The organism is Coleofasciculus sp. F4-SAH-05 (genome assembly GCF_040222985.1).
Lineage (GTDB): Bacteria > Cyanobacteriota > Cyanobacteriia > Cyanobacteriales > Coleofasciculaceae > Coleofasciculus > Coleofasciculus chthonoplastes.
This window is the reverse complement of sequence record NZ_JAVKBY010000156.1, coordinates 1-42,177: the sequence shown is the minus strand read 5'-3', so window position 1 is coordinate 42,177 and position 42,177 is coordinate 1. Positions and strand designations below refer to the sequence as shown.

The following is a 42,177-nucleotide window of genomic DNA, read 5'->3' as shown; positions in this document are numbered from 1 at the left end:
TAAACTATACCACTACATGGGATAGATAGATAGAAAGAAAGAGAGAGATTGAAAATACTTCGGGGATTGACCCCTCGCATTTTCCGCTATCCCCCTACCCCTTACTTCGTTGAAGGGGTAGCCCCTCGCGATTCGGGTGGGAATGATAACGTCGCGGGATTTGGTTCAAATTGTCGCAGCGGAAAGCACCTTAGAAAATATTCATGTTGCTGAAGTGATGACTCAGCAAGTGATTACGCTGAAGCAATCCGAGTTGCGGGATGGTTTGAAAATGCTGAATTTATTCGAGTGCCATGATATTCGTCACTTACCCGTTGTCAATGATGAAAATCAATTGGTAGGAGTTATCACACCTGAGAGTCTGCATCACCTTATGCCATCAACTGAACTGTTGAAAAGCCGTCGAGTAGCAGAATTGCTAACACGCGAAGTTATTGACGTTTCCCCCACAACCTCTGTGCTAACTGTGGCGCAACGCATGGCAGAGGATAGAGTTAATTATGTAGTCATTGCAGAACAACGGGAAAACAGCATTTATGAGCGAATAGTGTCGTCAAATACAGTAGATTCAAGACCATTTTTATTCCCCATTGGTATCATTACTAAACGAGATATTGTCCAATTTCAGGCATTGGAACTAGATTTAAACTTGCCGGCTTATACACTGATGAGTTTTCCCCTATTGTGTGTGAGTCCAGAAGAGTCGTTATGGACAGCTCATCAGAAAATGCAACAGTGGCGAGTGCAGCAATTAGGAGTCTGTAGTCATCAAGGAGAACTGTTGGGTATGATTACTCAAACCATTATCCTACAAACCCTTGACCCAAAACAGTTGTATGGCGTTATTCAAGACTTACAGCAGCAACTGAGTCAACAGGGTCAAATCATTGCCTCACTCCAAGCTGAAAATCGGCATCTGCGACACAATAGCGATGAGGGAGATAGGGAAGCTGGGGGAGATAGGGAAGCTGGGGGAGCTGGGGAAGCTGGGGAAGCTGGGGAAGCTGGGGAAGCTGGGGAAGCTGGGGGAGCTGGGGAAGCTGGGGGTGAGTTTAGTTATATAAGGGTAACAAAAAACGATAATAGTAAAACCCGCCCCTACAGATACGCCATGACACCTCTGGTTACTCAAAACGCAGACGGTGAAATCGGTAACTTCTGGGATCAAGTGACCCCCATGGAACTGAGGGAGTGCCAACAAACGCAAGGGATTCTGCAAACTTTAAACCGTATTCTCAAAACCCTCAGTGAATCCCACCGAATATTGATGAGTGCCACCCAGGAATCTGAGTTATTCCAGAAGATTTGTTGTCTGATTGTGGAGGTAGGGGCGTATCGGGGTGCTTGGGTTGGCTTGACAACTGACGATACGTGCCAAACAGTGCAACCTGTAGCTGGGTTTGAAGCGTTAAAGAATGCAGAAGGCTCTTTGAAGGCAGAAGACAGAAAAGATCAGAAGGAAGAGTCTGAACTAAATAATTCTGAGAATAAGCAGTATCTAGAACGATTTGTTATGCCTGAGTTTAACCCATTCTCAGGTGAATCTCCTGTTGATAGCGTTTTGCAAAATGGACAACCGATAGTTTGTCGCCATATTCAGACTGATCCGCAGTTTACATCCTGGCGATCGCACGCTTTACAACAAGGGTATGGGGCGTTGATTATTCTGCCGTTACAGGTTAAAGATCAACCGTTGGGTGTGTTAACTATCTACGCGGTGAACTCCGGTTCATTTGTGCCAGAAGAGGTGCAGCTATTGAAAGAATTAGCGAATGATTTAGCCTCTGGTATTGAGGGGTTACGCACCCACATTGCCCGTGAACAAGCCGAAGCTAAATTATGTCAGTTAAATCAAGAACTGGAAAGTCGGGTACAACAGCGCACGGCTCAACTTCAACAGGAAATTCAGGAACGTGAAGGGATAGAAGCGTCATTACAGCAAGAGTTTGATCTATTATCCCGTGTTATGGAAACCAGTCCTGTAGGGATTATTTGGGTGAATCCTCAGGGACAAATTATGCTGATTAACCATCAGGCGGAACAGATTTTAGGTTTGCAGTCAGAAGACATTCACCCAGATGATCAAGATAAGCTGACTGGGCATCATCAGGATGAGTTAAGGAATTCAATTTGGGATAAACAGTTACCGTTCTGGAATTTGGTAAAAAAGGCTCAGACTGTTAATGACCTACACTATACCATTGAACGAGATGATGGGCGTCGAGTATTACTAGCAATTAACGGAACATCTTTATTTAACCAAGCGGGTCAGTTAAAGGGTGTCGTATTTGCGATCGATAATGTCACCGAGCGAGTAAAAGCAGAGGAGGAACTGCGACAAAGTGAAGAACGATTTCGGACTGTTGCTAACTTTACGTATGACTGGGAATATTGGCTGAACCCGGAAGGTCAGTTTCTCTATGTATCTCCTTCCTGTGAACGGATTACCGGGTATTGTGCCGATGAGTTTATCCAGGATGCCAGTTTATTAGAGTCGATTATCTATCCAGAGGATCGAGATAAATTTGTCCAACATGGGTGTGCCACGGCGGTAACTCAGAGGGTGTCAGGAATTGATTTTCGCATCCTAACTAAAACCGGAGAATTGCGTTGGATCTCTCATATTTGCCAATCTGTACACAGTGCTGAGGGGCGTTGGTTGGGGATACGAGCGAGTAATCGGGATATTACGGAGCGCAAACAGGCTGAGGAAGCCTTGCGAGAGAGTGAGAAACGTTTCCGGAGTCTGTTTAATCAGGTATCTGTAGGAATTTTACAAGCCACGTTATCGGGTCATTTTCTCTGGGTTAACCAAAAGTTTACTGATGTCGTCAAGTATAGTGCCGAGGAATTGCGAAACAAAACCTGCAAAGATATTACTCACCCCGATGATGTTGAGCAAGAACTCAGTTGCTTGGAGCAGTTATTGGCAGGGGAAATTGATACCTTCTCTCGTGAAAAACGCTATCTTCGTAAAGATGGATCTGAAGTGTGGGTGAATTTAAGTGGGTCGCTGATCCGCAATAGTCAGGGTGAACCGAAATCTTATATTGGCGTAGTGCAAGATATCAGCGATCGCAAACAAGCACAAGCGGATTTACAGCACCTAAATGAGCAACTGACAGGGCGGGTGAATGAACTGGGAAGCCGCAACCGAGAAATGGTGTTGCTTGGCAACTTGAGTGACTTTCTCCAAGCCTGTTTAACGGTTGATGAGGCATATCAGGCGATCGCGACATTAGTGGCTCCTTTATTTCCAGGGAGTTCCGGTGGAGTCTTCGCGATTAATCCGTCGGAAAATTGGGTAGAAGCTATGGCAACCTGGGGAACCGTTTTGGCGAGTCAGACACTGTTTTCACCGAAAGCGTGTTGGGCATTACGTCGGGGACGCCCCCATTGGGTAACCCAGCCACAATCCGGTTTACGCTGTCCTCATATTCATTCAGATAGTTCTCCCTTAGAATCTTTTTGTGTGCCGATGATGGCACAGGGAAAAGCGTTAGGCATTTTATATATTAGTTCACCCCAGCCGGGACAATTGGCTGAGGCAAAACAACGGTTAGCTTTAACAGTGGCGGAACATTTAGCCCTGTCATTAGCGAATTTGAAATTACGGGAAACGTTGTCTCAACAAAGTATTCGAGATGCACTGACTGGGCTATTTAATCGGCGTTACATGGAAGAGTCTTTAGAGCGGGAAATTCATCGAGCGCAGCGTCATCAGCGACCGATGGGGATCATTATGTTAGATATTGATCATTTTAAGCATTTTAACGATACCTTTGGTCATGAAGCTGGAGATATTGTGTTACGAGAATTAGGCATATTTTTGCAAAAAAATGTGCGGGCGTCGGATATCGCCTGCCGTTATGGGGGTGAGGAATTAATTCTAATTTTGCCCGATGCTTCACTCGCTGATACCCAACAACGGGCAGAACAAATTCGTCAAGATGTTAAAACGTTGCAGATCGAGTATCACTATCAACCCTTAGACGTGATCGCGATTTCTGTAGGTGTAGCGGCGTTTGCAGAACATGGTTCCACGGCACAGGAATTAATTGCAGCAGCAGATCGGGCACTGTATCAAGCTAAAACTCAAGGGCGCGATCGCGTGGTTACAGCCGAGAGCTAGTAATCCAGTAGCAAGTTTATTTATGGGTTAGAGGATAATGCCTATCAACAGCAAAGTAAGAATGAGTATAATTTAAAGTATGGCTCTTTTTTCCGAAGGTTCTTGTCTCCACTAAAAAGGTAGTCGTTAAGTCGGATTTACTATTGAAGGAAGATACTTCCAGATTTGCTCCGGAGGCATCTTTTTGTTCTAAGTATAGTATTACGAGTTGTTAAGGAATTATGGTTGTTACCCATTCTACCCCCCCTACCGTTAACGGTTCTGAGATCCGAGGTGAGATTCGCGCCTTGCAATCTCAGCTAGTTGAGTGGCGGCGGTGCTTTCACCAACGCCCGGAATTAGGGTTTACGGAACACCTAACCTCTACTTTTGTTTCCCAAAAGTTACAGGAGTGGGGAATTGAGCATCAAACGGGGATTGCCAAAACTGGGATCGTTGCTACAATCGAGGGCGATCGCCAAGGTCCGGTGTTAGCGATTCGGGCGGATATGGATGCCTTACCGATTCAGGAAGAAAACAATGTCCCTTACCGATCGCAACATGATGGAATTATGCACGCTTGCGGTCATGATGGACATACCGCGATCGCATTAGGTACGGCGTTCTATTTGTCTCAACATCGTCAAGACTTTGCGGGAACCATCAAATTCATCTTCCAACCGGCTGAAGAAGGACCCGGCGGCGCGAAACCGATGATAGAGGCTGGCGTCTTAAACAATCCAGATGTGGATGCTATTATTGGGCTACATTTGTGGAATAATTTGCCCCTGGGAACTGTTGGCGTTCGTCATGGTGCTTTAATGGCAGCAAGCGAGCGATTTCAGTGTAAAATTTTAGGCAAGGGGGGACATGGGGCGATGCCACATCAAACCCGAGACGCGATCGTCATTGGTACTCAAGTGGTCAACGCCTTGCAAACCATTGTTGCTCGTAATGTTGACCCAATTGAATCAGCCGTAGTTACGGTGGGAATGTTTCAAGCTGGTACAGCGTTTAATGTCATTGCTGACAGCGCCAAAATGAGCGGCACAGTGCGCTATTTTAATCCGCAATTAGCAGGGTATTTCAGCCAGCGTATCGAGCAAGTGATTGCCGGGATATGTCAGAGTCACGGGGCGCAGTATGAACTAGACTACCAGCCGCTTTATCCGCCTGTAATCAACAACTCACAGATAGCCGAATTGGTGCGATCCGTCGCTGAAGAAGTCGTCGAAACTCCTACAGGAATCATACCCGAATGCCAAACCATGGGCGGGGAAGATATGTCATTTTTCCTAGAGGCTGTACCGGGTTGCTATTTCTTTTTGGGATCAGCGAACCCCAGCAAAGATTTAGCCTATCCCCATCACCATCCCCGGTTTGATTTTGATGAAACTGTGTTAGCAATGGGAGTAGAACTATTTGTTCGCTGTGTGGAAAAATTCTGCCACTAATTCTCGACATTCGGGAAACCTGACAATCTAGGGTGTGCCTGCCAGACTAACTAAACGCGAAACCAGGGTAAGGGAACGAGTTTAACTCTCATCCTTTCCCTCGCGTCGATTCCTAAAGGATGGGTGTATTTGAGCCAAACCAGTTCTACCATTGGCAAATCCAACCCAAGAAAACTATAGAGGAATTACCTCCCTCAGGAGAAGTCTATGTCAGCCCCCATCTACCTGAAACTACTGTCAACCCTAATCTTATGCCTAACCACACTGGGGTTCATGTCATCGGGGTTAACCCAACCGATTGTTTCCGATGACAGTACCGATACGACTGTGAATCAAGAGAACAACCGCTTCGATATTGAGGGGGGGAAGTTATCAGGAGATGGCGCGAATCTCTTCCACAGTTTTAGTGAGTTTGGCTTAGATTCTGGACAAATTGCCAATTTTTTATCCAATCCATCGATACAGAATATTCTCTCACGGATTACTGGTGGTGATCCATCGATTATTAATGGGTTAATCCAAATCAGTGGCGGAACGTCTAATCTATTTTTGATGAATCCGGCAGGTATTATCTTTGGCAATGAGGCTCAATTAAACGTTCCCGCCGCGTTTACCGCCACAACCGCTACCGGGATTAGTTTTGGCGATAACTTGTTTAATGCTACTGGGATCAATGATTACACGTCTTTAGTGGGAACCCCCAACGGCTTTGTTTTTAATACACCAGAACCCGGTTCTATCGTTAATACAGGCAGCCTAGCCGTCAATTCGGGACAGAATCTGAGTTTAATTGGCGGTACAGTTTTGAGTACGGGGGAATTAGTCGCCCCAGAGGGTCAAATTACTGTAACCACGGTTCCTGGTAATCAATGGGTGCGGATTAGCCAAGCGGGAAATTTGTTGAGTTTAGAGGTTCCTGTGGCGGCGACGGCAGTTCCGTTTACGCCTCTTTCTCTTCCACAACTGTTAACGGGAGGAAATGTTAGTAACGCTACGGGTTTGTCGGTGAATGATCAGGGTGAAGTTGCGCTTACGGGTTCAGGAATTGCGATTGATAATGGTGATGTGGTTGCCAAGACGGTAACGGGAGGAACGGCGTTACTTTCAGCAGCGAATAATCTGACGTTGGTGGAGAGTCAGTTAACCACAACTGGGGATTTGCAGCTATTGGCGCAGGATACGGTACGGGTGCGGGATACTGTGGCAAATCCATTTATTGCACAAGCAGGAAATAATTTAATTGTTCAGGGAAACCAAGGCGTTGATATCTTTGCCTTGAATCATGCCGCCAGTGGTTTCTTCTCTGGTGGGGATATGATATTCCGTTCTAGTAATACCATAGGCGGAGATGCTCACTACTTGGCGGGTGGCGATTTCCGGATTGAACAATTGGATGGTAGTGCCGGAGATTTAGAGAGTCCTTATGATCCAATTATTTTTGCTACAGGAAATGTGACCTTGGGAGACTATACAGGGGCTTCGCTGCATATTTTAGCTGGGGGTCGGGTAAGTTTAGGAAATGTTAAAATTACAGGTACTGATACAGTAGCAGATACCATTAATCCTGATAATAATACCCTGTTTAATACAACTACGGAAATAGGTGATTTAGCCATGGTCACCTTGTCAAATGGTGAATCAGTAACAATTAACGGAAATCAACAACCAACCTTAGACATAAGGGCAGGCGTGAATTGGTCACTCTTAGGAGGAGTGCTAACTATCGCTTCACCGATAGACTCAACTAATCAATTTACAGGTAGTAACCAACCTCCCACTTTTCCAGGAACAGTCACCAATGCAAATATTAATATCAGCAATATTACAATTGAGGAACCCGATGGAGTCGTATTATTAACCAACCAATATAGACCCAACTCATCGTTAACAGGTGGTAATATTCGATTCAGAAGGCTTATTACTAAGAGTGAAACAGGAAATGGTGGTTCAATCTTTATAGATTCTCGTGGTAATATTGACGGATTCACCGTTGAAGCAGATAGTGATGTCGGTAATGGTGGTAATATTATCGCCAATGCTGTTGGCGATATTATATTAAATGATAATCAAAAAGCCAATTTCCGCTCAATCGCTGACAATGGTACGGGTGGTGATATCACTCTAAAGGCAGGTGGTACTATTAGCTTTCTTGATGTGATATCACAAGGGCTAAGTGGCACGGGTGGTGACATCTCGATTGAAGCAGGCGGTGATGTTATTGGCGATGATATTCAGACAAGAGGTTCGGTTGATAGTGGCAATATTACAATAATCAGTGGTGGCACAATTGATACGACAGCAGAAAACAATGGAGGGATCGGCTCTTGTATTAGAGTAGGCTCTATTTTCTGTAATCCTGGTAGTAGCGGTGATATCTTTCTCGAAGCAGCAACTAAGATTAAATTGGGGGGGTCTAGACCATCAGATCAAAATCCAGATCCGGATAAATTTTTTACAGTAAGGGGTGAGACTATTACTCTCAGGAGTGAGAGCATTGAATTAACCAAAGATGCTCCGTTAAGTGCTACTGAAGATATCCTTCTCAGTGGTAATGTCACCACCCAAAACCAGAGCATTACTCTAGATGGCAGATTGCGGCTGGAAAGCGATGTTAGCTTCAATACTAATGGTGCAGATATTACATTTAATGGCACAGTTGATGGTCAAAATGATGGAAATCAAAGTTTAAGTTTAAATACGGGGTTGGGGACAGCGAGTTTTAACGGAACTGTCGGTGGTAATAATCCATTGAATATTCTCAGTACTGATAACCAAGGCAGAACGATTATCAATCATGATATTACGGCAAGGAAGATCGAGTTCAGCAACATAGTGGAAGTGCAATCGGACTCAACATTAACGTCAACCCTACCTGATCCTGTACTCACTATCCCTGTGATGAATTTTGGCTCAAGTGTTGAGTTAAAGGCTGATCTCATTCTCCGTACTAGCGCTAGCGCAATTAATGCCAATATCATCTTTAATGGCATCGTCGATTCAGTTGCAGGAAGCCATAGTTTAACGGTGTTGAACCCTGGCACAACAACTTTTAATGATAGTGTTGGTAGCCCTAACGCCTTGGATATTCTAAAAACTGATATAGGTGGAACAACTATTATTAATAGTGATGTCACAGCCAATAAACTAGAGTTGCAAGATAAAGTAATCATAGAGTCAGACTTATCACTAACGGCAACGGTAATGAACTTTGGCTCAACTGTTGAAGGAAATGATAAGACGCTGACCCTTCAGTCACTTAATCCCAGTCAAGTATTTGAACTGATAGAAGGCGTTTTTCAAGATGGTTTTAAGGAACTGATTATTGATGGTACGGGTGCAAATGGGACGGTTATTATTAACGACAGTTTCACGTTCAGTGATCCAGTGACGATTCTGTCTCCTGATGTAATCGCGATTAATGGCAATATTCGTGGTGAAGATGATGCTTCAATTACACTCAATAGTACAACCACTAACTTAAATGCCAATGTCACGACTGAAGGCGGTGGTATAGCGTTTAATACAGACAGCGTTGAACTAGGTAATGATGTTACACTCAACAGTGGTAGTAATCCGATTCGCTTTCAAGGTACGGTTGATGGCAATCATGATTTGACAGTATCGAGTTCGGGGACAACGACTTTCGAGGGGGCGGTTGGCGGTTCTACCCGCCTAAATAGTCTCACCACAGATGCTGGCGGAATAACTCAATTTCAGGGGAATGTTACGGCAAATCGCTTGAATTTAAAAGATCGGGTAGATGTGCTATCCAATTTATCCCTAACCGCCACAGAAATTGTTCTCAATGGTATCCTGACAGGTACAGATAATGGGGCTATTACCTTAAATGCTGCCACGACAACGCTTAATTCTAATATCACAACTACAGGTAGTGATATCAGGTTCTTAGGAGATAAGGTTAATTTAGGCGCTGATGTTGACCTGAATACGGCGAGTGGTAATATCAATTTTAGTGGCAGTGTAGAGGGCGATCGCGCTTTACGTCTCTTCAGTAGCGGAACCACGACATTCTCTGGTGCTGTGGGTGGTGTCACACCATTAAATAGTCTCACCACTGACGCCGGGGGAACCACCCAATTTAACCGAAATGTTACCGCGAGTCGTTTAACTATCTCAGATACCCTCGCTGTCTTATCGGATTTATCCCTAACCGCATCAGAGATTACCTTGGGTGCAACGGTAACGGGCTCAAATACTAATCTGGTTTTGCAACCGCTGAATCCCACTCAAGACTTTACACTCACCGGAGGCGTGTTTGAAGAGGGGTTCCAGAGTCTCAGGATTGGAAGAGATAATGGCAGTGGCGCGATCGCACTCAATGGCAATCTTACCTTCAGTGATCCGCTATCCATATTATCACCAACAGGTTCAGGTAAGATCACCGCCACAGGTACAATTACCGGATTCGATAATGCCACAATTAACCTACTGGCGAATCAAGGGATTAACGTAAACGATATTACCGCCAATGCAGGAATCTCTCTCACCAGTAATCAAGATGCTATTACTACCCGAAATCTGAATACATCGGGAGTAAATCAAGGCGGAGATATTACAGTACAAGCCAAAACTGGGATTCAAGCGGGTACAATCAATTCCAGTGCAACTCAGGGCGATGGGGGGAATGTCACCTTAGATCCAGAAAACGATATCGAAGTGGATTCGATTAATGCTCAAGGTGGCATCAACGGCAGAGGTGGTAACGTAGATATTACCACAGAACGGTTTTTCCGAGCCACTGATACATTTCGCGATCGCACGGGTACAAACACCAGTATCTCCACCGCAGGCGGGAATAGTGGTGGATCAGTGATTATCCGCCATCAGGGAGGGAAATTGCGTATTCCCTTCACCGTTGGGCAAGACTACAACGATGTTAATGGTACAAGGGGCGCGATCGCAACCGGAAGCGATAATCAAATTACCGAGGGTTCCTATCCCAATCCCTATACTCAGGGAATCGCACCGAGTCAGATTCAACTGATTACACCCGAAACCCCCACTGAATCTTCCGCCGAAAATCCGCTAATTCTGCAAAAAGAGTCGCCTTCACAATCTCAGGTAGAAACCAACGTGCCATCTGTAACCATTGACACCGTATTTGGCACAATTGATGCGGCGTATACCCAAGAATTTGAATCCTATCTCGGCAAATCAGGGACTCAAATTCTCACCCTAACTCAGGCGCGTCAACTCTTGCAGGATATTGCCCAAGAAACAGGGGTCAAACCTGCGTTAATTTATGTCATGTTTGTTCCCAGTAGCATCTCTTCTGAATCAGCTACTCCCGAAGACAATGATCAACTGGATCTCGTCTTAGTTACCGCCCAGGGAGAACCGATTCATAAATCCATCCCCATCACCCGCGCTGAAGTTTTACAAGTGGCGCAACAGTTTCAACAAACTGTAACCAATGTCCGAGATACTACGGGTTACTTAGCCCCAGGAAAACAACTCTACGACTGGTTAATTACGCCATTAGAAGCGGACTTACAAGCCCAAGGGATTCAAAACTTGGTGTTTGTGATGGATAGGGGTTTACGTTCCATTCCTGTCGCCGCCCTATACAATGAACAACAATTCTTGATCGAGAATTATAGTGTCGGAATGATGCCCAGTTTAAGCCTTACTGATACTCGCTTCCAAAGTGTGCAAGATAGCAAAGTCTTGGCAATGGGGGCAGAAAAATTTAGTGATCAAAAGCCTTTACCCGCCGTTCCTGTGGAATTAGAAGCGATTACCCAGAAACTATGGCAAGGTCAATTTTTCCTAAATGAAGGCTTTACTCTAGATAATCTGAAAGCCCAACGGAAAAAACAACCCTTTGGCATTATTCACCTCGCCACCCATGCCGATTTTCGTCCCGGTGCGATCAGCAATTCCTATATCCAGTTATGGAATAGTAAGCTACGCCTGGATCAATTACCAGAATTGGGGTGGAATAATCCCCCGGTAGAATTACTGGTACTCAGTGCTTGTCGTACTGCATTAGGGGATGAAAACGCCGAATTAGGCTTTGCCGGATTAGCGGTGCAAGCAGGAGTCAAATCAACTTTAGCCAGTTTGTGGTATGTCAGTGATGAAGGTACATTGGCACTAATGACCCAATTTTATGATCAGTTAAAAACAGCTCCAATTAAAGCTGAAGCCTTACGACAGGTGCAAATCGATATGCTTAAGGGGAAAATTAAACTGGAAAATGGTCAACTGATTACGTCTGCGGGAACGATTTTGTTACCCTCTGAACTGCCCCAATCACAAGATTTAACCCATCCGTATTATTGGGCGTCTTTCACTATGGTGGGGAATCCTTGGTAAAAATAAGTCCCGTGTTATCCTTTGTAGGAAGGGCAGAACATAAGCTGGGTATTGTTTCCAGTGCTTGGCTTGATCAAAGGCGATCGCACTCCATAAGTGTTGTAGCTGGTCTTTGGTGGAACATTGCTGTAGATGAAAGGCGATCGCATTCTTCCATTGTTCCATTTGACGGTAGCTGATAAATTGTCCACCTTGGTTTTTACGATGGACAAAAATAACATAACACCAGCATTCGACGTTAACAATCATGGATTTAGGAATTCTCAGAAATTTTGCGATTTGGTGCTTGGTGATGCGGAATTTTTTAGCGGGTTGGATGCGGCGAAATAAGGCAGACATGGGATTTTCCGTGTATCTGTGTAGAGACGGGTTCAGGGAATAACGTTTGTAGCAGCGATAAAGCTTCATCAAACCCGCCCTCACATCGATAAGAGTGAAGGTGGGTTTGTTATCTCTAACGCCCTTAAATCGGTGGTCTAGTGCGAGTTCGGCTGGTACTCTGGTGGTAAACCCGGATTAAACATCACCACAAATTGGGCATTTGGCATCAGACGGCGAAGAATGCGAAGATGCCCATCAGCATCGGAACGGTTGCGGTATTGTGCTACGGTAATTCGTTGCATATTGGGTAGCAGGCGAACCAGCACCCAAGGATAAAGGCGTTCTTTGTAAGGCATAATTGACTTGTCTCCATGTGTCATTGGAGCCAGAGCCAGCGTCGTCCCGTGGAAAGTTCGTGCGCTGGCTCATGACTTGACCCTATATTACAAATATATTTAGGGCTTTGTCTACTTAGATAAATAGATTTAAAGTTAAGGGAACTAGGAGGCAATGAGTTCAGGGATTAAGTTAACGAAGCTAAGGAAACGGTTGGGACTAACTCAGAAACAAGTAGCTGATGCGATAGGCGTCACCGATCAGACAGTCAGTAACTGGGAAGCTGGAAGATTTGAACCTCGACTCACCATTAGTCAGACACAGGCTTTATGTCGCGTCTTGCAATGTCCTTTAGATGAACTACCGAGTTTTAAGGATGCACAGGAGTCAGACTGAAACGTGAGTGGCTGATTGGCATCGGAATGTAGATGAGGGCAAAACGCGATCGCTTGCTTTTACTAGCAAAACTGGCGGAAATTTTTGGCTGAGTCCCCCACTCCCCTGCACCTTTACCTCATAATGAGAATTGGAGAGTTTATGAAGAAACGTAACAATGCCTAAAGCTATCTGGAACGACACGGTTCTCGCCGAGAGCAACAACTGTCAAATTGTCGAAGGAAACTATTATTTCCCTCCAGACTCAATCAACCAGGAGTATTTTAAGGAAAGCAGTACCCATACAAGCTGTCCCTGGAAGGGTCAAGCCAATTACTACACCATCGAAATTGATGGGCAACAGAATAAAGATGCAGCATGGTACTATCCTCAAGCAAAAGAGAAGGCGAAAAAATTTGAGGGCTATGTTGCCTTTTGGAGAGGAGTAAAAGTTGAAGCATAGCTAGTATGGGCTGAGGGGGTGACAAGGGACTTGAGGGTACTACTGGGTGTAGGGTATAGGGTGTAGGGTGTAGGCAAAAATTGAACTAAACTCAGGGAGTCACCCCTATTGAGTCACCAAAATTGTTTATTCGTTGGCTCGCCAGAAAGAGCGCTCGCTCCTTACCCTATCTCCTCTTATGGGCTTTTGTGTTTCTTACCGATTTTCCCCACACCCCACACCCATTTAAAACAGTACTCCAGAATCCGTGTTCAATGAAAAAACCATAACCGAAACAACTTGCCACTCCGTTTCTGCGGCGACAGGTGATTCAGGTTCCTTAACAATCATCACATAGCGTGGTGGCGAATTTCCGGCTAAAAACCGTCGTGCTGAATCAGGAAATAGATTCTTTTGCTCCTGCCCAGAAAACTCTCATCCTTGTAGTGCGAGCATCTTGCTCGCTACTAATACCCAATTTAAATGCATGACAGCTTAGTGCTGAATTTACCTGAAATAGTTCTTGATCATGCAAAAAACGATTCTGAATTTGTCGCTCTCCCTTGTCTTATTGTTAACCTTGACAGTCGCTTGTACAAGTAATCAGTATATTCTCTATCGCCCAGTTATTTGCTCACAAGAGGAATTAGTCGTTTCCGATTCGGCTGTCAACTCAGAACACAGAGAAAATATCAAGCAAGTCTTTGATTTCTATAGCGTTCCCTATCGCGAAGAGAATGGACAAATCCTCATCCCGGCTGATGTTTGGCAAGATCGGGAACTGATGTGGAACTATACGACAAAGGCGAATGATCCGGACTGGCTACGTCAACAAGAAAAAGATGGTCATATTAAGTCGAATGTCACTGACTTAAGGCTGGTGGGCAATGCCCACCCTACGATAGATAAAGGGTTTTGGCGCTCCCCAAATGCTTATTTCAGTGCTATTCATATTAAGTCCACGCCCTAAAAAATGTATTATCCTGCCAAGCTTGTGCCGTGCGCTGTTCAATTGCGGCTAATTCCACCTCATCCAGGGGCTGAAAACGGCTAGCGACTTCCACATTTGACTCTAACTGTGGCACATCTTCTGCTGCAATCACGGCACAGTGAACCCCTGATTGAGAAAGGGTATATCCCAGCGCCTGATGCATTCCGTCTAAAGCACCGGATTTAAACAACCGCCCATAGGCTGGGACTTTCATGGCAATCACCCCCACCTTGTTCTGACGAGCAACGGGTAAAACTGTGGGGATAAATGGACGGGGGTGGTGTTTATCCGCCGCATTAATACAAACTAGGGTAGTATCAAAAGGATAACGCTGCAATCCAGCCGCGATGACATCGGGTTCGTGGTGTCCGGTAATCCCACAGTATTTAATCAAGTTTTGGGCTTTGGCTTCTTCTATGGCTTTAGCAGCCCCGGTTGCACTGAAAATTGTATCGAGTTCTTCGTGAAAGGAGACGTGGTGCAATTGCCACAAGTCCAAATAATCCGTATTCAAGCGTTTGAGCGATCGCTCTAAGTCTCGCCACGCCCCATCGCGATCGCGGGCGGCGCTTTTACTGGCGAGAAATACCTGCTGTCGGTAGTTTGGTAAGATTTTACCCAGATACTCTTCACTCGGTCCATAACTCGCCGCTGTATCAAAGTAACGAATCCCCAATTCTAACGCCCGTTGAATAATCGCCAACGCATCCGCTTCCTGGTTCGGTTTGGATAGGGGTGTCTTCCCTGCCCCTCCTAAGCCTAAAATAGGCACAGAAACCCCTGTATCTCCTAACATCCGTTCTGGCATTGTGGTGGTTCCAGAGAGTGACATGGCGAGGGTTGACCCTGATTGCTGTTGAGAAGCTGAGGGTTTATTTTGTTTCAACGCCGCACTCCCCACAATTCCCCCCGCTACCGCCATACCGGTTAGGAGAAATGTACGTCGGTTCGTTTTTTCAGACATGCACTGCACCTCCAGACTTTCTTCCCATTGTGCTGACTTTGCTCAAATATGCAATAAGTAAGGGGAGGGAAGAGGGAACAGGGAACAGGGAATAGAAGGGATTGAGTCGGGGCGGGTTTAGTTACATCTGGGTGCTTTCGTAAACGATAGTCGTAAAACCCGCCCCTACATCCCTCAAAAACAGGTTTCCTCGAACGACGTGAAGAATCAACTATCAATAATTAACCATCAACACTCAACACTTAATGTCCAAACCCCATCCCAATTTGGAGGCGGTGGAGAGTCTAGCCAATACAAACAGCGCTGAATATGTAATCTCGCCGCCTTATCACCACTATCCATTGCCAAAACCTGGGAAAATTCACCAATTGCCAGGGCAAATTGCTGGTTGAGGTAATAGCGACGCCCTTTTTCATAATGGTCAATAATTTGTTCTTGCTGACTCGAAAGAGACTGAGAACGAAGTCCCATAAGTTCATAGATGGCAAGGGATTGGGGTTTACTCTTCACCGGGAGGCGATCTAGTTCCCGCACCCAGACGCGATCGCGACAATGTTTATAAATTGTTTCGCTAATAATAATGTCACTGCCATAATCGCGACTGACTTGTTCCAGTAATGAGGTAAAGTTGACAATATCCCCAGATAATGGCGGTTGAGAACCATTTTGACTCAGATGGACTCTCCCTGCATGAATACCAATACCTAGGCGAGGCATTGGCTGATGAGGTGTCAAATGATTACGATTAAACTCGGCTAACTGTTGGCGCATATCTATCGCTGCTTGTACAGCATACCAGGCGCGATCGCTCAAAGGTAAGGAGGTATCAAAGACAGCAATTAGAGCATCACCAATATATTGATTTAAAGTACCTTGATACTTCAAGACAGTCTCCACCATCAGTTCACAATAGTGATTGAGCATGGAAACAACGGTTTCCGCTTCCATGTCGTCCATCAAGCTGGTATAGCCTTGAATATCGGCACATAAAATCGCCACATTGGGATGACTAAATAACTGGATATCATATTTTCTCAGAAATTCCTGGGTGATTTCCTGGCTGACTTGGTGATAGGTGGGGAGTTGAGCGGAACTCGTGGAATTAATTTCTTTGAGAACGACGACGAGTCCATAAAAATTATGAGATCCGTTGTTCTCCGCAATCGACCGAATCGATAAATCAATCGGTTGTTCCTGATTTTTGGCAATAACCGTATGAGGGGCGTGATAGTCATGATGTTCCGTTAAAGCCCCTTGAACTAAATGGGCAAAATCACTCTCTTTAACCTGAATAAAATCACCAATCCAACTCCCTTCCACCCCATCTACCTCATCGCTTTTGAGAAGCTGATGCGCTTTTTCGTTGACAGTAATAATTCGCCCCGTTGCATCGGTATAAATCACGCCATTATCTAGAGTCTTTAAAATAAGCCGTTGAATCTGCTCCTGTTGTTTAAGCGACGCGAATTGGCGAGAATTTTGCAAAGCAATCCCCACTTGCAGCGCAAAGGCTCCCATCAATTGTTGATCGGCTTGACTAAAACTTGCCTTAAAGATATCCGGTGGAATGGGCCAACTATCGGGATCATAGGCGGGGAAATATCCCCGTTTCTTTTTATTAATTAACTCCAGTACCCCCAATACTTCGTTATCCGGTGTCAAAATCGGCATATAGAGTAAACTACAGGTTCGATACCCGGTATGGCAATCCCTTTTTTTGATCTGATCAACACCAGGGTAGATATAGAGGTCAAAGGGAATATTTAAGGCTTTTCCCGACTCAGCTACTTTACCAACAAAGCCAACCCCAATCCCGTGACGCTTCTCGTGAGGAGAACCTTCCTCTGTTTCTACCATTGTCCACAGTTCCTGGTGTTCCTGATCGAGTAGCCATAAGCGACTGCGATCGGCATTCATTAATTCATTGGCTTCTTGAATAATAAGCTGAATGATCGCATCAAAATTTAATCCGCCTTGGCTAATCGTATGAATGGCTTTAATAAAGCCAATAAAAACCTCTTGTTTCTTAATTTCTGCATAAAGCGCCTGACATCGCTCAACCGTTGAACGAATCCACGCACTTGCCTGATAAAATCGCTTTTCATCCTCTTGAGTAAATCCCTGATTGTTAATTGTCTTTTCTAATGTTTGATCAGGATTAGCCTCTGGTTTTAATTTGTTGATTAATTGAACGAATGCAACAATGTTTTTTTGTTTATTGGATAAAGGTAAAGATAATAAATTATAAACGATATAATCAAAGGAAGGTGGTAGCTTTATACCATGTTCTTCCCGATAAAACTGGCACTCAAAAGGATTTTGAACAAAACTCTGTAAATTGGCAATTCCGCCAATCCCAGTCGTCGGGGGAATTCTTAACTCTTTCGGTTGGGAATAGTTTGGGGTTAAAACGAGACACTGATCTGGATCATATCGGTCTAATAAAAAAATATTAACCCGATCAACACGGATAATTTTCTTGAAACACTGAGCGACTTCTATTAACATTTCTGTTAATATAAAACTTAAGTCCTGGTGATTTGACATCAGTATAGATCCTCCCTTTTCTTTAACCAGGCAGTTGCCCATTTAAGCCGCTTCTCAAGGTTTATCGGGTAAGATGCTTCTGAAACAGTGCGATTTGGCGCAACTGCTCTACCTACAATCTTGACATGCCTGTGACCTATCGACCATACTACCTGTACTGTAGCTACTTTTATGCCTGATTAGTCAACAATCCCCATTCGTTGAGGCGGAAAAAATCGTTTAGTCACCTTTCCCAGAATATTCTGTCGGGGAAGAAACCCCCAATCCTCACTATCATAGCTGTGGTTCCGGTTATCCCCCAAGACGAAATAAGAATTGGCGGGAACGGTGATGGGGGTAAAGGTGTCTTGAGAACCTCCTTGACGATAGTTCTCTTCCAGAGGCTGAGACTGGATATAAACTATTCCCTTTTGAATCTCTACCCGTTCTCCGGGTAAACCAATAATTCGCTGAACAAAGGCTTCTCGAAAATGGTTTTCTTGCAAAGTTTTCGGTGGTGAAAATAGGACAACATCTTGCCGCTGGGGGGATTGAAAACGGTAGATTTGTTTATCCACAATAACCCGATCGCCGTTGTGTAACGTTGGGTTCATCTCCTTCGTGGTAATGACGTGACTATCAGCGATATGTGTTGTAATAAAGAACATCTGCATAGAAATTACGATAGAAAATAGAATAGAGACAAGCGCCATACATAAAATTGGGAGCTGATTTCGTTCACGACGAACTGTTGAGACGATATAAACGTGATAAAAAACTAGAGATTTGAGGAGTATCGGCACGAGTTGAACCAGCAACGAGGTAACAAAAAAAGTAAATAATATAACACTCAACCACAGGCGGTTAATATATAGATGACCCGCACCAGGAACAAGGCGTGAGAGGAAGACAGCCAACCATGGATCTTTTCGACTGGTTCTGAGTTTCTCAAAGCTTGGCGGATTAGCTTTCTTGGCACAGTCATACGCATCAAAGATTCCCCAAATACTCAACGCGAATGTGGTGATTAAGAGAATTTCCCCGATAAAAATATTGCCGATTCGGCTTAAAATTAACCATCCACTTAAAGCATATAACCCGACTTGAGTGATAATTAAACTATACCCTCTGATCATCTTTCCGGTATAAAGCTGACCAATTCCGGGAAAAAATAAGGATAAGTTAGCCGCTAGCCAAGGTTCTTTTCCTGAACTCAGTGAGGAAGGGTGCTGCAATTGAGACATCTGTCTTGCCTTCGATATAGGTATAGCCCAGTAGATACCCCATGTTAAGATGCTGAATTGAACAAAAGTCTAAGAGAGCGGCTTCACTATAACCAGTAACCGGGCAGAGTGACAAGTTGATTTAAATATCTTTATAGAAACTTATAAAACAAAGCCTATAGTTTAAATAAACGGTGAAGTTTAAATAGTATTTTATCCTTTGTCATTTGGTTCACCCGTAATCAGGGAATTAAATGCACAGGGATATAATGTGGAAATTAAGCAGGTTGCTTATGAATTTCAACAAGGCGGAAATCAAATGTTCCAGATAAGAAAATTTTGAGTGTGTAGGGGCTCACTTTCACGATTATCGTTTCTTTTTTACCCCGATGTAACTCGCGCCCACCCAGACTCAGGATTCCGGAGGCGCTAAAGCGCTGACTACGAACGACCCAGACTCAGGATTCCGGAGGCGCTAAAGCGCTGACTACGAACGAAGGGTGCGATCGCATCCGGAGCGTTAACCCTGATTGAGTATTAGTACCGCTTGGTTTTCTGCACCCCGTAAATAATCCCTGTGGCAATAGACAGTAAAATTAATAGCAACAAAATACCTCCTCGAATAAAGCTGAGGATTCCTACACCTCTAAAAATATAAACCACAATCGTAACAGCTACAGAAATGGCAAAAATATAAGCATAAATTAGGGTATCAGATCGGGGAGGTTGAATCATAATATAAGTAGTCGAACAAAATTAAAGGTAACGGCGGGTATCGTCTTATGTCATTCGTAAAGGTTTCAGGAATAGTGACAGAACGTAATCGAGTTCGGTTTATTTCCACCAACCTGCTTAATTACTACGGGACTTATTTTTGCATAGAATGGAACAATCCGTTACATACAGCTGGGGGAGGGCGGGTTTTGTATAACAGTTATCGGTTATATGCCAAAGGCTAGTCCCTAAACCCGCCCCTACGGGTTGTGTGGATGAGGGCGCGATCGCATGGCTTTTTCTGTTGCACTTTTATCCCAAATCCGGGCTAGGTAACCCGTTATAACAAAGTCCGCGCAGGCGGACGCAAGGGCAAGTTAAAGCCCACAGGGACTATCGCTACCGTTATTCTCCATCGGCGCTACCGTATGACTCAAACGCATGAAGAAGGATTGAGGTGTGTCTTCCACATCAGACACCACACCATGCAAACGCCGCACTAATGCCATAATCTTATTCCCATATTCCGGATCAGCACTCCAGCGCCGACTTAAGTCGTACACCGAAGGCGCACTCCCGCGTAAGACGAACTGGAACCGAGGACTGACAATGGGCGGATGTTCAATCGGCGCTGTTGTTCCATAGGCTTTGAGGTGCTGAATGTGGGCTTTCACACCCGTGCGGATATCTGGGAAAAATGCACCCGCCGGATCACTATTGGCTGTCCCTAAACCGCCAAAATTATTCTGTTCCGGTTGTAATAAACCGCCAAAGCGTAAAAAGTTGGTCGTCAGACACATCTGACAAAAGGCAATATCGTGATTGACATCTTCTTTTTCCGCTTCTTCCATGTAAATGGTATGGATGTCGGGAAACTGATCCAGGGCTTTGTCATTATTACTGGTGAGAAAGGCTTTTAAATCTGCTTCTGTGGTATTGCCAAACCAGATAATCTTGTCCGATTCATCCAGATCCGTTTGAGTCGCGGTATTCAGTAATACCGTTCTGGTATCATTATCCCAGCCGACAGAGATATTAAAGGGCTGGAGATCAACCGCTTTTACATACACGACATTGCCATAACTGATTTGGCGAATATCCGATTCCACAGTCAGATCAACACCTAAATTCTCTACCAGATCCGCCGGAATATAGGAATTCCCGTTGACGAGAAGCCCTTTTTCGTCATGATCGTAGTTTTGAATTTGGATATTAATCAGTTGGAAATGGGGTGAAGTTTGATCCGATTTTGCCGTTTGACCACTCCATTGCAGCAATCCATCGGCTAAACCTTGAGCAAAGCGATCGCGGTTTTCTTTAAGTAAGGTTAAGTCTTCGGGATTATCGAGGAAACACAGATTGAAGATAATCGACGCCGCCGCGACTTCACGACAAAACGGAAGCTGATTTTTGGCACTCAAGGTATCCGGTTTAACACCACGAGAGAGGGCTTTTCCTGGTAAACGCAGTTCAGGGACTTTCTCCAAGAATGCCTCTAAGACCAACTTAGCATCATCCTTGCGGTCTTCGTTTCCATCAATATAATAGGCTTCAGTACCCCGCACCGAACCATTAAAGGCATTACCACCCAGTTCTATCGCCACATCCCCAGGCAGAACGCGATCGTTGATCCATTTGATTGTACCGCCTAGATCCAGGTCATCGGGTACTGTCAGGAAATTAACCCCTCGTGACTGGAGTTCCTGCACCAAGGCGTTACGAGTAAGAATCATTTCCTCGGCTTCCGTTGTCCCTAAAGCAACAACGCCGGGATCTTTAAGGTTATGACCCGCAGAAATAAATATGCGCCCGACAGCCGTTGCGGGTGGAGTTACGGGTTTAGAGGGTTCGGGTTCGGGTTCAGTAGGTTCAGTGGGTTCAGTGGGTTTAGTGGGTTTGGGCGGTGAGATAACCACAGGTGCGCCGAAAAATCCCAGTTGCACGAGAGTAGCCGGTCCCACCACACCATCGGTAATTAGGTTCCTTGCCTTTTGAAACAGCTTGACTGCTGCTTGAGTTCCTGGTCCAAACACGCCATCTACCCCAACATCAATTTTGGCATCTGCTAACGCTTGCTGGATTTTGCGGACATCTATACCATGCATGTAGGGACTTGTCAACTTAATGATTTCAAAGTCCTGCCAGACTTCCCCAAAACCGCCGATAATACTCCGATTCAGTCGCCGTTCGGTAGCCGGTCCATAGCCCCCATCTTCGGCAATTCGATCCTGGGGATTGTATCGATTCCAAACCCGTTGGAACGCCCGCACCGCTAGGCTACGAATATCACGTCCGCCGCGAATATAGTCGAAGTGAGGATAATCCCTCGGACCCAACCATCGCCAGCCATGTCGTTCTAGAAAGGGACGCCAGCCATCGGTATCTTGGATATCCAGCGCTAAACCACTTTGGTGATTACTGCGAGGTGGACGGGCGGCGAGTTGAATTCCGCAGCGACGACCTCCCCGATAGTGATTGTAGAGGATGAGTTGTTGGGCGATGGTGCGATACGCCGAATTGATAGTTAGAGGAATTCCGCGATCGCGAATTGCCCGTCCCAGGGCGGCTTTAGCAGCGGGCTGGAGGAAGGGCCACACGGCTTGTCCCAGACGCGCATTCAAGTCTTCAAAACTGACCAGGGTGTCAGGTGTGATAAAGTTCATCTCATTAATCACCTGCTGATCCAGTCCCCGCACAACATGGGTGGAACAGGAACGCACATTAAACAGAACTTCGGTAGAACCAGGGGGAGACACTGGGGGTAGCAAGACGGTTTCGCCGTCCCAAATCTGAATATGGTCGGTAAAGGCGTACCATGTATTCTTGTTGTTAAATCGGTCTGTGGCAAACGCCACCCGGATATGGTGAGGTTCTCCGTCCTTAGGGTCCCAACTGTGCAGTACTAACTCTGTCCCTTCCGTCAGACTATAAAGGTCTTCTGGGTTAGAGATTTGACTACTATCGACAGGTTGCTGTTTTAGGAGGGTATCTGCAAATATTTTAAGCGTTAAAGCCATTGGCTGTTCATTTAAAATGATTTAGAGTTATTTTAGTAATTTTACTACATGAGATGGGGGAACAGGGAACAGTAAGGACTTAACGCTTGTTAACATTTCTTAGTACAGCGGACATAATTTATGTCCAGGGAATGATGTCCCTTCGCCAAAATCCCAAAGGGTTACTTATGATTCACGGACCATCTCCCTATAGCAAATATCCATTAGCTGACCAAACTCGGTTAGTTTTCTTAAAAAATATCATCAAGAATCCTAACATTATCGTTGGTGACTACACCTATTACGATGATTTCGAGAATCCCGAAAATTTTGAACGGAATGTTTTATATCACTTTGATTTTGTCGGAGATCGGCTAATAATTGGCAAATTTTGCGCGATTGCCTCAGATGTCAAGTTTATTATGAATGGGGGGAATCATCGCACAGATTGGTTTACTAATTATCCCTTTCCAATTTTTGGTTCCGGATGGGAAGTCGCCATGCCTGATAGCTGGCCCCACAAAGGGGATACAGTGATTGGGAATGATGTCTGGATCGGTTATGCCGCAACAATTATGCCCGGTGTTCATGTAGGGGATGGGGCGATTATCGCCACAGCATCAGTGGTGACTCGCCCGGTTGAACCTTATGGGATTGTGGGGGGAAATCCGGCGCAATTAATCCGCAAGCGTTTTGAGGATAACGTTATTGAGGAACTGTTAGAGATTCAATGGTGGAACTGGGATATTGAGAAGATTACCCGTAATCTGAACGCCATTTGTGGTTCAGATATACAGGCGTTACGGGAAGCTGTATAACTGGGTGCTAGTGAAGTGCGATCGCGTGTAATATTCCCGAAGCGCAAGGGTTAGAGAATTGTTTGAGTGTACTGGAAGAGGGGTGGCATTATCGTCATGCCCAGATTGTGCGATCACGACTAACCCAGTCAAGGTATCTTTTGAAACCCCATACCCACCTGAAGAAAATGAGCATCGCCCGTTAGCACCATGTCAATCCCCAATTCTTTCATCACAACCATTGAAGTCAGAACGTTTCGCTTGAGTGGCAGGTAGACGCTTAAAAAACAGAGTAAAGGTTTCATCGAATACATAATCTGTGGTGTAAATAACACCATTTTTATTCTGAAAATTCATATAAAAATTCACAACCTCTTGATGTTGATTTTCTCCTTTATTATGGAGAGTCAACCAGCCCCAAGTATCGATGAACAGCTTAGGTTTCATAAATTTCGATATCTATAGCTTTAGCTAAACCACTGTAAGAAACTGCTCCAATAAATTCTGACATCGGATCGGAAGTAGAAGCCGATGTTTCTTTTTTATTATTAGGCTCTACGTCGCTTTGTTCGGGGGAAGTATACTGATTTTGACAGTAGAGTAAAAACCCAACAAATTGCAAGACATCTTGGAGTCGATCTTCGGGGAGTGATTCAATCTCCCTCAATAACTGTTGTTTTAGGCTAACAAGGGGTGTCATAGTGTTTCCCGTATTTACTACAATTCACATCCTTCTCTACCCATTGTATATTCATCTTCTCCATTTGGCTCAAATCCCGATATTCGGTTGACAAAGTAGTGGTGAAGACAGCGCCGACTCCGCAGGGGGAGACGATGTTAAAGCAGTATCTGCCAAAGACTACTACTATAGAAACAACGAGTTAAACTAAAAGTATTACCAAGGAGGGCTGAATGAATGATCAGGAGTTGGCAATTCTACTCAATGATCTGGAATCGGATCGGGTAGAACGTAAAGCTTCAATAGCTGACCGAAATATCATTCGTCAGGCTATTTGTGCTTTTGCCAATGACTTACCCAACCACCAGCAACCCGGAGTCCTGTTTATTGGCGTTAACAATGACGGAACTTGTGCAAACTTGCCAATTACTGACCAATTCCTGCTCACTCTCTCTGATATACGATCCGATGGAAATATTCTGCCTTTTCCGTGCATGATTGTCCAGAAACGAACGATTAGTGGATGTGAATTAGTGGTTGTCATCGTAGAACCCTCTGATGATCCACCGGTGCGCTTCAATGGACGGATTTGGGTACGAGTGGGTCCGCGCCGAGCAACGGCTACACGACAAGAAGAGCGTCGTTTAGCGGAAAAAAGGCGGGCAAAGGATTTACCTTTTGATATTCTCCCTCTACCATCGGCTAGCTTAGATGACCTAGATTTAGACTTATTTCGGCGCGTTTATTTACCTTCATCTTTAGCGATTGATATCCTAGAAGAAAATGAACGCTCTATTGAGCAACAACTCACCTCAATGCGCTTTGCCACAGTTGAACCCCAGCCCAAACCAACAGTATTGGGTGTCTTAGTCGTTGGTAGTGATCCACGACAATTTCTTCCGGGTGCCTATATTCAATTTCTGCGTATTGATGGCAGTGAATTAACAGATCCTATTAAAGATCAGAAGGAAATTGGCGGTTCACTTCCTGATTTACTCCGAATACTTGACGCAACGCTTCAAGCTCATATTTCCATAGCCACAGATATCACAGCCCAGCCTATTGAAATGCGACAGCCTGATTATCCCATTGTGGCGCTACAACAACTAACCAGAAATGCCGTGATGCACCGCATTTATGAAGGAACATACGCGCCAGTTCGGATTACCTGGTTTAATGATCGTATCGAGATTCAAAATCCTGGTGGTCCTTTTGGTCAAGTGACTAAGCAAAACTTTGGTCAGCCCGGTGTAACCGATTACCGCAATCCTCATTTAGCCGAAGCGATGAAGAACTTAGGTTATGTGCAGCGATTTGGAGTCGGAATTCAATTGGCACGCAAAGAACTACAAAAAAACGGTAATCCACCTCCAGAATTTGTCGTCGAAGACGCCCATCTGTTAGTCACACTTAAGAAAAAACCATGAACACAACGATTATTGCGTTTTTCAACAACAAAGGCGGTGTGGGTAAAACGTCATTAGTTTATCACTTAGCCTGGATGTATAAAGATATGGGGTTGCGAGTTGTTGCTGCTGATCTCGATCCTCAAGCTAACCTGACGGCTGCATTTCTGGACGAGGAGCGATTGGAAGAACTTTGGTTAGGCAAGGATGCTCATACAGTTTTTGATTGTATACAACCGCTATTAAAAGGAACGGGTGATATTGATAATCCCTACCTGGAATTCATTGAAGAAGCTCAGTTATCGCTTTTTGGAGGAGACTTAGGGCTTTTGGTGGGCGATTTATATCTTTCTGGTTTTGAAGATGAGCTTTCAGCACAGTGGCCCAATTGTTTAGGTGGAGGGGGTCAAGAAAGAGCGTTTCGGGTTATGTCTGCCTTCTGGAGAATTATGCAAAAAGCCGCTTTAGCTCATAACGCTGATGTTATATTACTGGATCTTGGTCCTAATTTGGGAGCAATTAATCGGGCGGCGCTAATTTCAGCCGACTATGTAGTTGTTCCTCTTTCACCGGATTTATTTTCGTTGCAAGGGTTACGGAATCTGGGTCCAACCTTACGGACATGGCGCGAAGAATGGCAAGAACGATTAGCAAAAAAAAGTTCTCCAGGAAAGAAGGGTTTAGCCACAGATTTACAGCTTCCTCAAGGCAAAATGCAGCCGATTGGATACGTGGTTTTGCAACATTCAGCCCGATTAGATCGTCCAGTGAAGGCGTACAACCGTTGGATTGCGCGTATTCCAACGGTTTATCATGAAGATGTATTAGATCAGCCGCTGAGTAATGCTCTTTCTGTAGCTGATGATCCGAATTGTTTAGCCTTACTAAAAAACTATCAAAGTTTAATGCCCATGGCTCAGGAAGCCCGTAAGCCTATCTTTCACCTAAAACCGGCTGACGGGGCGATTGGCGCTCATACTTATGCGGTGAGGAATGTCTACCGAGAATTTGAAAAATTGGCTCGCGCGATCGCACAACGAACAGGAGTAAAACAGTTGCCAACACCAACTGTGCCTTGATAGCATAAGTAGGTTGGTGAAAATAAACCTAACTATCCACGGAAGTCTCACATTGGCAAGGGTTTCGCGATCGCACTTGTCCAGTCCGTAAGGTTGAGTTAATTTAAGCCAATCCACTGATTTTTTGTTGATTATTGCTCTTGTGTTTATTTAAAACAGAGAATACAATAACCATTGAGACTTGAGTGTTTCTAAACAAATCTTTATGTTTTCATGAAATCTTCTAGCAATCAAAACTCTTATCTGCCCGCCGCCAATGCTCAAACTGATGGCATAGATGAAGCTTGGACTGGAACCAACGAACAATGGTGGAATTGGTACATTTCATTGGCTGACAATAGCGAAAAGCAGCTCAACCGAGAAGGATTGATTGTTCAACCTGAATATGTTGTACAGAAAGTTCCCTCCATTGAGGAACTGCGAAAAGAGCTAGCCGAACCTTATCCTATTTCAGACCATCAAATTCAACAATTTCAAACGGACAGTTATATCAGAATTAAAAATATTCTCAGCCCCGGAGCTTTATATCTGTTACGAAAAAAATTGAAGCAGTTATTCGAGCAGCATAACAAACTTGACTCAAACCGACAATTCAGCAGTCGAGAAATGATGTGGATCGAAAGTGAAATTGCTAAGGAATTTGTCCTGAGCAAAAAGTTGGGTCAGTTGGCAGCAGAGTTATTACAAGTATCAAGCGTTCGGATATATCACGATGACTTTTTGTGCAAAGAGCCGGGATGCGGTCGTACTCCCTGGCATTATGATGGTCACCATTACCCAATTGCTAGCCATAATGTTGGCACGATGTGGATTCCTTTACAGCCAACTCCCAAAGAAATGGGTCCGCTGGAATTAGCCAAAGGCATGGAGAACTATAAGCTAGTTCAGGAAATCCCCTTTGATAAGTTTTGTAAAGGTCATGATCGCGCCATATCCGAAATGATTGAATCTCACGGTATTGTGATTGATCGGGAACCATTCCAACTTGGGGAAATCAGTTTTCAGCATTGTTTAAATGTTCATGGAGCGGGCGCTAACTATACCACCCAACAACGGATAGCTTTTGGCATCAGTTATTTTGAAAATGGAGCTAGTGTTATTAATTCTCCAACGCTGATTTCTGGTGATTGGCAGAAGTTTATGCCCGGTATCCAGCCGGCGGAACCTATTGCGAGTCCCTATAATCCGATTGTTTACGATAAGTAGGTAGGTACAATCAGGACTTACGCATCTACACCGCATATCGTGGCAAAGGTGGGTTACGCTACGCTCTCCCCACCCTACACATAGAGGCTTTGCGTAAGTCCTATACAATAAAAGTTAACGGTGGAGTTTGACCCAATAAGTGCTTTCGTTTTAGTGTCTATTCGGTCAAAAACGAAAGCACTTTTACTTAACAAGCAGCATCTCCCTCATCTCCCTCATCTCCCCCAACCTGAGCACCTAGGGGCGTGGCGGGTAATCGGGACACCTGTTGGCGGATACCCCGCCCGATCTGTGGGCTGGTAAAATACCTAATACCTAACACCTACCCCCACGACAATACAAGCAAAACCTTACTCATAATCCAGTTTTGGATCAACCTTAAACGTCCCCACAGACGCCTGCAACTCTCGCGCCACTTCCACCGTTTTTCGCAGCGAATTTGACACTTTCGTCGAGGAATCAGAGGTTTGGGCTGAAACCATAGCAATCTCATACATCAAACTACTCACCGCTTGCGCCGTTTGAGTCTGAGACACCGTAGCCGTAGAAATTAACTGCACCAATTGGTCAATCTGATAGGATACCTCTAACATCTGACCCAAACTATTCTTGGCATCATCCACTAACTGTGTTCCTTCTACCACCTGCTTGGTACTTTGTTCCATCGCCTCAACCACCATCGCCGTTTCCCGTTGAATACTCTCAACAATCTCTTCAATTTCTTGAGTCGCCGCCGCTGATTTTGCTGCCAATTCTCCCACTTCTTCGGCAACAACGGCAAAGCCTTGACCCTCTTCACCAGCCCGTGCTGCCTCAATCCCGGCATTAATCGCAAGTAAGTTGGTTTGTAGGGCGATTTTCTCAATGATAGATACCACCTTAGCAATCTGTTGAGACGACTCACCCAAACGCTTCACCTTTTTCGCCGTCTCCCCAATCGTACCCCGCAGATTTAAGATATTCTCTACCGTTAAATCCATCGCCGCTTGACCCATTTGTGCCGTATTCGATGCTGTACCCGCAACAATTGCCGCTTGGCGAGCATTCTCGGCGACTTCTTCAATCGACTGGGTCATTTGTTCGACAGAATTTAAAATTTGAGTCGTTTCTTCTGCCTGTTTCAGTGCTGCTTCTGCCAGTTGCTGAATCGCTTTCTCGTCTTCACCAACCGCCATATTCACCTGAAGCGCTGACTCTTGTACCCGCGTGACAATCTGCCGCAAGTTCTCCACAATTGAGTTAAAAAAGTCAGCAACGGTGCCAATTTCACCAATATTTACTTCTGCCCGTACTGTTAAGTCCCCTCGGGCTGCTCCTTCTACATCATTGAGCAGTTCAACTAATTGCATTTGAATGGCTTCTTTTTGTTTACGTTGCTCCTCTGCCAGTTGTTCGGCTTTTTGACGGGATTGTTCAATTTGGGCTAAGAAATCTAAACGGTCTAAGGCTGAACCGAGTTGAATCGCTACCTGTTTAAAGAAGGTCATTTCTGAGTCTTGCCACACCCGAGTACTGGAACATTGATGAGTCACTAACAAGCCGTGAAGATCACCATACGCCAAAATCGGCGCGACTAAATTGGCTTTGACTTTAAAGGGTTCGAGTTGACCTAAGTAACACTGGCTCAAACCCGCCTTTTGAATGTCTTCAATCGCCTTGACTCGACCTTTCTTATATTTCTCCACATATTGATCGGCAAAACAGGGGTCAGCAATATTCGCGCCCAAGGCTTTGGGAAAGCCTGCCGCCACCGATTCAGCCAAGATCGTGCCTTTCCAGTTTTTGTCAAATAGATAAACGATCGCGCGATCGGTTTTCATGGTTTTGCGAATTCCTGTAATCGCGGCATGATAAATTTCGTCCACGGTCACGGATTCCCGAATACTGGATGTAATTTCATTCAGTTGTTGCGCCCGTTCGGTTTCCGCTTCTTTTTCGACTAAGAAGTTCACCCGGTCTAAGGACAAACCGACTTGAATGGCTAATTTCTTGAGAAATTCAATTTCTGACGGTTGCCAATTATGGGGCGCATTACAGTGATGGGCAATCAGTAAGCCAAATAACTGCTCATCTTTGAGAATGGGGGTGACCAAATTGGCTTTCACTTGTAACCGTTCCATTAACTGGAGGTGATCCGGGTGAAATCCCGCTTCAAAAACATTATTGGTGGGTACGACTCGTCCTTGTTTGTAAGCTTCGATCAGAGCATCCCCAATACAAGGGTCTTCAATTTTATCCCCCAAGGCACGAGTCCAAGCGGGAGCGACGGCTTCATTGGAGATGTATCCCCGCCAGTCGGGTTGGAACCGATAAATTACCACCCGATCAACGTCCAGAATTTGTAACGCTCCTTGAACAGCCGTCTGGAAGACTTCCTCTAAGTCTTGTTCAGTCCGAGCGCGGGAAATAGCGATGTTGGCAAATAATTCTGCCTGTTGAGTTTCTGCCGATTGCTGATAGAGTAATCCCTTAACACTGGTGACCAGATTATTAAACGCTTGTGACAAGAGGCGGGTTTCTGTCGGACCGACGGGTTCAGCGTGAACATTGAGATCCCCTGCAATCATTTGTTCAGCCGTGCCCACCAATTGTTTTAAGGGCATTGCCAAGCGACGGGCTAAAAATAACAGGATTGCTGCGATCGCACCGCCTAAGAGCAGAAACGCTAAGGAAAAGGTCAGCGCGGCTTGAGATCCAGTGCTGCGGAGGTCACTCAGTTCCATGGAAACCGCAATCACCCAGTTGGTTTGGGGAACGGTGACCAGAAGATAACGGCGACCCGCGTATTCAAAGTTAGCGCTTTTTTGAGGATCACCAACCTGAGAGGGGACTGACTCTAGGGTTAAATCCTTGAGTGGCAAATTACTCGCTACTGATTCCGCCTGAGGATTCTGAGACTGTAGGCTATCGAGCAACATTTTGGCACCTTGCGCGATCGCATCACCCCCCACAACCGTCTGTTGACCTTCTCCATCCTGAATCCCGACGTTATGAATTACAGTGACATTACCCTCTTGGGTCAGGGCTAAAAGTTGTACGATTTGAGAATTAACTAAGTGTAAATCTGAGAGCAAATTATTCAGCACCTTACCGAACGCTGTGGCGGGTAAGACCCCTTTGACCACACCCAGAAATTCACCTGAGTTCGGATCAGTAATCGCTTGGCTCAGTTCAATTCCAAAGGTATTTGCCGATTGATCAAACGTCGGTTCGATTAACCGACCCTCACCTGTTTTCGTTGCTTGCCACCATTGTTCATCCCGTTGCACAAAGTCCGAGGTCGGGCGACTATATGCAACGTTAAACCCGTGTTTATCGGTAAAAAATAACTCCGAAAATTCGCTAATTTCTGCTGTTTTTTGAAGATAACTATTCAGAGATAAATTGGGTTGGACAATTTTATTCGTGGCGAAGGTTTGTTCAAGCTGCTCAATCGGAATTATCGGCAGTCCTTCAGCTTGAGCCACTGTTGCCGTATTCTTAGCCGCATTAATGACTAACGGATTATGCGCCACAATTGCCGGAATTTTTTCGGCTTCGGCTAACAACTCAGTGACCAGATCACTGGTTAATAATGCTTCATTTTGTAATAACTGCTCAGTTTGTTCTTGGCTGCGTCCCGAAATAATTCCAGATGTCACCAATCCCGCTAATCCCAAGGGAACCAGTACAGCCGGCAAAATGGTTTGTAATAACTGAATCCGCAGGGGAGTACTGTTCTGGGATAATAACCGATTGTAGCTCCCTGGAAGAGTACGCCCCAGGAAAGAAGGCTGTTTATTGACCTCTGGAGGAGTCATTCCTGGGGGGGGAACGGATTCGAGAGGGAGTTGGCTGTTAGGATAATTCGTTGCACTATTTTGATACCCTCTATTCAAAGTGTCTTCATGGGATTGAGAGTTATAAGTGTTAAGTGGATCAAATTTAGTAGCCATGAAATGATGTCCTTGAAATGAGAGTCTTTTGAGAGAACTAAATCTAAATCTAAAATTTACAATCCAAAACGGTATCAGAGGACTTCTGGTGTTACAAAACACGACAGACACTTATCCTCAGGGGTTGTCCAAAAATAAACTCGCATTTTTTGCTAGAGTCCTAATTCACCAATAGCAAATGACAAATGACAAATGACAAATGACAAATGACAAATGACAAATGACAAATGACAAATGACAAATGACGATATTGGATTAAAGCACTCGTCTACACGCCACACTAGCCGCCTTGACACCCCCACCAGAGGCAATTAAAGCACCTATGGGACCGCCAACTGCTTCCCCGGCTATCGCCATTTCAATCGCCACCGTCAACGTACAAACATCTAAATCCGCTTCTGATGCAGGTTGCGCTTCTGGATGGTTGTCTTTCCAGGCTTGGGCTAAAGGAACGGCAAGTTCTGCTAATTGATTTTCGAGGTCAAATTGCTGTACTTCTTCAGAAGATACAAGTTCAGAGGTTGAGGGATTGAGATTATGTAATTGCTTGTCGGATTTGAATGAACTCATAGTGCTAGTACCTAAAAAAACACCACATTCAGGAATAGTGGGATTGAAGCGAAAACGATAGATTTACCCTGGTGGTGTCCAACCTTGAGGAGAACAGAAGCAACAAAGGTGAGCGATCGCAGACCCTAGGCTTTCATTCCCAGATACGGTTGAATTTGTAAGACAGTCGTATAACTTGTAATACACTTTCCTTATCATAGGTCAACTACACCAGCATCAGCAACTAAGTCTTAGAGGTTTCATCGAGTCTTCATAAACTAGGGGATCAGGCAGCAGGGGTGTGACAGTGGAGGGAGGTGAACTCACGCGCCATGCCTCGCAGGGGCGAAGAGTCATCACTCCTAATGTCCCGGCGGTGTCACTCAAACAGCACCGTCACCTCACTGGATTGGGTAAAATAATTCCAAATCGCGATCGCTAAATCATTCTCATATTCCAGCTTTTCGATACCCTGACAATTCCGGCAATCCCCTATACATGATGACGCTTGACCATCTAATGCCCCCTCTGGAATTGCCAAACAAATGTTTACAACCGGGATCTCGTTTCCCTCACCCAATCCGTTATAGGTGCTGAACGTCACTGCCGCAACATAGTCCATATTGATGATCAAATCGGCGAGTCGGATGAATGCCAAGATAAACTCCTCGCACAGATAATTCAATAACTGTTTTGTCAAAAAAAACCTACATAAAAAGGTTAAGTCATACACCCAATTGGCGTAGTCACGATTGACCTGTTCAATTTGGTGTCGTAGATGCGCTGACTGGCAACAGACTAGATCAGAGAGATTCCCCTAGCTTGAGTTTTTCTCAAAGGTCGGGTTTCTTTTCTATGCCATTGCGATGACCCTGAAAACGTACTTAACCGTAAGATAGCGTAAAACACGTAATACACCAATAGCATGATAGTCAATCTGCACGCTTATCGGCAATAGGCTGATCACAAACATTGGGTGATTAGGGACTGGGGACTGGAAAAATTCTCCTCCGCACCTCTGGAACAGGCTTCCCCATCTTCCCTCACTCATCCTTTAAAAAAATCTAGCAACGCCTTGGCTGTCTGTTGCGGCGCTTCCTCTGGGAGAAAATGACCGCAGTCTAACGCCTGACCCCGAACATCGATCGCGCGATCGCGCCAGGTTTGCAGGACATCATAGCGGCGTTGCATTAAGCCTTTTGCTCCCCATAACACCAACAGAGGACATTGAATCTTCTGGTCAATATCCGCCTCATCGTGGTCTAGATCAATTGAGGCGGCGGCGCGATAATCCTCACAGGTAGCGTGAATCACATCAGGTTGACTGAAGCAGCGAATATACTCCGCCATCGCCGCTTCGGTAAACCCCGCCTGTGTCGCACTCCATTGGTGCATCTTGGTTTTCAGGTAAAATTCTGGGTCTGCACCAATCAGTCGTTCGGGAAAATCATAGGGCTGGATCAGAAAAAACCAATGTTCGTAAGCCGTCGCTAATTCTTTATCCACCGTTTGAAAAATCGTGCGGGTGGGTACAATGTCCAGAACCGCCGCCTTATCCACCCGATCAGAATGATCAAGCAGCAGGCGATGCAACACCCGTCCGCCGCGATCGTGACCGGCGGCGAAAAAATGCTTAAACCCCAAAATATCCATCAGTTCCACTTGGTCTTGGGCAGTTACCCGTTTAGAATAGGTCAGATGGACTGGATCAGAGTGGGGTTTATCACTGTCACCATAGCCGCGCAAATCTGCACAAATCACCGTGAAGTACTGTGCCAGAACGGGCGCAACCTGATGCCACATTACATAAGTTTGCGGATAACCATGGAGTAGTAACAGAGGATATCCTGCGCCACCCATAACCAGATTAATCGTGGCGTCTGAGGTGGTAATCCGATGCTGGGTAAATTGCTCAAACATACGTGCTAACAGGGAATAAGTACAGGACTTACGCAAAGCCTCTATTCGTAGTGTGTGTTAGCGTAGCGTAACGCACCTTTGCTACTACATATGGGGTCGCTGCGTAAGTCCTAAAGTAGACAGATCTTAACCAAATACGTTAGTTTATACTCAGATAGAGTATCTTGCTGTTACTCAGATGGTGCATAGGGTGAAATTCCTTCCCAACAGCAGATACAGGCGTTTCCGATTAGTTATCCGTTTTTTGAGCGCGATCGCGCCGTTGAGTCAATTCAGAACATTTACGTTTCAAGGCAAGCATCTACTCTTCTAGTGCATCGGTTCCATCTTTGAATCAGATGCTAATTCTTTTGACAAAGAAAAAGAATACTAGCAGTGACCTGAAACTCTCGTGTTATGACGTAGATCGGGAAGCCGCTTGTACCAGGTCACACATTTCTATTTATAAAAAATAATTTCATTATTACGAATGAACTTAACCCGTCTAATTCAAGAGTTAAACGACTATAGTAAACATGGAAACGGAGAACTAATTCTAAAAAACTCTCAGGCATTTTGGACATTGTACTTGGTTCGGGGTCAATTACTTTATCCGAAGAGTAAACATCATCCCGTGAGACGCTGGAACCGGGCAATCAATCAGCATCGGTCGAATTGGCACTGGAGGACTGATTACTCCCAGTTTTCCAACAATCCTAGTTGGGAATGTCAGCTCATCGATCGCGGATTGAGCCAAAAACAACTTAGCCTAATTCAAGCCAAGTTAATCATTCGCAGTTTAGTTCAAGAATGTTTATTTGAACTCACGCCTTACACGGATTTGAACAGAGACTGGAAGTCCACCCAAACAGCGATATCGACATTTTGCAAAGTTGTTGCCTTATCCAGCAACGAAATACAAACGATTCTGAGTACAGCCGAACAAATGCAGCAACAATGGCAAGCGGCTGGGTTGAGTCACCTTCACCCGACTCTAGCTCCTATTTTACAAGAGGGAGCAGACATATCCGAATTGCCGATCGCAGACAAGCATCTCAATGGACAATTCACCTTGTGGGATATTGCAGTTGAGCGAAATCAATCCATCATTGAAGTTACTCATTCTTTGATGGATTGGACTAAACAAGGGATAGTCAAATTTAAAGACATTCCTGATTTGACCTTACCAAACAGCAACGATAATCTGGGGAATGCTCCGATAGTTGCTGATAAAAAGCCACCTGAAATTAAGCAAAATCAACTCAAAACAAAAACGCCTTTAATTGCCTGCATTGATGACAGTCCGGTGTTAACGCTCACGTTACGAAAAATTCTAATTCCGAATGGCTATCAAGTATTGAGTATTCCCGAACCGATGCGAGGGTTCTCTCAACTGATTGAACATAAGCCAGATGTAATTTTGCTTGACCTCCTTTTACCTAATGCTGATGGCTATAGCATTTGTAAGTTTCTGCGAGAAACTCCTGTGTTTAAAAAGACACCGATTATTATATTGACGGCTAAAAATACATCAATTGACCGGACTCGCGCTCAACTTGTGGGTGCAACCGGATTTTTAGCGAAACCGCCTCAAGCTCAAGAATTGCTGGATATGGTGCAGCAACATTTGGGATAAGGCAGCAAGAAAGCAGGAGGCAGATGCTAACTGTAGGGGCACGGCACTGCCCATTGGTGTCAACTTAAGCTCAACCCCTCTCCCCCAGCCCCTCTCCCACGCCGGGGAGAGGGGATGGGGGTGAGGGCAGTTCCCCTTCTCCCGTGCAACGAAAGCTCCCGCATCCTCTGTCCTCCCCCCTCTTGTAGGCTATGCATTACTCACATCTTTCTTAACATAAATTTCCTTGACTTTAGCAGTAGTTTTGGGGGAAAGTAAAAGCCTCTTTCTGGGCAATGTCATGCAGTCGTCGCAGACCTTGCCAAATAGTTTTAACCCCCGGTTCGCCATCATGAGAACGGGCTAAGAACCCGCCGAGTTGGGCGATCCAACGCACGGCATCTCTTAAATTGGGAGGGGAGTCAGGGGGGTGAGGGTGATGATGAATCGTGCAATAAAGACCCTGCCACTCATGGGTTTCTAAAATAGTGTCGGCAGGCAGATCGGGATGGTAACGGGCGAGATAGGTGATCCATAATAATCGCCAAGCGACAATCGTGTAGGTAGCCAAAGCACGGTGGATGCGATCGGCACTTTCCAATTGAAGTTGTTCAAGGCGACAACCGCTCTTGAGAACATAATGATAACGTTCAATCAACCAACGATAAGAATACCAACGTAAACATTGCACCAAATCCTCAAAGCAAGTGATGACTAAGGTGGTTAGGAGTAACCAATTAACGGGTTCCACACCCGGAGGTGGGTCAACTTCAAGTGCTTGAATCACCTGTATATAGACAGGTTGAAGGTGTTGAGCTTGTGGATGAGTATGGGGGGGTTGTAATTCTACGGTGGTAGTCCGCAGTGTGAGAGTGGCGATTCGAGTTTGACGCTCTGGATGTCGTCTCAATTCCAAGGTAAGTTGACCCGTTGGCGTAACGTTCTCTTCGGGCTTGCTGCAAGCGCTGCACTTGTGGTTCGGGCTGTGTAGACTTGACACAACGATTGTGGTTAGCCCGAATGATCAACTCACTGTTTGGGCGACGGGGCAATGCCAACAACTCATAGATATCAGCTTCTCGGTCAGCAACTGTTACCACGGTTGTTTCCGGTGGGATTAGGGTTTGAGTCGCCTGCAGTGCCGTTAACCAGCGATAAGATTCTTTATCTTGAATATCTTTTTTGTGTCGTTGATGTTTCTTACCCAAAAAGGCAGGGTCTCTTGTCCAGACTTGTTGATGTAAGACTCCTAAAGGTATTCCGGAAGCGCTACTACAAAAGACCGAATGCACTTTTAAACCCGATGATTTACTATTGTCTAGATAACCCATACCTTTCTTGCTGGGATGATGGGTGAAATTGAGTTCTGTCGTATCTTGAATCGCAATAACGACCGCTTCGGCTTTGATTCTATTGAGAGTACTGGTTTGGTGAGCTTGAACAATCGAGGAGGCTTTGACATGAGGAGAACTCCAAAAATCATACGCCCCTTGGGTTGCTGCCCAGTTTCCCGATGCTTGGGGTATGCTGGCGCAGGGTTGGGCAGCCAAGTCACTCACTAGACGTATGAGCCTTTTTTTGCGGCGCACATCCCCCAAGTCGGCGTATTGCAATTCTGCGGCTGCCCAATCGCTCATTTGAATTACCTCCTAATCTTTTCGGCTTGCTGGCTTTTCACACCAACAGTCAATCAAAAAAGTGAAACAAAAATTCACATTATTAACCTTTTGAGTGATCGCGCGGAGCGCCGTGCCGGAGGCAATCGCGCTGTTTTACACCAACCACCCAAAACATGGGAAGGGGGAGAGTGCCATAGCTCAACTAGATTTGTTGCGATCTGCGATCGCGTCGCCTTTAACCAACCGCTCAAAACTTTCCTGAGGACAAGTTACATCGGTTAAGCCAAGTTGCTGAAGTCCCATGGATGCAAGGGAAGGCTGTTACTGTACCACACCCTGTTGTCAGTGTGCCGTATTCTCACGTTGACGATGGATCAGGGACTACCGAGGGAGCATATTAATAAATGTAACGTCATTAGGTTGAAACCTAGATATGTCCAGCCTTCTGAATTGTTAAGAAAGATGTGAGTAATGCATAGCTCTTGTAGGGGGGAACGAGGGGGGTGGGAGTTGGGGTTAGGGGATGAGGGGGAAATGTCGAGGAGTAAATAGACACAGCTTAAAACCTTGCCAGCATTGATTTTCTACCTTAAGTTGACACGGGTGGGCACAGAAGAGCCCCTACTATATAGCAATCCTAAATAGGATGCAACAATCAAAAAGCTTGAAACTAAGGTATAGCAAGGGTTTCATTTTATTCAGCAGCCCCTAAATAGGATTGCTATATGTGGCGTTTGTGCTGGATATGACAGTTTCAGATACCCGACTTCTGAGAGAAATCGGGTATCTTATTTATTGGTGAGTTACGACGATGGACTAATTGAGGGATTTCACATCAATTTTGAAATGGGCAATTAGGGTCATCCGTTCGTAGGATAAGAAGTACAGATGCAAAAGTTCTGGGTTATCCTCATCAAGGTGCATAACCACGCCATCTAGGGCAACTTTGTGATGGTCAATCCACCCGCCCTTAGAATCCAGTAATACGCTGAAATAAGGACTCTTATCGGGATGGTTGGCTTTCAGTTCTTCGTAGTCTTGATAGAACGGAGGAATGCCAATCCCTAGGGGCATATATAACCCGTTGTTGTAGTTTTCTACAGGTAACTGCGGTAGGTCTTTGATATTGACACCACTAATAAACAACTTGTTCTGTTCATTAGTTTTCGTATCCGTGAACGTCAACTCCAGTTCCTGTAAGGTTTCATCGACACCTACAGGGTCAATATTCCGGAGAACGGCTTTGTCAAATTGACCAATGCGCCAGAATTCATTTCCCCAAGGTTTATCCGTATTATAGTATCCAGGGGGAACAAAGGAGCCAAATTGAATCTCATGTTCACCGCTATAGAAATCGCCCCAAGTTTGCAAATTATTGGCGAGAACGGTGCGGACTTTGCGGACTTGCTCACCGGAGACAATTATTTTTTCATCCAGCGGGAAATCGGCTTGAACCTCTTGTTCATCGATGACATCTCGCAGCAAGTCAGTTTTGACCACGGTGCCACTGGGATCTTGCCAATGTTCCATGCGTCGCCAGTATTTCCAGTAGGATATATTGTTGATTTTTTCAAAGACTTCTTTGTACATTCCTAGGGGGAAGTCGAACCATCCTTGGTAGTACATGGCTTTATTGCCATCTTCTTGGGTGGTGAGAATCACTTCCCACAATCCACCATTGATGCAATTGTTGGCTAAGGCGACTTGGTAGAGGTTTTCTTTTTCAAATCCATCGCCGCCACTAATTTCAATATGCTCGGAGTCAGCGGGAAAACTGACCTGTTGACGGTTCCATTCGCGGTCAGTAAAGGCAATGACTTCTAAGCCTTCATCGTTTTTAGTCCATTCAGGGACTTTCGGGGTCAAAAGTTCTAAGTCAATATTTTTAATAACGATTTTAGCGGTGTGGTCGTTATTCGGTTCTAGGACAAAATCGACATGGGTGTCATCCCGTTTAACAACGGTTAAGGTGCGGTCGTTATAGCGGCGGAATTTTTGACTTAAACCTGAGGTATTGGCGGGATATTGAGTATTGGTTAATTCCTTGAGATTAACCTCCATTGCCTCGCTGACTTTATATCGTGTGGTTTGTCGATACGCCAGTCCAGCTCCTCCTAAACCAATGACACCAATACATACGGCAAGGGTGCCAATTAAAAATTTTTTAGTTGTTTTATTGCCTGTTTTGCTTGTGCTTGAATCGGTGAGATGCATTGAATCATCTTGAGGCAAAGCCGAGTTAGACATGCAAGGTTCCCTGGTTTTTTCGTTCTGAATAGCATATTAACCAATAAGTTTTAACTTTTGCAACCTCTTTGTATATCTTTTGGCAAACTTCATCATTTCTTTAAAAAAATAAAAGTATTACTTTACAGTTTCTTTATGTAAAATGATTCATTTTGACTTAAATATTTAGGCAAAATAAGCGGAAAAAGCAATAGATGTAGGGGGTGTAAACGCAAAAAGCGCTATATATAGAGTTTTTGTCGAAACAAGGCTGATTTACCGGAAAATGGCGGAAAAGCATTAAAACTAACAATAGTTGTTCGTTTTGGGGGATAGCCTCTACCTTCAGGCAGAAGACGGAATTGTGAAAATAACTCAAAGTATATTTAAGCAAATACTCGTAAAATAAAAATTTTAATTAAGAGAATATTAATAGTTTTATTTGTGTGTTATAATTATCTTCTTTAGATTAGCTAGTTTCTGAATTTGTCGGCAAAATTAGATAGTTTTAGTATTACACTTTCAGTGTTAATACAAGACAGCTTGTGATATATTTCAATATATTGATATGTCGAGCAATAGACGAAATATAGACGACACAAGGGTTGTGAATTTGTCCTCTAAGTTCTTCCTACGCAGAGTCGCTGTAAGACAGATATGGAAATTTTTGTATTACAGTAGTCCTGACTCTGTAAATACTTTGGCTTGCTCTAAGACCAGTTCAATCGCCAACGCTTGCATATCTGGTGGATAGCCATATTGTCGCAGTAAACGCTTGACCATCACTTTCATTCTGGCTCTGGCACTCTCTTTGAGATTCCAGTCGATGGAGACATTTTTACGAATGCGGCTGACTAATACCCTGGCTAATTTCCGCAGTTGGTCAACTCCCATCACGTCTTCAGCGCTTTGGTTTTGCGCGAGGGCATCATAAAAGGCGAGTTCGTAGGGTTCTAGTCCTAAGTCTTCTCCCCGTTGGGTTGCTGCTTGTACATCTCGCGCCATCTGGAGCAGTTCCTGAATCACATCGGCGACACTAATTACTTGATTTTGGTAGCGACGCAAGGTATGTTCGAGCATTTCGGCTAACTTGCGACTTTGAACGATGTTAGTCCGGCTTTTGGCTTTAACTTCTTCTTTGAGGAGCTTTTTCAACACCTCAACGGCGAGGTTTTGGTGTTCCACGCCTTCGACTTCGGCTAAAAACTGTTCGGAGATAATCGATACATCGGGGTTTTGAATGCCTGCTTCGTCAAAGATGTTAACAACAGTATCGGATACTAGGGCTTGATCAACGACTTGACGAATGGCGGTTTCTAGTTCCCGATCGCTGAGACTACCATCACTAGGTTCGAGTTTACGCAAGCTGGCTTTAATGGCTTGGAAAAACGACACTTTTTCGGCTTGCGCGATCGCGTGGGGATGATGAGCGATTAAGGCGTAACTCCGCGATAAGGCGGTAACAGCGTCTAAAAATCGCGGTTTAATGTCTGGATGAGCGGCATAATTGGTCGCTCCTTTGAGAATATTTAGCTTTTCGGCAATTTCAGCGCTGAAATAAGAGGGGTAGTCGTAATCAGCGAGGATTTGCTCGACGATTTCCAGTTGGGTTAAAAATAAGCCTAGGGCGACGTCTTGGTCGAGGGTGAGTTGACCTTTACCGCCGCTTTGGGAATAAAAGGATAATGCTTTTTTGAGTTCGCTGGCGACGCCGAGATAATCGACAATTAAGCCGCCTTGCTTTTCATAGTAAACTCGGTTGATTCGCGCGATCGCCTGCATTAAATTATGCCCTTTCATGGGCTTATCCATATACATGGTGTGGAGACAAGGGGCATCAAACCCAGTCAGCCACATATCGCAGACGATAACCAGTTCGAGGTCGTTTTCGGGGTCTTTGAGGCGTTGGGCGAGAATTTGGCGATCGCGTTTACTGGTATGATGTTGTACCAGATTGCCTTCATCGGAAGCACTAGCGGTCATTACGACTTTGATTTTGCCGTGGTTAAGGTCGTCACTATGCCAATCAGGACGCCGTTTAATTATGTTGTCGTAGAGGTTGGCGGCAATTTGACGGCTGAGGGTGACAATCATCCCTTTGCCGCGATTGGCGGTTTGGCGTTGTTCAAAGTGGGTGATGATATCATGGGCGATGGTGGTAAGACGTTGGCTCGACCCGACAATCGCTTCAATTTGGGTTTGTTTGGCTTTGGCTTTTTGGGTGGTGTTGAGGTCTTGAACAGACCCTAACTAATTACAAGTAATCTAGTTAGGGATTCTTGCCCTGCTGTTACCACTGGGAACCGCTGTTCTCGGTGGGTATCAGGAACTTTTGCCTTTATACCCCTCCAAGCCATTTCTGAATCGGAGCTAAG

At 45.0% G+C, this 42,177-nt stretch carries 26 protein-coding genes and 2 pseudogenes; 11 read left to right on the top strand and 17 right to left on the bottom strand.

Features of this window, described 5'->3' with window-relative positions; all coding sequences use genetic code 11:
• Window positions 1–160 precede the first annotated feature (160 nt).
• From RIG27_RS19205 to RIG27_RS19195, 3 genes are all read left to right on the top strand, one after another.
• Entirely contained in the window at window positions 161–4,132 is a 3,972-nt protein-coding gene (locus tag RIG27_RS19205; RefSeq protein WP_446347781.1) for a PAS domain S-box protein, read from the top strand.
• A 221-nt stretch (window positions 4,133–4,353) separates the two neighbouring features.
• Window positions 4,354–5,565, top strand: coding sequence for a M20 family metallopeptidase (locus RIG27_RS19200; RefSeq protein ID WP_446347779.1), 1,212 nt, complete (start codon window positions 4,354–4,356; stop codon window positions 5,563–5,565).
• A gap of 207 nt (window positions 5,566–5,772) precedes the next feature.
• Window positions 5,773–11,904: a CHAT domain-containing protein gene (locus RIG27_RS19195; protein WP_446347777.1), complete on the top strand. Its 6,132-nt coding sequence runs from the start codon at window positions 5,773–5,775 to the stop codon at window positions 11,902–11,904.
• Here the strand turns inward: RIG27_RS19195 and RIG27_RS19190 are convergent.
• Together RIG27_RS19190 and RIG27_RS19185 are read right to left on the bottom strand one after the other, a co-directional pair.
• Window positions 11,851–12,243 (bottom strand): hypothetical protein, encoded by a 393-nt coding sequence (locus RIG27_RS19190; RefSeq protein ID WP_446347775.1) that lies wholly within the window; start codon window positions 12,241–12,243, stop codon window positions 11,851–11,853. The two genes, RIG27_RS19195 and RIG27_RS19190, sit on opposite strands and share 54 nt — an antisense overlap.
• 137 nt (window positions 12,244–12,380) lie before the next feature.
• Window positions 12,381–12,581 carry a hypothetical protein gene (locus RIG27_RS19185; protein WP_446347773.1) on the bottom strand — a complete coding sequence of 67 codons (201 nt, stop codon included), beginning with the start codon at window positions 12,579–12,581 and terminating at the stop codon, window positions 12,381–12,383.
• Between the two features lie 154 nt (window positions 12,582–12,735).
• Between RIG27_RS19185 and RIG27_RS19180 the strand changes: the two genes are divergently transcribed.
• From RIG27_RS19180 to RIG27_RS19170, 3 genes are all read left to right on the top strand, one after another.
• Entirely contained in the window at window positions 12,736–12,957 is a 222-nt protein-coding gene (locus RIG27_RS19180) for a helix-turn-helix transcriptional regulator (RefSeq protein WP_446347771.1), read from the top strand.
• Between the two features lie 157 nt (window positions 12,958–13,114).
• Window positions 13,115–13,399, top strand: a complete 285-nt coding sequence (locus RIG27_RS19175) for a DUF427 domain-containing protein (protein ID WP_446347769.1) — start codon at window positions 13,115–13,117, stop codon at window positions 13,397–13,399.
• Window positions 13,400–13,907: 508 nt separating this feature from the next.
• Window positions 13,908–14,348 (top strand): hypothetical protein, encoded by a 441-nt coding sequence (locus tag RIG27_RS19170; protein WP_446347767.1) that lies wholly within the window; start codon window positions 13,908–13,910, stop codon window positions 14,346–14,348.
• On the opposite strand, the gene RIG27_RS19165 is transcribed toward RIG27_RS19170, so the two are convergent.
• The 5 genes from RIG27_RS19165 to tftA all read right to left on the bottom strand — a co-directional run bounded on the left by RIG27_RS19165 (window position 14,332) and on the right by tftA (window position 22,813).
• Window positions 14,332–15,333, bottom strand: coding sequence for an aldo/keto reductase (locus RIG27_RS19165; RefSeq protein ID WP_446347765.1), 1,002 nt, complete (start codon window positions 15,331–15,333; stop codon window positions 14,332–14,334). The genes RIG27_RS19170 and RIG27_RS19165 overlap by 17 nt on opposite strands.
• 228 nt (window positions 15,334–15,561) lie before the next feature.
• Window positions 15,562–17,880, bottom strand: coding sequence for a GAF domain-containing protein (locus RIG27_RS19160; protein WP_446347763.1), 2,319 nt, complete (start codon window positions 17,878–17,880; stop codon window positions 15,562–15,564).
• A gap of 179 nt (window positions 17,881–18,059) precedes the next feature.
• The gene (lepB, locus tag RIG27_RS19155; RefSeq protein ID WP_446347761.1) at window positions 18,060–19,103 is read right to left on the bottom strand and encodes a signal peptidase I; all 1,044 of its coding nucleotides are present in this window, start codon (window positions 19,101–19,103) and stop codon (window positions 18,060–18,062) included.
• A gap of 516 nt (window positions 19,104–19,619) precedes the next feature.
• Window positions 19,620–19,817, bottom strand: coding sequence for a hypothetical protein (locus RIG27_RS19150; protein WP_446347759.1), 198 nt, complete (start codon window positions 19,815–19,817; stop codon window positions 19,620–19,622).
• A gap of 356 nt (window positions 19,818–20,173) precedes the next feature.
• Window positions 20,174–22,813, bottom strand: a complete 2,640-nt coding sequence (tftA, locus tag RIG27_RS19145; RefSeq protein WP_446347757.1) for a hormogonium tapered terminus morphoprotein TftA — start codon at window positions 22,811–22,813, stop codon at window positions 20,174–20,176.
• Between the two features lie 167 nt (window positions 22,814–22,980).
• On the opposite strand from tftA, the gene RIG27_RS19140 reads away from it, so the two are divergent.
• A complete protein-coding gene (locus tag RIG27_RS19140; RefSeq protein WP_446347783.1) occupies window positions 22,981–23,610 on the top strand; it encodes a CatB-related O-acetyltransferase in 630 nt (209 codons plus the stop codon).
• Window positions 23,611–23,802: 192 nt separating this feature from the next.
• Here RIG27_RS19140 and RIG27_RS19135 read toward each other — a convergent pair whose 3' ends face one another.
• Both RIG27_RS19135 and RIG27_RS19130 read right to left on the bottom strand, forming a co-directional pair.
• Entirely contained in the window at window positions 23,803–24,036 is a 234-nt protein-coding gene (locus RIG27_RS19135; protein ID WP_446347755.1) for a hypothetical protein, read from the bottom strand.
• Window positions 24,026–24,289, bottom strand: coding sequence for a hypothetical protein (locus RIG27_RS19130; RefSeq protein WP_446347754.1), 264 nt, complete (start codon window positions 24,287–24,289; stop codon window positions 24,026–24,028). The genes RIG27_RS19135 and RIG27_RS19130 overlap by 11 nt, the downstream gene beginning before the upstream one ends.
• Before the next feature lie 212 nt (window positions 24,290–24,501).
• Here RIG27_RS19130 and RIG27_RS19125 point away from each other — a divergent pair, with 212 nt between their 5' ends.
• The 3 genes from RIG27_RS19125 to RIG27_RS19115 all read left to right on the top strand — a co-directional run bounded on the left by RIG27_RS19125 (window position 24,502) and on the right by RIG27_RS19115 (window position 27,959).
• Window positions 24,502–25,695, top strand: coding sequence for an ATP-binding protein (locus tag RIG27_RS19125; protein ID WP_446347752.1), 1,194 nt, complete (start codon window positions 24,502–24,504; stop codon window positions 25,693–25,695).
• Window positions 25,692–26,753: a ParA family protein gene (locus RIG27_RS19120; protein ID WP_446347750.1), complete on the top strand. Its 1,062-nt coding sequence runs from the start codon at window positions 25,692–25,694 to the stop codon at window positions 26,751–26,753. Before RIG27_RS19125 ends, RIG27_RS19120 begins: the two co-directional genes overlap by 4 nt.
• Window positions 26,754–26,966: 213 nt before the next feature.
• Window positions 26,967–27,959: a phytanoyl-CoA dioxygenase family protein gene (locus RIG27_RS19115; RefSeq protein ID WP_446347748.1), complete on the top strand. Its 993-nt coding sequence runs from the start codon at window positions 26,967–26,969 to the stop codon at window positions 27,957–27,959.
• Between the two features lie 350 nt (window positions 27,960–28,309).
• Here RIG27_RS19115 and RIG27_RS19110 read toward each other — a convergent pair whose 3' ends face one another.
• From RIG27_RS19110 to RIG27_RS19090, 5 genes are all read right to left on the bottom strand, one after another.
• A complete protein-coding gene (locus RIG27_RS19110; protein WP_446347746.1) occupies window positions 28,310–31,894 on the bottom strand; it encodes a GAF domain-containing protein in 3,585 nt (1,194 codons plus the stop codon).
• Window positions 31,895–32,046: 152 nt separating this feature from the next.
• The gene (locus RIG27_RS19105) at window positions 32,047–32,175 is read right to left on the bottom strand and encodes a hypothetical protein (protein WP_446347744.1); all 129 of its coding nucleotides are present in this window, start codon (window positions 32,173–32,175) and stop codon (window positions 32,047–32,049) included.
• Entirely contained in the window at window positions 32,150–32,464 is a 315-nt protein-coding gene (locus RIG27_RS19100; protein ID WP_446342223.1) for a hypothetical protein, read from the bottom strand. The genes RIG27_RS19105 and RIG27_RS19100 overlap by 26 nt, the downstream gene beginning before the upstream one ends.
• Window positions 32,465–32,822: 358 nt before the next feature.
• Window positions 32,823–33,143 carry a hypothetical protein gene (locus tag RIG27_RS19095; RefSeq protein ID WP_446347742.1) on the bottom strand — a complete coding sequence of 107 codons (321 nt, stop codon included), beginning with the start codon at window positions 33,141–33,143 and terminating at the stop codon, window positions 32,823–32,825.
• Window positions 33,144–33,490: 347 nt separating this feature from the next.
• Complete coding sequence (locus RIG27_RS19090) at window positions 33,491–34,363, bottom strand: alpha/beta fold hydrolase (protein ID WP_446347740.1); 873 nt, start codon at window positions 34,361–34,363, stop codon at window positions 33,491–33,493.
• 469 nt (window positions 34,364–34,832) lie between these two features.
• Between RIG27_RS19090 and RIG27_RS19085 the strand changes: the two genes are divergently transcribed.
• Window positions 34,833–35,978 carry a response regulator gene (locus RIG27_RS19085; protein WP_446347738.1) on the top strand — a complete coding sequence of 382 codons (1,146 nt, stop codon included), beginning with the start codon at window positions 34,833–34,835 and terminating at the stop codon, window positions 35,976–35,978.
• 232 nt (window positions 35,979–36,210) lie between these two features.
• Here the strand turns inward: RIG27_RS19085 and RIG27_RS19080 are convergent.
• The 3 genes and pseudogenes from RIG27_RS19080 to RIG27_RS19070 form a co-directional block, all read right to left on the bottom strand.
• Window positions 36,211–37,594: pseudogene (locus tag RIG27_RS19080) on the bottom strand (IS4 family transposase).
• A 798-nt stretch (window positions 37,595–38,392) separates the two neighbouring features.
• The gene (locus RIG27_RS19075; protein ID WP_446347736.1) at window positions 38,393–39,823 is read right to left on the bottom strand and encodes a hypothetical protein; all 1,431 of its coding nucleotides are present in this window, start codon (window positions 39,821–39,823) and stop codon (window positions 38,393–38,395) included.
• A gap of 651 nt (window positions 39,824–40,474) precedes the next feature.
• Window positions 40,475–42,046, bottom strand: a pseudogene (locus tag RIG27_RS19070) (type I restriction enzyme endonuclease domain-containing protein); the annotation flags it as partial.
• Between the last annotated feature and the right edge of the window lie 131 nt (window positions 42,047–42,177).

Coding starts and splice junctions, on each gene's coding strand:
- RIG27_RS19200 (WP_446347779.1), top strand. CDS start 4,354: ATGGTTGTTACCCATTCTACCCCCCCTACCGTTAACGGTTCTGAGATC.
- RIG27_RS19195 (WP_446347777.1), top strand. CDS start 5,773: ATGTCAGCCCCCATCTACCTGAAACTACTGTCAACCCTAATCTTATGC.
- RIG27_RS19190 (WP_446347775.1), bottom strand. CDS start 12,243: ATGTCTGCCTTATTTCGCCGCATCCAACCCGCTAAAAAATTCCGCATC.
- RIG27_RS19185 (WP_446347773.1), bottom strand. CDS start 12,581: ATGCCTTACAAAGAACGCCTTTATCCTTGGGTGCTGGTTCGCCTGCTA.
- RIG27_RS19180 (WP_446347771.1), top strand. CDS start 12,736: ATGAGTTCAGGGATTAAGTTAACGAAGCTAAGGAAACGGTTGGGACTA.
- RIG27_RS19175 (WP_446347769.1), top strand. CDS start 13,115: ATGCCTAAAGCTATCTGGAACGACACGGTTCTCGCCGAGAGCAACAAC.
- RIG27_RS19170 (WP_446347767.1), top strand. CDS start 13,908: ATGCAAAAAACGATTCTGAATTTGTCGCTCTCCCTTGTCTTATTGTTA.
- RIG27_RS19165 (WP_446347765.1), bottom strand. CDS start 15,333: ATGTCTGAAAAAACGAACCGACGTACATTTCTCCTAACCGGTATGGCG.
- RIG27_RS19160 (WP_446347763.1), bottom strand. CDS start 17,880: ATGTCAAATCACCAGGACTTAAGTTTTATATTAACAGAAATGTTAATA.
- lepB (WP_446347761.1), bottom strand. CDS start 19,103: ATGTCTCAATTGCAGCACCCTTCCTCACTGAGTTCAGGAAAAGAACCT.
- RIG27_RS19150 (WP_446347759.1), bottom strand. CDS start 19,817: ATGATTCAACCTCCCCGATCTGATACCCTAATTTATGCTTATATTTTT.
- tftA (WP_446347757.1), bottom strand. CDS start 22,813: ATGGCTTTAACGCTTAAAATATTTGCAGATACCCTCCTAAAACAGCAA.
- RIG27_RS19140 (WP_446347783.1), top strand. CDS start 22,981: ATGATTCACGGACCATCTCCCTATAGCAAATATCCATTAGCTGACCAA.
- RIG27_RS19135 (WP_446347755.1), bottom strand. CDS start 24,036: ATGAAACCTAAGCTGTTCATCGATACTTGGGGCTGGTTGACTCTCCAT.
- RIG27_RS19130 (WP_446347754.1), bottom strand. CDS start 24,289: ATGACACCCCTTGTTAGCCTAAAACAACAGTTATTGAGGGAGATTGAA.
- RIG27_RS19125 (WP_446347752.1), top strand. CDS start 24,502: ATGAATGATCAGGAGTTGGCAATTCTACTCAATGATCTGGAATCGGAT.
- RIG27_RS19120 (WP_446347750.1), top strand. CDS start 25,692: ATGAACACAACGATTATTGCGTTTTTCAACAACAAAGGCGGTGTGGGT.
- RIG27_RS19115 (WP_446347748.1), top strand. CDS start 26,967: ATGAAATCTTCTAGCAATCAAAACTCTTATCTGCCCGCCGCCAATGCT.
- RIG27_RS19110 (WP_446347746.1), bottom strand. CDS start 31,894: ATGGCTACTAAATTTGATCCACTTAACACTTATAACTCTCAATCCCAT.
- RIG27_RS19100 (WP_446342223.1), bottom strand. CDS start 32,464: ATGAGTTCATTCAAATCCGACAAGCAATTACATAATCTCAATCCCTCA.
- RIG27_RS19090 (WP_446347740.1), bottom strand. CDS start 34,363: ATGTTTGAGCAATTTACCCAGCATCGGATTACCACCTCAGACGCCACG.
- RIG27_RS19085 (WP_446347738.1), top strand. CDS start 34,833: ATGAACTTAACCCGTCTAATTCAAGAGTTAAACGACTATAGTAAACAT.
- RIG27_RS19075 (WP_446347736.1), bottom strand. CDS start 39,823: ATGTCTAACTCGGCTTTGCCTCAAGATGATTCAATGCATCTCACCGAT.